This window comes from Tenacibaculum sp. XPcli2-G, from assembly GCF_024124505.1.
In the GTDB taxonomy this organism is placed as follows: Bacteria; Bacteroidota; Bacteroidia; order Flavobacteriales; family Flavobacteriaceae; genus Polaribacter; species Polaribacter mesophilus.
In genome coordinates, this window is the sequence record NZ_JAMXSH010000005.1 from 1 (window position 1) to 57,671 (window position 57,671).

54 protein-coding genes and 1 other RNA gene are annotated in these 57,671 nt (G+C 32.2%); 12 read left to right on the forward strand and 43 right to left on the reverse strand.

The window, feature by feature from the left end; all coding sequences use genetic code 11:
- Nucleotides 1-334: 334 nt before the first annotated feature.
- The 10 genes from NH341_RS12980 to NH341_RS13025 form a co-directional block, all read right to left on the reverse strand.
- The gene (locus NH341_RS12980; protein WP_253057145.1) at nucleotides 335-1,066 is read right to left on the reverse strand and encodes a GNAT family N-acetyltransferase; all 732 of its coding nucleotides are present in this window, start codon (nucleotides 1,064-1,066) and stop codon (nucleotides 335-337) included.
- Nucleotides 1,063-1,512: a DMT family transporter gene (locus NH341_RS12985; protein WP_047789591.1), complete on the reverse strand. Its 450-nt coding sequence runs from the start codon at nucleotides 1,510-1,512 to the stop codon at nucleotides 1,063-1,065. Before NH341_RS12985 ends, NH341_RS12980 begins: the two co-directional genes overlap by 4 nt.
- Before the next feature lie 51 nt (nucleotides 1,513-1,563).
- Complete coding sequence (locus NH341_RS12990; protein WP_253057147.1) at nucleotides 1,564-2,166, reverse strand: Crp/Fnr family transcriptional regulator; 603 nt, start codon at nucleotides 2,164-2,166, stop codon at nucleotides 1,564-1,566.
- Nucleotides 2,163-3,119, reverse strand: a complete 957-nt coding sequence (locus NH341_RS12995) for an XdhC family protein (RefSeq protein ID WP_253057149.1) — start codon at nucleotides 3,117-3,119, stop codon at nucleotides 2,163-2,165. Before NH341_RS12995 ends, NH341_RS12990 begins: the two co-directional genes overlap by 4 nt.
- 6 nt (nucleotides 3,120-3,125) lie before the next feature.
- A complete protein-coding gene (locus tag NH341_RS13000) occupies nucleotides 3,126-3,500 on the reverse strand; it encodes a hypothetical protein (protein ID WP_253057151.1) in 375 nt (124 codons plus the stop codon).
- Nucleotides 3,501-3,629: 129 nt separating this feature from the next.
- Entirely contained in the window at nucleotides 3,630-4,199 is a 570-nt protein-coding gene (locus tag NH341_RS13005) for a GNAT family N-acetyltransferase (protein ID WP_253057153.1), read from the reverse strand.
- Between the two features lies 1 nt (nucleotide 4,200).
- Entirely contained in the window at nucleotides 4,201-6,462 is a 2,262-nt protein-coding gene (locus NH341_RS13010; RefSeq protein WP_253057154.1) for a xanthine dehydrogenase molybdopterin binding subunit, read from the reverse strand.
- Nucleotides 6,462-7,859, reverse strand: a complete 1,398-nt coding sequence (locus NH341_RS13015; RefSeq protein ID WP_253057155.1) for an FAD binding domain-containing protein — start codon at nucleotides 7,857-7,859, stop codon at nucleotides 6,462-6,464. The genes NH341_RS13010 and NH341_RS13015 overlap by 1 nt, the downstream gene beginning before the upstream one ends.
- Before the next feature lie 147 nt (nucleotides 7,860-8,006).
- Nucleotides 8,007-8,777: a zinc ribbon domain-containing protein gene (locus tag NH341_RS13020; protein ID WP_047789597.1), complete on the reverse strand. Its 771-nt coding sequence runs from the start codon at nucleotides 8,775-8,777 to the stop codon at nucleotides 8,007-8,009.
- A 3-nt stretch (nucleotides 8,778-8,780) separates the two neighbouring features.
- Nucleotides 8,781-9,875 (reverse strand): Nif3-like dinuclear metal center hexameric protein, encoded by a 1,095-nt coding sequence (locus tag NH341_RS13025; protein ID WP_253057160.1) that lies wholly within the window; start codon nucleotides 9,873-9,875, stop codon nucleotides 8,781-8,783.
- Between the two features lie 101 nt (nucleotides 9,876-9,976).
- Here NH341_RS13025 and lpxK point away from each other — a divergent pair, with 101 nt between their 5' ends.
- A complete protein-coding gene (gene lpxK, locus NH341_RS13030) occupies nucleotides 9,977-11,008 on the forward strand; it encodes a tetraacyldisaccharide 4'-kinase (protein WP_253057162.1) in 1,032 nt (343 codons plus the stop codon).
- Here lpxK and NH341_RS13035 read toward each other — a convergent pair.
- The 4 genes from NH341_RS13035 to NH341_RS13050 form a co-directional block, all read right to left on the reverse strand.
- The gene (locus NH341_RS13035; RefSeq protein ID WP_253057164.1) at nucleotides 11,005-12,990 is read right to left on the reverse strand and encodes a translation factor GTPase family protein; all 1,986 of its coding nucleotides are present in this window, start codon (nucleotides 12,988-12,990) and stop codon (nucleotides 11,005-11,007) included. The genes lpxK and NH341_RS13035 overlap by 4 nt on opposite strands.
- A gap of 36 nt (nucleotides 12,991-13,026) precedes the next feature.
- Nucleotides 13,027-14,088, reverse strand: a complete 1,062-nt coding sequence (locus NH341_RS13040; RefSeq protein WP_047789601.1) for a mannose-1-phosphate guanylyltransferase — start codon at nucleotides 14,086-14,088, stop codon at nucleotides 13,027-13,029.
- A 7-nt stretch (nucleotides 14,089-14,095) separates the two neighbouring features.
- Nucleotides 14,096-14,689, reverse strand: coding sequence for a SprT-like domain-containing protein (locus tag NH341_RS13045; RefSeq protein WP_047789602.1), 594 nt, complete (start codon nucleotides 14,687-14,689; stop codon nucleotides 14,096-14,098).
- A 140-nt stretch (nucleotides 14,690-14,829) separates the two neighbouring features.
- Nucleotides 14,830-15,510 carry an SDR family oxidoreductase gene (locus NH341_RS13050; RefSeq protein ID WP_159611820.1) on the reverse strand — a complete coding sequence of 227 codons (681 nt, stop codon included), beginning with the start codon at nucleotides 15,508-15,510 and terminating at the stop codon, nucleotides 14,830-14,832.
- Between the two features lie 74 nt (nucleotides 15,511-15,584).
- On the opposite strand from NH341_RS13050, the gene NH341_RS13055 reads away from it, so the two are divergent.
- Nucleotides 15,585-16,874: an amidohydrolase family protein gene (locus NH341_RS13055; RefSeq protein ID WP_159611818.1), complete on the forward strand. Its 1,290-nt coding sequence runs from the start codon at nucleotides 15,585-15,587 to the stop codon at nucleotides 16,872-16,874.
- 760 nt (nucleotides 16,875-17,634) lie between these two features.
- Here NH341_RS13055 and NH341_RS13060 read toward each other — a convergent pair.
- Nucleotides 17,635-19,131: a hypothetical protein gene (locus tag NH341_RS13060; RefSeq protein ID WP_253057165.1), complete on the reverse strand. Its 1,497-nt coding sequence runs from the start codon at nucleotides 19,129-19,131 to the stop codon at nucleotides 17,635-17,637.
- A 9-nt stretch (nucleotides 19,132-19,140) separates the two neighbouring features.
- Nucleotides 19,141-20,181 carry a glutaminyl-peptide cyclotransferase gene (locus NH341_RS13065; RefSeq protein WP_159490643.1) on the reverse strand — a complete coding sequence of 347 codons (1,041 nt, stop codon included), beginning with the start codon at nucleotides 20,179-20,181 and terminating at the stop codon, nucleotides 19,141-19,143.
- Nucleotides 20,182-20,378: 197 nt separating this feature from the next.
- On the opposite strand from NH341_RS13065, the gene NH341_RS13070 reads away from it, so the two are divergent.
- From NH341_RS13070 to NH341_RS13080, 3 genes are all read left to right on the forward strand, one after another.
- Nucleotides 20,379-20,630, forward strand: coding sequence for a type B 50S ribosomal protein L31 (locus NH341_RS13070; protein WP_047789607.1), 252 nt, complete (start codon nucleotides 20,379-20,381; stop codon nucleotides 20,628-20,630).
- Nucleotides 20,631-20,720: 90 nt separating this feature from the next.
- Nucleotides 20,721-22,253, forward strand: a complete 1,533-nt coding sequence (locus tag NH341_RS13075; RefSeq protein ID WP_047789608.1) for an FMN-binding glutamate synthase family protein — start codon at nucleotides 20,721-20,723, stop codon at nucleotides 22,251-22,253.
- 20 nt (nucleotides 22,254-22,273) lie between these two features.
- Nucleotides 22,274-23,371, forward strand: coding sequence for a methyltransferase (locus tag NH341_RS13080; RefSeq protein WP_253057166.1), 1,098 nt, complete (start codon nucleotides 22,274-22,276; stop codon nucleotides 23,369-23,371).
- A gap of 42 nt (nucleotides 23,372-23,413) precedes the next feature.
- On the opposite strand, the gene NH341_RS13085 is transcribed toward NH341_RS13080, so the two are convergent.
- The 11 genes from NH341_RS13085 to NH341_RS13135 all read right to left on the reverse strand — a co-directional run bounded on the left by NH341_RS13085 (nucleotide 23,414) and on the right by NH341_RS13135 (nucleotide 34,988).
- The gene (locus tag NH341_RS13085) at nucleotides 23,414-24,055 is read right to left on the reverse strand and encodes an outer membrane beta-barrel protein (protein ID WP_073183457.1); all 642 of its coding nucleotides are present in this window, start codon (nucleotides 24,053-24,055) and stop codon (nucleotides 23,414-23,416) included.
- Between the two features lie 54 nt (nucleotides 24,056-24,109).
- Complete coding sequence (locus NH341_RS13090; protein WP_073183286.1) at nucleotides 24,110-25,279, reverse strand: histidine decarboxylase; 1,170 nt, start codon at nucleotides 25,277-25,279, stop codon at nucleotides 24,110-24,112.
- Nucleotides 25,280-25,511: 232 nt separating this feature from the next.
- Entirely contained in the window at nucleotides 25,512-26,546 is a 1,035-nt protein-coding gene (locus NH341_RS13095) for a M28 family metallopeptidase (protein WP_172644850.1), read from the reverse strand.
- 65 nt (nucleotides 26,547-26,611) lie between these two features.
- Nucleotides 26,612-27,409: an ABC transporter ATP-binding protein gene (locus NH341_RS13100; RefSeq protein ID WP_073183282.1), complete on the reverse strand. Its 798-nt coding sequence runs from the start codon at nucleotides 27,407-27,409 to the stop codon at nucleotides 26,612-26,614.
- A gap of 32 nt (nucleotides 27,410-27,441) precedes the next feature.
- Nucleotides 27,442-28,473 (reverse strand): iron ABC transporter permease, encoded by a 1,032-nt coding sequence (locus tag NH341_RS13105; protein ID WP_253057168.1) that lies wholly within the window; start codon nucleotides 28,471-28,473, stop codon nucleotides 27,442-27,444.
- Nucleotides 28,474-29,052: a non-canonical purine NTP diphosphatase gene (locus NH341_RS13110; RefSeq protein ID WP_253057170.1), complete on the reverse strand. Its 579-nt coding sequence runs from the start codon at nucleotides 29,050-29,052 to the stop codon at nucleotides 28,474-28,476.
- A 220-nt stretch (nucleotides 29,053-29,272) separates the two neighbouring features.
- Nucleotides 29,273-29,632 (reverse strand): DUF2200 domain-containing protein, encoded by a 360-nt coding sequence (locus NH341_RS13115; RefSeq protein ID WP_159490651.1) that lies wholly within the window; start codon nucleotides 29,630-29,632, stop codon nucleotides 29,273-29,275.
- An 8-nt stretch (nucleotides 29,633-29,640) separates the two neighbouring features.
- The gene (locus NH341_RS13120; protein ID WP_253057172.1) at nucleotides 29,641-29,967 is read right to left on the reverse strand and encodes a multidrug efflux SMR transporter; all 327 of its coding nucleotides are present in this window, start codon (nucleotides 29,965-29,967) and stop codon (nucleotides 29,641-29,643) included.
- A gap of 122 nt (nucleotides 29,968-30,089) precedes the next feature.
- The gene (locus NH341_RS13125; RefSeq protein ID WP_253057174.1) at nucleotides 30,090-30,674 is read right to left on the reverse strand and encodes an SMI1/KNR4 family protein; all 585 of its coding nucleotides are present in this window, start codon (nucleotides 30,672-30,674) and stop codon (nucleotides 30,090-30,092) included.
- 166 nt (nucleotides 30,675-30,840) lie between these two features.
- On the reverse strand, nucleotides 30,841-33,285 hold the full coding sequence (locus NH341_RS13130; protein WP_253057176.1) for a carboxypeptidase-like regulatory domain-containing protein: 2,445 nt from the start codon (nucleotides 33,283-33,285) through the stop codon (nucleotides 30,841-30,843).
- An 11-nt stretch (nucleotides 33,286-33,296) separates the two neighbouring features.
- Nucleotides 33,297-34,988, reverse strand: a complete 1,692-nt coding sequence (locus NH341_RS13135; protein WP_253057178.1) for a M23 family metallopeptidase — start codon at nucleotides 34,986-34,988, stop codon at nucleotides 33,297-33,299.
- A gap of 148 nt (nucleotides 34,989-35,136) precedes the next feature.
- Between NH341_RS13135 and NH341_RS13140 the strand changes: the two genes are divergently transcribed.
- From NH341_RS13140 to rny, 4 genes are all read left to right on the forward strand, one after another.
- Nucleotides 35,137-35,427 (forward strand): hypothetical protein, encoded by a 291-nt coding sequence (locus NH341_RS13140; protein ID WP_047789618.1) that lies wholly within the window; start codon nucleotides 35,137-35,139, stop codon nucleotides 35,425-35,427.
- 15 nt (nucleotides 35,428-35,442) lie between these two features.
- Nucleotides 35,443-35,733, forward strand: coding sequence for a cell division protein ZapA (locus tag NH341_RS13145; RefSeq protein WP_047789619.1), 291 nt, complete (start codon nucleotides 35,443-35,445; stop codon nucleotides 35,731-35,733).
- Nucleotides 35,734-35,789: 56 nt separating this feature from the next.
- Nucleotides 35,790-35,898: non-coding RNA, 6S RNA (gene ssrS / locus NH341_RS13150), on the forward strand.
- A gap of 48 nt (nucleotides 35,899-35,946) precedes the next feature.
- Nucleotides 35,947-37,512 carry a ribonuclease Y gene (rny, locus tag NH341_RS13155; protein ID WP_047789620.1) on the forward strand — a complete coding sequence of 522 codons (1,566 nt, stop codon included), beginning with the start codon at nucleotides 35,947-35,949 and terminating at the stop codon, nucleotides 37,510-37,512.
- A 55-nt stretch (nucleotides 37,513-37,567) separates the two neighbouring features.
- On the opposite strand, the gene NH341_RS13160 is transcribed toward rny, so the two are convergent.
- Nucleotides 37,568-38,284, reverse strand: coding sequence for a hypothetical protein (locus NH341_RS13160; protein ID WP_073183261.1), 717 nt, complete (start codon nucleotides 38,282-38,284; stop codon nucleotides 37,568-37,570).
- Nucleotides 38,285-38,524: 240 nt separating this feature from the next.
- On the opposite strand from NH341_RS13160, the gene NH341_RS13165 reads away from it, so the two are divergent.
- Nucleotides 38,525-39,019, forward strand: a complete 495-nt coding sequence (locus NH341_RS13165; protein WP_047789621.1) for a DinB family protein — start codon at nucleotides 38,525-38,527, stop codon at nucleotides 39,017-39,019.
- An 11-nt stretch (nucleotides 39,020-39,030) separates the two neighbouring features.
- On the opposite strand, the gene NH341_RS13170 is transcribed toward NH341_RS13165, so the two are convergent.
- From NH341_RS13170 to NH341_RS13220, 11 genes are all read right to left on the reverse strand, one after another.
- On the reverse strand, nucleotides 39,031-40,191 hold the full coding sequence (locus NH341_RS13170) for a gliding motility-associated C-terminal domain-containing protein (protein ID WP_047789622.1): 1,161 nt from the start codon (nucleotides 40,189-40,191) through the stop codon (nucleotides 39,031-39,033).
- Between the two features lie 5 nt (nucleotides 40,192-40,196).
- Nucleotides 40,197-42,467 carry a hypothetical protein gene (locus NH341_RS13175; RefSeq protein WP_047789623.1) on the reverse strand — a complete coding sequence of 757 codons (2,271 nt, stop codon included), beginning with the start codon at nucleotides 42,465-42,467 and terminating at the stop codon, nucleotides 40,197-40,199.
- 20 nt (nucleotides 42,468-42,487) lie between these two features.
- A complete protein-coding gene (locus NH341_RS13180; protein WP_073183255.1) occupies nucleotides 42,488-43,252 on the reverse strand; it encodes a hypothetical protein in 765 nt (254 codons plus the stop codon).
- Nucleotides 43,253-43,299: 47 nt separating this feature from the next.
- Nucleotides 43,300-44,247 (reverse strand): hypothetical protein, encoded by a 948-nt coding sequence (locus tag NH341_RS13185; protein WP_073183252.1) that lies wholly within the window; start codon nucleotides 44,245-44,247, stop codon nucleotides 43,300-43,302.
- 90 nt (nucleotides 44,248-44,337) lie between these two features.
- Nucleotides 44,338-45,390, reverse strand: coding sequence for a hypothetical protein (locus NH341_RS13190; RefSeq protein WP_159490664.1), 1,053 nt, complete (start codon nucleotides 45,388-45,390; stop codon nucleotides 44,338-44,340).
- A 3-nt stretch (nucleotides 45,391-45,393) separates the two neighbouring features.
- Nucleotides 45,394-45,633 (reverse strand): DUF6095 family protein, encoded by a 240-nt coding sequence (locus tag NH341_RS13195; RefSeq protein WP_047789626.1) that lies wholly within the window; start codon nucleotides 45,631-45,633, stop codon nucleotides 45,394-45,396.
- The gene (murQ, locus tag NH341_RS13200; protein WP_047789627.1) at nucleotides 45,626-46,441 is read right to left on the reverse strand and encodes an N-acetylmuramic acid 6-phosphate etherase; all 816 of its coding nucleotides are present in this window, start codon (nucleotides 46,439-46,441) and stop codon (nucleotides 45,626-45,628) included. The genes NH341_RS13195 and murQ overlap by 8 nt, the downstream gene beginning before the upstream one ends.
- Nucleotides 46,442-46,647: 206 nt before the next feature.
- Nucleotides 46,648-48,873 (reverse strand): NADP-dependent isocitrate dehydrogenase, encoded by a 2,226-nt coding sequence (locus NH341_RS13205; protein ID WP_253057180.1) that lies wholly within the window; start codon nucleotides 48,871-48,873, stop codon nucleotides 46,648-46,650.
- A gap of 715 nt (nucleotides 48,874-49,588) precedes the next feature.
- Nucleotides 49,589-49,936, reverse strand: coding sequence for a 50S ribosomal protein L19 (gene rplS, locus NH341_RS13210; RefSeq protein ID WP_047789705.1), 348 nt, complete (start codon nucleotides 49,934-49,936; stop codon nucleotides 49,589-49,591).
- Between the two features lie 122 nt (nucleotides 49,937-50,058).
- Nucleotides 50,059-50,733 carry a tRNA (guanosine(37)-N1)-methyltransferase TrmD gene (trmD, locus tag NH341_RS13215; RefSeq protein ID WP_073183128.1) on the reverse strand — a complete coding sequence of 225 codons (675 nt, stop codon included), beginning with the start codon at nucleotides 50,731-50,733 and terminating at the stop codon, nucleotides 50,059-50,061.
- A gap of 31 nt (nucleotides 50,734-50,764) precedes the next feature.
- Nucleotides 50,765-51,622: an RluA family pseudouridine synthase gene (locus NH341_RS13220; protein WP_173360097.1), complete on the reverse strand. Its 858-nt coding sequence runs from the start codon at nucleotides 51,620-51,622 to the stop codon at nucleotides 50,765-50,767.
- Nucleotides 51,623-51,868: 246 nt separating this feature from the next.
- On the opposite strand from NH341_RS13220, the gene NH341_RS13225 reads away from it, so the two are divergent.
- A complete protein-coding gene (locus tag NH341_RS13225; protein ID WP_253057182.1) occupies nucleotides 51,869-52,711 on the forward strand; it encodes a hypothetical protein in 843 nt (280 codons plus the stop codon).
- Here the strand turns inward: NH341_RS13225 and ggt are convergent.
- From ggt to NH341_RS13240, 3 genes are all read right to left on the reverse strand, one after another.
- Nucleotides 52,708-54,387, reverse strand: coding sequence for a gamma-glutamyltransferase (gene ggt, locus NH341_RS13230; protein WP_253057184.1), 1,680 nt, complete (start codon nucleotides 54,385-54,387; stop codon nucleotides 52,708-52,710). The genes NH341_RS13225 and ggt overlap by 4 nt on opposite strands.
- A 6-nt stretch (nucleotides 54,388-54,393) precedes the next feature.
- The gene (locus tag NH341_RS13235) at nucleotides 54,394-54,981 is read right to left on the reverse strand and encodes an ACP phosphodiesterase (RefSeq protein WP_253057186.1); all 588 of its coding nucleotides are present in this window, start codon (nucleotides 54,979-54,981) and stop codon (nucleotides 54,394-54,396) included.
- 64 nt (nucleotides 54,982-55,045) lie between these two features.
- Nucleotides 55,046-56,509: an aminoacyl-histidine dipeptidase gene (locus NH341_RS13240; protein WP_253057188.1), complete on the reverse strand. Its 1,464-nt coding sequence runs from the start codon at nucleotides 56,507-56,509 to the stop codon at nucleotides 55,046-55,048.
- A 70-nt stretch (nucleotides 56,510-56,579) separates the two neighbouring features.
- Here NH341_RS13240 and recR point away from each other — a divergent pair, with 70 nt between their 5' ends.
- The gene (gene recR / locus NH341_RS13245) at nucleotides 56,580-57,197 is read left to right on the forward strand and encodes a recombination mediator RecR (RefSeq protein ID WP_159611776.1); all 618 of its coding nucleotides are present in this window, start codon (nucleotides 56,580-56,582) and stop codon (nucleotides 57,195-57,197) included.
- Between the two features lie 60 nt (nucleotides 57,198-57,257).
- Here recR and NH341_RS13250 read toward each other — a convergent pair whose 3' ends face one another.
- A complete protein-coding gene (locus NH341_RS13250) occupies nucleotides 57,258-57,659 on the reverse strand; it encodes a lipocalin family protein (protein WP_159611774.1) in 402 nt (133 codons plus the stop codon).
- Between the last annotated feature and the right edge of the window lie 12 nt (nucleotides 57,660-57,671).

Genomic DNA, 57,671 nt, shown 5'->3' on the forward strand with positions numbered 1-57,671 from the left:
ATCGGGTCGACATACGAAGCCTAATCGGGTCGACATACGAAGCCTAATCGGGTCGACATACGAAGCCTAATCGGGTCGACATACGAAGCCTAATCGGGTCGACATACGAAGCCTAATCGGGTCGACATACGAAGCCTAATCGGGTCGACATACGAAGCCTAATCGGGTCGACACACGAAGCCTAATCGGGTCGACACACGAAGCCTAATCGGGTCGACACACGAAGCCTAATCGGATCAACACCACTTGCCTAAGGGGAGTGTCATTCACTGCATAATGGGAGTAACACCAAACAACAAAAAAAGATAAAATATTCGTATTGTGTAGAAAATTGTTAGTTTGTTGTATTGAGTATATAGTTCTCCATTAAAAAGTCTAAAGAAAATCCTAGTTTTAAATACATTTCTTTAGCCATTTCAGAGGCTTGCAACGTAGCTAAGGATAAGTTGTTGTCAATAGCTTTATTCAATGTGTGACGCATAATTTCGGTAGCAAAACCTTGTTTTCTTTTTTCAGGAAGAATACCCAAGCTATGTAAACCAGCAACAGTATTAATAGTGTATAAAATTATGGTGCCTACAAGCTCTTGTTCAAAATAAACAAGATAGTAGGGGATGGTTTCTTTAGTTTTTAAAATGGTTGCTGTGCTTATTTCGTAATTAAAGGCTTTAAAAAAAGTATTGCTCCAAATACCAGCTTCTTCTTTGTTTTTTACTCTTTTAAAATCGATCTGTCTTTGCGTTTCGAACTTTTCGTTTAGCTCTAAACTCATTCCGTATTGTGTTGACTTTAACTGAATTTTAGCGTCAAGTTCCATATTATTTTCTTGACTTGATAGTGTAAATAAAGAAAATGTAAAATACTTATCTTCTACTAACATTTGTTGCTGTACTTCTTTTAGTTGGTTTTTAGAAGGAGAGAGGTTAGTCCAAATTCTATTAGGCCATTGGGCATTTTCAATATAAGCGCTTTCAAAAGATGTTTCTTTATAATATCCTTGATATGGAGTCGCAGCAGTTTTCCATAAAGAGGTTAAATTGTTAATGTTTGATGCTATTTTTTTCATTTTGAGTTGATTAAAAGAATACTAATTGCCATGAAAATAATTCCAATACATTTTTTGGTAGTTATAGGCTCAACAGGTAGGTTTAACCAACCAAATTTTCCTGCGAATAACGAAAAAATCAATTGACCACATAAGCCAAAAGCAATCATTTTTGAAATTCCTAGCTTTGGTATGGTGTAAAAATAAAGAGAAATACCAATCATGCTAAAAAGTCCGCCAATAAACCATAAATACCAAGGTACTTGTTGCGCTATAGTTAGTTGAATACTTTCTTCTTTGAATAGAAAGATGAATAAGCACCCAAAAATAGCACTAGCTATAGAGGTGGCTATAACAGCAATAATAGGTTGCTTTACAATAGCACCTAATTGTGTGTTAAATCCTGCTTGAACAGCTAGTGAAACTCCACCAATAAAGGCCAAAAAGTATAAAAAGAATATTTTCATACTGCAAAGATGGAAAGGAAATAACACCTTTTTCTTTACATATGTTGATTGCTATACAGTTTTTTTTATGCTCTTACGTATTCGGCTTAATTGAGTAGGAGTGATACCTAAGTGAGAGGCAATATAGTGTAAGGGTATTCTATTTTCTATGTTTGGATTAGCCTTTACAAAATCGAGATATCGTTCTTTAGCTTCTTTTAAAACAATATCAATTTCTCGTTTCTCTTTATCAATTACCCAGTTCTTTTCAAGATAAGCGATGTAAAAGTTTTGTAAATCATGGTTTTCTCTAATAAGTTGTCTGTAGGTGTCATACGAAAAACTAATAATGGTTGAGTCTTCTATAACCTCTAAAGAAAACTGAGAAGGTGTATTAGTAAGTGACGATACTACAGAACCTACAAAACTCTCTGGTAAAAAAATGTTTTTGTGGTATACTGTACCATCTTTATGTAAAAAACACGAAACCACGGCTCCTTTATAAAGAACATGAACGTGTTTTGATATTTTACCAAAAGGTAATAGGGTAGTTCCTTTTTTTAAATCATGAATTTTTGCAGTTGAAAACAAAGAAGAAATGGAGTCGTCGCCCACAGTAGCATAACGATTAAAAACTCTTGTTAAAAAGGTTTTATATTCATTAGGTTGATTCATTGTTTCGTTTCGGTGTTTTTAATTTGAATGATTTGTGCTGCAATACTTACTGCTATTTCCTCAGGGGTTTCACTTTTTATAGAAAGTCCAATAGGTGCGTGAACTTTGTTTAATTCTTCTTGAGTAAATCCTTCGTTTTGTAAAACTTCCCACATCGTTTGTAGTTTGGCTTTGCTACCTAAAACTCCTAGAAATTTATAGTTGTTTTTTAGAAGCTTACTCAATACCAATTTGTCATCAGTATATTTATTGGTCATAATAGCTACATAGCTTGAAGAAGATTCTTCTATATAGTTTTCAATATTGTTATAATCTATAACCTGTTTTTTATGAGCGGTTTGGTTGTTTTCTAAAGTGTTAAGGTTTTCTCGATTGTCAAAAATCACCACATAAAAATCAAGTTTTACAAAAAGTTCAGAAACAGCAACACCTACATGACCACCACCTACAATGTATAAGGTTTCTTTAAAACCAATATGTTCTTTAAAGTACCAATCTTCTTTCGAGTTAATGTTATACTCAAATTGATTTTCTAGAGTATGAGAAGTAAAATCAAATAGGGTAGGAGATAAATGTAATGTTCCTTTTTTACCCTGTTGTAAAGAAGAAATAATAGTTGAAATTATTGAAATATGCTTAACATCTAAGCAATGAAAGGCCACAGTTTGTTCACCAGAACAAATCATCCCAGAACCATCTTTGATATTTCCTTTATGGATTTGTTTTTTTATAAATGTTGGCGGATTCTCTTGTTGTAATAGTTGTTTTGCTTCTTCAACGAGCGCAAACTCCATAACACCACCACCTACAGAACCGAAAATAAAACCATCTTCAGTAATTAACATTTTAAAGCCTTTTCGACCTGGAGAACTGCCAAGGTTTTCAATTACCGTTAGAAGGTATACCTTCTGCTTATTTTGAAGTTTTGTATGTAACTGTTGCCAGAATTCCATAAAAGTTTACTTAAAAATGGTTTCGCTTAGGGCATAATAAATAGCCATTAGTGCTGAAAAAATAGCACTGGCTAAAAAACGCCAATCGAGTTTTACTTTATTTTGAATGATAAAATTAGCGATAAATGAAATAGGGATGTTCACTAAAAACGACCAACAGGCAACAATGAATAAGTTACTGGTTATTTGTTCAAAATTCCCAGAAAATAACTTGATAAACAGTAAATGTCTAAAAATCCAAAATGGATTAAAGTAGGCAATCGCTAATATTGTTTTCGCTATAGTTTTTCTGAGTCCGCTATTGTTGGCTGTCTTTTTTTCTATCCAATTAAAATAATTGGGTATTTCAAAAGCATAAACAGTAGCACCAATAAGTACCATTCCGAGGAGTCTGTATACTGAAAACTCGTTTAGTAAAAGGGATGCAATGGTGTCTCCAATACTATAAATTAACGCCCCCCTAAATATATTCTGTTTGGTGTATTGTAGTTTGATATTGTCTATTTTTAATTAAACGAAATCTGATTTTAATAACGAGTAAATTTCGCTGTCTAAAAACTTCCCATTATAAAAGTAGTTCTCTCTAAAATAGGCTTCTTTTTGAAAACCTAATTTTAAAAGAATACTTCTTGAATTTTGATTTTTAGGGTTTATGTTGGCTTCTAAACTATGAAGGTTGAATGTGTGAAAAGCAAAGTGAATTAAGGTGTTCATAGCTTCTTTCATATAACCTTTTCCCCAATAATCAGGGTTTAATACATAGCCTATTTCACCTCTAAAGTTTTGTTTGTCTAATCTCCATATTCCAAAATCACCAATAAGAGTATTGTTTTCTTTGAGCGTAATAGCCCAAGTAATTCCGTTTTTATCTTTAAAAGCTTGCTGAATGAGTGCTATTCTTTTTTCAATGTCTTTGGGAGATTGCGGAACTTCAGAGTCTAGGTATTTAGAAACTTGAGGGTGAGTTCTAACGTTAAACAGTTCAGAGGCATCAGCCTTTGTGTATTCTCTAAATAAAAGTCTTTCACTTTCTAATTTAGGAAACGTATCAAAAATACTTTCGTTTATTGCGTATGTCATTCTATTTTTCATACAATCCCATCAACACTTTTTCGGGTGTAAAAGGAGCGTGGAATTTTAATTTATAATTAGGGTTAAAGGTTTTTACCGCTTGCTGGATGGCAAAATAAGCCCCAATTCCATACATTAATGGAGGTTCACCAACCGCTTTCGATTTTTTAATAGCCATTTGATTCCCTTCCGTTTTTAACGGAATGGTTTCTACTGTTTTGGGAGCTGAAAAAATATCAGGCATCTTGTAGGTAGACAAGGCATTCGATAATAATCGTCCTTCATTATTATAAGAGATTTCTTCCATAGTCATCCAACCAATTCCTTGTGCCAAAGCACCTTCAACTTGCCCTAAATCAATGCCTATATTCATACTTTTACCAAAGTCGTGTACAATTTTTACGCTGTCAATTTCATAATTACCACGGATACAATCTACAGTAACTGTTGTTATTGCAGTACCGTATACATGGTAGGCAAACGGATGTCCTTTTTCTTTGGTTTTATCAAAATGAATAACTGGTGTAGCATAATGTGCATTTTCAGATAGCGCCACACGACGAAGCATCGCTTCAGCAATTAAAGCTTCCCATGTTAGCTCTGATTTTTTATTATTTACAAAAACAGCATCTTCTTGAAAAGAGATATTTTCTTTTTTGGTAGAGAGCATGTCAGCGGCAACTTCTGTTAGTCGTTCAACTAACGAATTACAAGCCATTTCAGTTGCTTTTCCGTTAAGGTCGGCAGTTGAACTTGCTGCAGAAGGTGAGGTATTGGCAACGCGTGTAGTGTTCGTGGTTTCTAGTTTTACTTTATCTGGCGAAATTCCTAAAATACTTTGTGCTACTTGTAATATTTTGGTGTTTACACTTTGTCCCATTTCTACGGCACCTGTAGAAACACCAACACTTCCATCTTGATAAATATGTACCAAAGCACGTGCATGGTTCATCGGGGTATTGGTAAACGAAATACCAAAAGCAATAGGCATTAATGAAATTCCTTTTTTGTAGCTGTCGTTCTTATTATTGAAGTCAGCTACTTCTTGTTCTAGCTGTTCAAGTTGATATTGCTCTTTTGCACTAAACCACGAATTTTGTGCTTGTACTTCGGTTGCAATTTGCCCGTAAGAAAACTCATCGTTTTCAGCTAATAGATTTGCTTCTTGTATTTTTCTTTTGTTGATTCCGATTTTATCAGCGGCATCTGCAATAGCACTTTCAATAACAAACATACCTTGCGGACCACCAAAACCACGAAAAGCGGTGTTAGGAGGTAAGTTGGTTTTACAACTATACACGGTAGTATGTACATTCGGAACGAAATAGCTATTGGTAGCATGAAACAAAGTTCTCTCAGCAATAGCAGGTGATAAGTCAGCCGCAGCACCTGAGTTTTGTAAAAACTCAGCTTCAAAGGCTTTAATTTTTAAGTCTTTGGTGAGTCCTATTTTATAAAATGATGAATAGGGGTGACGTTTTCCTGTCATACGCAAATCGTCATGACGATTCAGCATGTATTTAACTGGGCGGTTTAAGTGTTGCACTGCCACAGCAGCCATAACAGCCCAAGGAGTTGCTTGATCTTCTTTTCCTCCAAAACCACCACCTAAACGGATGACATCTACTTCAATTTTATGCATTGGGATACCCAACACTTTCGCCGCTGTTTTTTGTACAGCAGTAGGGCCTTGCGTAGAGGAAGTAATTTTTATATTTCCGTTTTCTTGAGGAACCGCATAACAACCTTGTGTTTCGAGGTACAAATGCTCTTGTCCGTTCGAAAAAGTTTCGCCTTCAAACACATAGTCACATTCGGTAAAAGCATTTTGGGTATTTCCTAAGTTAAATGAACGAGGAGCATTGATAAAACTACCTTTTTCTTTGGCTTCTTTTGCGGTTGTGATTACAGGAAGTTCTTCAATATCTATGGTAATTAAGGCTCTAGCTTTTTTAGCAATAGCTTCACTTTTTGCAACAATAAAAGCAATCGGTTGTCCCCAAAAATGGACTTCATCTTCTGCCCATAAGGGTTCATCGGGAATGATGCCTCCAATTTGATTTTCTCCTAAGACATCTTTATAGGTAAATATTTTTACTACACCTTCTAGCTCTTCTGCTTTTGAATAATCTACCGATTTGATTTTTCCATGTGCTTTTGGCGAGTCGAACACCAAGCCGAATAAGGTATCCTGTCTTAGCATTAAATCGTCAACAAATAACGATTCCCCTCTAACATGTGTAAAGCTGTCAATGTTTTTCATCGTCTTCATTAGGCAATCAATTTTTTAAGTTCTACATGATTTGGGAATAGTTCTAAAAAGTGAGCAAAAAATAATTGTCTTGCCAACAATCGCTTATAGTCAGCAGTTCCACGAACATCGCTAATAGGCGAAATTTCTGACTGTAAAATAGCTTCTGCTTCTTTTATAGTTTCAGAATTGATTGTTTTTCCTATTAAAAAGGTGTTGGTATTGGATAAATATTTTGGAATAGCTGCGACACCTCCTAAAGAAAAATGAGCATCTGTAATTGTATTGTTTTCTATAGAAACTTTTCCAGCGGAATTTACACTAGCAATATCTAAATGTGTTCGTTTGCTTACTTTTTCAAAATTAAAAAAGTCTTCTGCTTGTGGAACTTTGAATTGTATTGATTGTAAGATTTCACCTTCGTGTAAATCGTACTTTTTATAGTCTTGATGAAATTCTTGAAATGGAATTTGTCGCATATTTCCATCTTCTTTTTGAATGGTTACCATTGAGTTCAATGCTAAAAAGAAAATAGACATATCGCCAATAGGTGAGGCGTTTACAAAGTTACCACCGATGGTTCCCATGTTTCTGATTTGCTCAGAAGAAACAAGTTTCAAAAATTGTTTGAGTTTAGGAAAGAGGGTTTGTAATTGTTTGCTTTCTGCTATTTCGGTCACTGTTGTATTAGCACCTAGTGTACAAAATCCTTCGGTAAAAGAAATTTCTTTTAAAGCGTTTTTATCGGTTAATAAATGTACATCTTCTTCCGCCATTTTATCAGCATGCTGTACATAAATATCGGTTCCGTTAGCTACTTTTATTCCCGTTTTTTCAAAGGTTTTTGGTTGTATTTGTGCTAATTTTTCAGGGATAGTTTCAAAATAATTAGGAATAAAACCTTCATTGATTAGCCAATCAATTTGATGGTTTTTGTCTTTTTGTTGCAGTTTTTGTTCTATTTCAAAACCAGCTTTTTCAATCGATTTATACCCTGTGCAACGACAAATGTTTCCGCTGACAGCATCGTTACAAGAAGTTGTTTGGTTGTTGTCAAGAGCATAACCAGTCATAGAAACCACAAATCCTGGAGTACAGAAACCACATTGTGTCGCATAATTATCGGCCATTGCTTTTTGAACGGTATTCAGTTCTTTTGGTAAATTGATACCTTCTACCGTAACAATATGCTTTCCGTTAGCATTTCCCAAAGGAGAAATACACGAAGTTATACTTTGATAGTTAAGGTTACCGTTTTTTTGTTCACCGATTAGAACGGTACAAGCGCCACAATCACCTTCACGACATCCTATTTTTGTACCTTTTAATTGTTGATGTTCTCGAATAAAATCGAGTAGGGTAATACCAGCGTTTGCTGTAGTTTTTATTACCTGATTATTTAATATAAATTGTATCATAAGCAGAATGCAAGATACGAAAATGTAACGTTAGGTGAAAAGTGAGGAGCTTTGATTTTTAATTGTCACTAATTTTATTATCAAAACTGATAGCAATAAAAAAGCCTCCAAATTTTTGGAGGCTTTTTATATATTTTAAGAAAAATATTAAGCAAATAAGCTGTCTATTTTTTCTTTTTCTTCTTGTGCTAAAGCAGGATCTACTAAAATACGACCACTGTGCTCGTCAATTGTAATTTTCTTACGGTTAGCAATCTCTAATTGTACCTGTGGTGGAATAGTGAAGAAAGAACCTCCTGCAGCTCCACGCTCAATAGCAACAACAGCTAAACCGTTTCTTACTTTAGTTCTAATTCTTTTGTATGCCGTTAATAAGTGCTTGTCAATAGATTGAGAAAATTCTTCAGACTTTTCTTTTAATAATTGCTCTTCTTTCTCAGTCTCTTTTAAGATAGCATCTAATTCACCTTTTTTGTGAGCTAAATGTGCTTCTTGCTTAGCTAATTTTTCTTTGGTGTTATCAATAACCTCTTTCTTTTGAGCAATTTTAGCTTTGTATTCTTTAATTCTCTTTTCAGATAATTGAATTTCTAGCTCTTGGTACTCAATTTCTTTAGATAAAGAGTCGAATTCACGGTTATTACGAACATTTTTTTGTTGTTCTTCGTATTTAGTAATTAAGTTTTTAGATTCTTCAATCGCTAACTTTTTGTTACTAATGTCAGTTTCTAAATTTTTAACATCCTCAGCTAAATTAGAAAGTCTCTTGTTTAATCCGGCAACTTCATCTTCTAAATCTTCAACTTCTAAAGGTAATTCACCGCGAACGTTTCTAATCTCGTCAATTCTAGAATCGATTAACTGTAAATCGTATAACGCTCTTAATTTTTCTTCTACCGTTACTTCTTTTTTTGCCATCTGTTAAATATAGTGTATTGGATTTGTACTCTTTTCGCTTAAAATAATTGCAAAAGTACTAAATTTTTTGCTAAGATAATCAACTAAAAGGTTTTTTGTAAACTGCTCGCTTTCATAATGTCCTACATCTGTAAGTAAGATTCTTTTTTCAGCTTTAAAAAATTCATGGTATTTAAAATCAGCACTTATATAGACATCTGCACTTGCTCGTATGGCATTTTTAATAGCAAAACTTCCTGAACCTCCTAGTACTGCAACTTTTTTAATAGGTTTGTCAAGTAATTCTGAATGTCGTACACAACCAGTTTTAAAGGTTTCTTTTACAAATAATAAAAAGTCTTTTTCATTCATCGCCGAAGGTAGTTCTCCAATCATTCCCATACCTACGTTTTGGTTTTGGTTATCCAGCGTAATAACTTCGTAGGCAACTTCTTCATAAGGATGGTTTTTAAAGAGAGCGGAAAGTATTTTTCCTTCTAAATAAGAATCGAATGTTACTGTAATGCAGGTTTCTTCTTCAAACATCAATTTACCCTTTTCACCAACAGTAGGGTTTGAGTTTTCATTGCCTTTATAACTTCCTTTTCCTTCTACATTAAAAGAACAGTTATCATAATTACCAATATTACCTGCACCAGCTTCAAATAATTTTTCACGAAGATTATTAGCTTCTGCAAAAGGAACATAAGTAGTTAGTTTTTTTATGATTCCTTTTTTAGGAATCAAAGTTTTCATGTTTTCTAAGCCTAAAACTTCTCCCATCTTAGCTGAAACACCATTGTTTACATTATCTAAGGCGGTATGTGTAGCATAAATAGCAATATTATTCTGAATAGCTTTCAACACAACACGTTCTACATAATTGTTACCATTAATCTTTTTTAATCCGCTAAACACAATTGGGTGAAAACTTATGATAAGATTACAATTTTTAGTAATAGCTTCCTCAACAGTTTCTTCTAGGGTATCTAATGTAACTAAAACTCCAGTTACTTCAGTAGCGTAGTTTCCTATTAATAAGCCTACATTGTCAAAATCTTCGGCATACGAAAGCGGAGCTAGTTGTTCAATGTAGTTGGTAACGTCTTTTATTTGCATTTGGGTAATTTTCAAAGTATTAATATAGCAAAGTTACAAAGTAGAAAAATGAAAATAAAAGTATCCTGTAGATTAATGCTTAAATTATTACTTTTGATGTAATGAAGCTACTTCGATTTTTATTATTTCCGTTTGCTGTTTTGTATGATGTAATTACGAGGATTCGTAATTGGTTTTTTAATGTAGGCATTTTAAAATCTACTTCTTTTGATATTCCTGTAATTGCTGTTGGTAATTTGAGTGTAGGAGGAACAGGAAAATCTCCTCAGATTGAATATTTGATACGATTACTGAAAGATGATTATAAAACTGCTGTTTTAAGTCGTGGATATAAACGTAAAACAGAGGGCTTTAAAATAGTGAATGATACCCATACAGCCGAAGATGTAGGTGATGAACCCTTACAATTTTATAAGAAGTTTAAAAAAGATATTGCCGTAGCTGTGGATGCTGATAGAACGAACGGGGTCCAACAGTTATTACAACATAAGAATCCACCAGAAGTTGTGTTGTTGGATGATGCTTATCAGCATAGAAAAGTAACAGCGAGTAGTTATATTTTACTAACCAAGTACAACGATTTATTTGTAGATGATTTTGTGTTGCCTACAGGGAATTTGCGAGAAAGTAGGAGAGGAGCTAAACGAGCAAAAGTGATTGTGGTTACGAAATGTCCTGAGAATTTATCGAAGACAGAACAAGAAAAGATAGTACGAAAGATAAAACCGAAATCGTATCAAAAAGTGTTCTTTACAACGATTGTTTATGATGAGAATTTAAAAGGAACAAAAGAGTTAACAATTGATGATTTACAGGGTAAGGAAGTTTTGTTAGTTACGGGAATTGCGAATCCGACTCCTTTATTGAATTTTTTGAAAGAAAAGGAAGTAAGTTATAAGCATCTAAACTTTCCTGACCATCACAATTTTACTCAGCAAGACATTTTAAAGATTGAAAAAATATTTAATGAGCTGCCGTCTAAACAAAAAATCATGCTAACAACCGAAAAAGATTATATGCGTTTAGAAGGAAAGGTTGACTCTCTTAATTATATCTCTATAAAAAGTCATTTTATAAGAGAAGAGAAAGCTTTTAATTCTTTAATGTTGGATGAAATAAAGAAAGTGAATTAAATTACTCGTTCGTCAGCTTTGTATGCGCCACGACGGTGTAATATCCATTGAGCTTCATCCAGTGGATTTACTCCTTTAAAGTCTCTCGATTTTCCTTCTCCTTCAGGGCATACATCATAGCCATGAAAAACCATTCGTAAACGTATACGACCACTACAAAGAGTATTTAATTTAATACTTAAATCTAAAGAAGTAGCAACAGGAATCGTTCCTGTAAGATGCATCATTTCATTTTGAAAAGTAGGAGAGTCGATTGTAGCTCTTCTAGTAGTAAGTTCAGAAATAATTTTACTTAAAAACTCTTCATTGGTTTTTATTTCAAAGCGAACTAAAGGTTCCAGCAAATGTGTTCCACCAGCTTGTAAACCTTTCATGATACCCATTGGAGTAGCTAAATTAAAGTCACCAGGTCTTGAATGAACATTATGATCTTCTCCTTTGATTAATGTTATTTTTACATCGGTTACTTCCCAGCCCAATAATCCTTGTTCTAAAGCTTTAGGAATTGTTCTAGCTATTTCGTTTTGATATTTGTTATGAATATCGTTTTTAGAAACAATAGATTGATAACTAACACCAGAATTTAAAGGAGCGGGTTCAATCAAAAAAGTCATAATTGCCCAACAAGGCTTAGGCATCCAATAACGAACGTAACCTTCTGCAGCTTTGCTTATGGTTTCTTTGTAAACAATTTGAGGCTCTGTAAAAGTAGCAGGGATTGAAAATCGTTCTAATAAAACATGTGTAAGTACTTCAATTTGCATATCTCCCATTAGTAATAACAACAGTTCTTTTTCGGGTTTATGCCATTTGAATTGTAGCGTTGGATCTTCTCTGTCTATGATTTGTAAAGCCTGCGCTAAAGCATTGTAATCTTTATCGTTATCAGGTATCACTTGTACACTCAAGACGGGAGTATTTAATTCGGGGAGCTTAGGAATTCCTTCGGGGCTGCCAAGAATATCTCCTGTTTTTGTATCAACAACACCTGTAATAATTCCTATATCACCTGCTTTAATAGTAGTGTCTATGTGTTTGGTATGATGAAAAACTTTCGATTGGTTTATTTTAGTTTCTACGGCTTGGGTATGATTGTAAATAACAGACTTAGAAGATAACTCACCCGAAAAAACCTTTACATGTGCCATGACACCATGAGTTTTATGATGCTCTAACTTGTATACATAAGCAGAAGTTTCTTGTGTGGCAGTATTCTTATCTGGTTTAATGAAACTTGTTAAACCATCTAATAGCTCTTTTACACCAATGTTGTTTTTAGCAATTCCTGTAAATACAGGTGAAATTAAAGCTTTGGAAGTGTTTTTTACAATAGTTTTTATATGGAGATCATCAGTAATGGTGTGACCATTTAAGTATTGTTCTAGTAAATTTTCATCGGTTTCAATTAACTCTTCTAAAATGGCTTCTTTTTGTTCTTTGGTAGCCGAATTATTATGAAAAACTGGATTAATACAAGCAGTGTCCAATCCTTCATGATGACTGGTATAGATAGACACAGTTTTAATTTGAAGCTCATCTTTTATTTGTTCTAAAACATTCTCTGTATCTGCTCCTTGTCGGTCAATTTTATTAATGAAAATTATTGTAGGAATTTTCAGTTTTTGCAAAGCATCTGCAATAGTTAAGGTATGAGCTTGTACACCTTCAACAGCTGAAATAACTAAAACAACAGCATCTACCACACATAATGTTCTTGCAACTTCACTAGAAAAATCTACGTGTCCAGGAGTATCTATCAGATTGACTTTGGTGTCATTCCAAATAAAAGAAGTGGTAGCTGCTTTTATGGAAATTCCACGTTCTTTTTCCAGTGCTAAACTGTCAGTAACAGTAGAACCTTTATCTACACTCCCTATATTTCTTATAGCTCCTGTATGGTATAATAAATGTTCGGTTAAGGTAGTTTTACCAGCATCAACATGTGCTAAAATACCTATGTTAAGAGTGTTGGAATATTCCATTAATCAGTAATATCTTATAAAGATAGAGGTAGTTTGTTAAAATTGCTCTTTTGCTTCAGTTCGTAGTTGCTTAATGTCTTGTTCGTCTTTACGTGGACAAATAACTAATACATCATCTTTTTCTACAATAATAAAATCTTGTAATCCTTGAACTACTACTTTTTTGCCATTTTTAGTACTAACCATATTCCCGTTGGCATCTTTAAAAATAGTTGTAGCTCCAACTGTTGCGTTTTGATGAGTGTCTTTATCAAGTTTGTTATATAAAGAACCCCAAGTACCTAAATCATCCCAACCAAAATCTACAGGGAGTACGTGTACCTTTTCAGAGCGTTCCATAATTCCGAAGTCGATAGAAATATTCTCGCACTTCTCATAGTTGCTTTTAATAAAATCATCTTCGAAATTAGTGTTGTACACGTTATCTTCGGTTTCTAAAATGTTTACCATTTCAGGAAGATGTTTTTTAAAGGAATGTAAAATGCTAGAAACAGACCAAACAAAAATACCAGCATTCCATAAATAGTCGCCACTCGCTAAAAACTGAGTAGCTTTTTCTAGATTAGGTTTTTCGGTAAACGTTTGTACCTTTTTTATTTCAGAAGCATTTTCTTCAAATTGAATATAGCCATACCCCGTATTTGGGTGATTCGGTTGTATTCCTAGAGTCATTAATATGTCTTCCTTTGAGCAAGCGTTAAAAGAAGTTTCTATGTTTTTAAGGAATTCGGTTTCGTTTTCTATCCAGTGATCTGATGGGGCTACTAACATCACAGCATTTTCATTTTGCTGACGGATTTTTAATGCAGCATATAAAATACAAGGAGCTGTGTTGCGCATTGTAGGTTCAAGAAGTAGTTGTTCTGAGCTAATCTCAGGAAGTTGTTTTAATATTAATTCTTTATAACGTTGATTCGTAGCAATTAAAATATTCTTAGAAGGAACTAATTGATTGATCCTGTAAAAGGTTTTTTGTAATAAAGATTCTCCAGTTCCTAATAAATCATGAAATTGTTTAGGATTGTTTTCTGTACTTACAGGCCAAAGACGAGAACCTACGCCACCAGCCATAATTACTGCGTAATAATTATTCTTCATAAGAATTTTAAGTTTTTATTAATTCAATTTCTGCGTTTTGATTGAATAAGTAGGTTTTTTTATTGTTTAAATTTAAGCATTCATAACGAGTTCTTCGTTTATTTCCTCTCTTATATAAAATATTTTTAAATTTAAAAACACTCCCTACAGGAACTTCAAATATAAAATGCTTTCCATTTTCTGCTTTACCTCCTCGTAGAGCTAACGATAAGTTTGTATCGGTATCTGTACTGGCTTTAGGATTTTTTAAATAATTGGCTAAATATGGCAGAATATTTTTTGGATAAATTTCTGGCTGTAAAAAAGGTAACATTAAATGTTGAAAAACTGTTTTCCATTCTTTACCATGAGGTTGTACTCTTCCAAATTTTTGATACGTAACATGATGTGCAATTTCATGAATTAACGTCAGTAAAAATTGATAAGGGTTTAAGTTGTTATTTACTGTAATTTGCATGTGACCATTTGGTAAGCGACGAAAATCACCATGTTTGGTTTGGCGTTCACTTACTATTTTCAAATTGATTTTATGCTCAATAATTAAATATTCAACTAATGGAATTGCTTCTTTGGGGATGTATTTAATTAGTGTTTTTTTCAAAAGTCAGTTCGAGCGGTTTTTATTTTGAAATAAAATGAAAAAATAAAAAATTGTATCGAGAATTAACTAATACTTCTAGATACAATTTTCTTTTCAGTTATGTTAAACGAAAATCATTAAAAGTGATACACGTTATTTTATTATGGAGTAGAGCTTGAAACCTGTAGCACTTTTCCGTTATAATATTTATTACCAGTTAAAGCAAAATCAAAAATATAATTAGCCATTTCTTTAGCAGATAATGGAGCTTCATAACCAGGGAAAGCCTCTTCTAACATCTCTGTTTGTACAGCGCCTAAGGCTAATACATTAAAAGCTATTTGTTGTTCTTTGTATTCTTCTGCTAATAGTTCTGATAAGGTAATTACAGCACCTTTGGCAGAGCTATAGGCAGCTAATCCAGGAAATTTCATGCTTCCTTGAATTCCACCCATACTACTCACTGTTACCACATGACTCCCTTTTTGCATAAACGGTAGAAGGGTTTTAGTCAATTCAGCAACTGCAAAAACATTCACTTTATAAACCTCTTCAAAATCTTGCGTAGTTAGTTGTTCAAAAGGTTTGTTAACCAACTTTCCTGCATTATTGATAAGGATATCTACCTCTTTCCATTTAGTTGAAACAAATTCAACTGCTTTTTGTAAATCTCTTTCGTTCGATAAATTAACAGAGATAATAGTGATGTTTGGGTGGCTAACCAGTTCTAAAGGTTTTGTGTTTCTTGATAAGGCTAATACTTGATGTCCTTGATTAGCAAACTGCTGTGCTAATTCAAAACCAATACCTCTACTAGTTCCTGTAATAACAACGTTCTTCATGTAATTGTCAAAATTTAAAAAGGCAAGCTACATAAAAATCACTACATTTATTGTTTAATCATTCTTAAATTATCATGAAAAAAAGACTTTTTTTAGCGGTTCTCCTAACAATGTCAATCACAACATTTGCTCAAAATACCTATATATTTTGTGGGAAATTAATTGATACAGAAAAAGGTAAAATAAAAGAACAACAAACTATAATTGTAAAAGGTAACAAGATTATTGATGTGTTAAAAGGATATGTGAACCCTGAAAACACTGATGATATAACGATAGATTTGAAAGATAAGGTGGTAATGCCTGGATTGATTGATATGCATGTGCATATTGAAAGTGAACATAGTCCGAAAACAAGACTGGAAAAATATATTTTGAATGATGCTGATAGAGCTTATAACTCAGTTAAGTTTGCCGAAACCACTTTGTTAAACGGCTTTACCACGGTAAGAGATTTGGGAGGAACAGGGGTTAATATTTCTTTAGCTAAGGCAATTAAAGCGGGAAAAATTGTAGGTCCGAGAGTGTTTACTGCGGGGAAATCTTTAGCAACGACAGGAGGGCATGCAGACCCAACAAATGGAAGCAGTAGAAAGCTAATAGGAAACCCTGGGCCAAAAGAAGGAGTGGTAAATTCGGTAGAAGATGCTCGAAAAGCGGTTAGACAGCGTTACAAAAATGGAGCAGATTGTATAAAAATTACAGCTACAGGAGGCGTATTAAGTGTGGCCAAAAGCGGAGACAATCCGCAGTTTACTATTGAGGAAATAAAAGCAATTTGTGAAACAGCTAAAGATTACGGAATGCATGTAGCGGCTCATGCTCATGGAGATGAAGGAATGCAACGTGCTATAATTGGAGGGGTAAAAACGATTGAACATGGAACTTATATGAGTGATGAAACAATGGAGTTGATGAAAAAATACGATGCATATTTGGTACCAACTATTACAGCTGGAAAAGAAGTAGAAGAGAAGGCTAAAGTAAAAGGCTTTTATCCAGAAATTGTAGTGCCTAAAGCATTGGCTGTTGGTCCACAAATACAAGGAACTTTTGGAAGAGCTTATAAAAAGGGTGTAAAAATAGCTTTTGGTACCGATGCAGGAGTTTTTAAACATGGTAAGAATGGAAAAGAGTTTGGGTACATGGTTGAAGCAGGAATGCCTGCTATAGAAACGATACAGTCTGCAACAGTGACTAATGCAGCATTATTAGGCATGAAAAATGAGTTAGGACAGATTAAAAAAGGGTTTGTAGCAGATATCATTGCAGTAGGAGAAGATCCTATTCAAAATATTCATACGATGGAAAAAGTAGTTTTTGTGATGAAAGGTGGGAGGGTTTATAAAGAAATTATGAATTGAAAAACAGTACGTTAAAAATAAAAAGGAATGCAAAGCATTCCTTTTTTTATAGATATATATCTATAGTATTGCCCCCCGACAAATATTTTGATGTTTAGTGATTTCTTTTTTTAAAAAGAGCTATTCAATTTTATTAATAAAGAATAGCTCTTAACTAACCAAACTTATTAATTTATTTTATTACTATGAATGAAACAAATACACTACAAATATATTTTAGATTCTATGCTCTTTTACTTTTAATTCGATGAATGGATTGTTTTTTAGGTTGAGAAGAAGCCTACTACAGATAAGTTATGTAACGAAAAAAAACAAGTAACATGTTTTTTAATTTGAATTTATTTTTGGAAAGATTTTATAAAAAAGAACAAAAAAGGAATGCTCAGCATTCCTTTTATTTATAGATACGTATCTATAGTGTTGCCCCCCGACAAATATTTTGATGTTTAATGATTTCTTTTTTAAAAAAGAGCTATTCAATGTTTATTAATAAAGAATAGCTCTCAACTAACCAAACTAATTAATCTATTTTATTACTATGAATGAAACAAATACACTACAAATATATTTTAGATTCTATGCTCTTTTACTTTTAATTCGATGAATGGAGTGTTTTTTAGGTTGAAAAGAAGTGTACTACAGGTAAGTTATGTAACGAAAAAAACAAGTAACATATTTTTTAACTTGAATTCGTTTTATAGCTTGTAAGCTATATATCGCTTGATAAATATTTTAATGTTTAATGACTCTTTTTGAAGAGTTAAAAATTAGTATGTTGGTAAGCTCCAATATCAGGGGAAGTGCTTCTGTCTACACCTAAAATATCATTAGAAACAGTAGAAGGTTTAGCTTTATTAATAGCATCACTATTTTCACCAATGATAAACTCATTTTTAGTAACATCTTTAAAGTTAGGCTCTCCGTTTAAAATGTTATTTTGATAATGTTCAGTATCATTAAAATTCAATTCAGTATTATCTGTGAATGAATTATTAAGGTCATTAAATTTTATTAAGCAATTTTCAACCGAGTAATTAAAGGTTGTACCATCAATTCTATCAAGAATAAATTCAACGTTGTTGTTTCCTTCAATAATACAGTTTATAAAGTTAGCGGTAACCAAATCATTAGTCTCTGTAATTTCTTGGTTATCATTATTAAGATAACTAATGTGGTTGTTGACTAAAACCGAAGGTAATTGACGAATACTATTGTTCCAAAAGTTAGCAAAAGTAGCATGGGCAAAGTTATATTTACCACCAAAAGTACAAGCTAATGCAGATTGTCCTGCGCTACCTATTACTAAGTTTTCTCCTTCAATATGTGTGTTTCTACCTAAAACACCATAGTTTGAACTGTTATATATTTCAGTATTTTTTATTGTTAGCGTGGGAGAGGAGGTATCTTGTCCGTCAACAAGAAGTCCAACAGTTCCATTTTTAATTTGAGTATAATTTAGTTCGTTGTTAAAACTACCTTCACGTATCCAAATAGCTCCCCATTGTCCTGGAATTTCGCTAAACTGATGTTCTAATCGGTCTCCTTCAAAAATTACTTTTTCATCTAAAGTTCCATTCACTTTAAAGTTTGCATCTTTATCAATAATTAAGCCTGAATTATTGTGAAAATGAATTTTAGCTCCGGCTTCAACTGTTAGTGTTTTACTTGATGGTACAGCAGCGTAACCGTAAATGACATAAGGTTTTTCATTAGTAAAGGTTAGTTCTTCGTCAGTTAAAAAGCGACCCTGAATTTCGGTTTCTTTACCATTAATAGTTAATGTTTCAATACCCGAACTGTTTTTAGAAGGAAAAATAAAATGAGCGTCTTGTACTAAAGTAACTAAATCTACATCTTGTTGGTTTTCTCCATTATCAAATAATATTTTATCAGTATATAAAGGATCGGTAATGGTGTTAACATTAATAGTAGTTTCTATAAAAATATAAATACTATCATTTGCCAAAATATCAATATTATTGAAACTGTCACCAGCTAATCCATCTACATTCAATCGATAATTTGAAGTATTTCCATTTTCCAATTTGATTTCTGGAATTGTAATAGTTTTACTACTCTTATTGTATACTTTTAAGTTATACGTAGCAGAACCTATATTGCTAAAAACAGTGTCTAGAAATACGGTGTCTTTTGAAAACTGTAACTTCCCATAACTAGGTACTGTATTGAAGTCTTTTCTACAAGATATTACAATAATGGATAGAATAAGTGCTAGTATGGGAAGGGTATTTTTCATGGTTTAGGATTATTGTTTGATTAATTCTATTTCAAATAATTTTCCCCAATGTTTTCCTGTAACAAATAAACGATTGTTTTCAGAATCATATGCAATTCCGTTTAGTACATCATCTTGAGTCTCCAAAGTTTGATCTTTAGCAACAATATCTCTCAATCCATTTAAGTTAGCTACACCTTCAACGACACCTGTTTCTGGATTGATAATAACTATTGAGTTTTGTTGCCATTTATTAGCATAAATTTTACCATTTATTAGCTCAATTTCATTTAAATTATCAACGGGATATTTGTTTGTGTATACTTGAACACTTCTTTTTTCTTGCTGATTATTGGCGTCTAAAAACCAAATTTTGTTACTTCCATCCGTTTTAATAAGCTCAGAACCGTTATGTGTTAATCCCCATCCTTGATTACTATTGGTGTAATTAAAGCTGCCAAGTTGTTTAAATGTTTCAAAATCGTATATAAATCCTTTTCGAGCGTGCCATGTTAACCAATAAATTTTATTATTAAAAATGGTCATTCCTTCACCAAAGTATTTTTCATCCAAATCTATCTTTTGTAAAACTTTTCCAGTTTCTAATTCAACTTTTCGTAAAGTAGATTCACCGTTTCGCCCCGTACTTTCATATAAATAACCGTTTTTATATTCTAGTCCTTGAGTATAGGCTCCTTTATCATGTGGGTAAATGTTTACAATTTTATAAGAGTATACAGCAGGAGCCTCTTTTGCTAAAATCTCAATAGAGTTGTTTAATTTTTTTGATTTATTAGGATAAAAAGCCAATGCGGTAACAGCATGTTTTCCTACACCAAAATCGGCAGTATTAATAGTAACACTTGTTTCGTTAGTGTTTACACGTTTGTTGTTTACATAAAGGTGTACAGAATCTATCTGCTCCCCCTTCAATTGTTCAAACTTAATAGCGGCTTTTTCGCCTAGAGTGGTTTTTTTAGTAGTGTTTAATTTAAATTTGTAATTAGTTTCACTACAAGAAGTTATGAGTAAAGTAGTTAATCCTAATGATAAAAGTTTATAAAAACGCATATATAAAATGTTATTTTCTATAGTTTATAAAGATGTACTACAAATTAAAGCAAATTATTTGTTTGCAAATTAAAAAAAAGGGTTAAATTTGCACCCTCAAATAGCCATTGCAGGTTTTTGATATATGAAAGAACTATAAAGCTTTACCAACTTTATAATTTTTTCAACAAAAATAAAAGATTTTAAATTTACAAGAGATGAAAAAAGGTATACATCCAGAAAATTATAGAATGGTAGCGTTTAAAGACATGTCTAACGGAGATGTTTTTTTAACACGTTCAACTGCTAACACAAAAGAAACTTTAGAAGTAGAAGGAGTTGAGTATCCATTAATTAAATTAGAAATTTCAAGAACTTCACATCCTTTCTACACTGGTAAGTCTAAGTTAGTAGATACTGCAGGGCGTATTGATAAGTTCAAAAATAAGTACGCGAAATTCAAAAAATAATTTCAAGTATTCAAATATACAAGAAAGCTCTGGCTATATGTCAGAGCTTTTTTTATGCTAAAATTGTATTTTTGCAAAAAAATAAAAAAAATGAGAGATACTATCTTATCTGTTGTTATTGTAATAAATATTTTATGTGGTGTGTTAGTTTATTTCATGCCAGATATGGGAAATTACATTTTACTAACAGTAGCTACAGCAGTTACTCTGTTAGCAATATATGATGCTTTTATTCAAAAAAAGCATTCATTAATGAGAGCTTTTCCAGTAATTGCTCGTTTACGTTGGGTATTTGAAGAAGAAAGAGAAAAAATTCAACAGTATTTTATTGAAGACGATTTAAACGGAAAGCCTATTAATCGTGAAAAAAGAAGTATTGTTTATCAGCGATCAAAAAAAGAAATTGAAACAGTACCTTTTGGTACTCAACATAATGTATATGCAAAAGGGTATGAGTTTGTGAAACATTCACTATTCCCTAAAGATCATCATCATATCAAAGGAGAAAGAGTACTTATTGGTTCAGATAAGTGTACACAAAAATATGACTCTTCTATAATCAATATTTCTGCAATGTCTTTTGGTTCGTTGAGTAAAAATGCAATTATGGCATTAAACCAAGGTGCTAAAATGGGAGGCTTTGCTCATAACACAGGCGAAGGAGGAGTTTCTCCTTATCATTTACAAGGAGGAGATTTAATTTTTCAGGTAGGTACAGGGTATTTTGGAGCAGGGAAAAGTGTAAATGGTAAACGTGTTTTTGATGCTGAGGTTTTTAAGAAAAATGCTGTTAGAGAAGAGGTAAAGATGGTTGAAATAAAGCTTTCACAAGGAGCTAAACCAGGTCATGGTGGAATTCTTCCAGCAAAAAAGAACACGAAAGAAATTGCTGAAATTCGTTCTGTAGAGCCTTTTACACGAGTAGATTCACCACCGGCACACGATGCTTTTTCTAATTTTGACGAAATGGTTGCATTTATTCAGCAAGTAAGAGAGTTATCAGGAGGTAAACCAATAGGAATTAAGTTTTGTGTTGGAGACAACGATGAAATCGAAGCGATGATTAAAGCTTTTGCTGATGCTAATAATTACCCTGATTATATAGCTGTTGATGGAGGAGAAGGAGGGACAGGTTCAGCACCTTTAGAGTTTTCAAACTACATTGGTACACCGTTATTAGAAGGACTATCTTTTGTAAATAAGATGTTGAAAAAATACGGACTAAAAGACCAAATAAAAATTATTGCAAGTGGTAAAGCTATTGATGCTTTTGATGTGATTAAATATCTAGCATTAGGAGCCGATGCAATTGGTATGGCTCGTAGCTTTATGTTAAGTTTAGGCTGTATTCAGGCACGTGAATGTAATTTAGATACTTGTCCTGTGGGTGTAGCAACACAAGAGAAGGACTTAGTAAAGGCTTTGGTAGTTAAGTATAAGAATATGCGTGTAAAGAATTACCATAATAAGACAATTAGTGCCATTAAAGAAATGGTTGCAGCTATGGGAAAAGATTCAATTAAAGATGTAGAGGCAAAACACATTTTTAGAAGAAAAAGAACAGGAGAAATAACTTCGTTAGATAAAGTTTACTACACTAAAGAAAAGGTTTTAGTTAGTTAAATAAAGAAAACTAGTTAAAATTGGATACTAGAGTAAAAATAAATTCAAAAACATATCAATTACAGCGTTACCCCAATACTTCCGATAAAAGTTTACGAGCTTGGAGTAACGCTGAACTCTTAGTGTTAGATTATATAACCGATAAGTATATAGAGGGGTTACACCTTTTTAATGACCGTTTTGGAGTGTGGAATTGCGCTTTACAGCATAAAAAAGTTACGACTGTTTGGACGTATGCTAGTCAGCAAAAAGCAATTCGTCAAAATTTAAAACTGAATAACATTTCTACGGAAGTCGATTTTAAAACTCCTTTAGACAACTTAGAGAGTATTGATTTAGCATTGATTAAAATTCCAAAGACATTAGAGTTGTTTGAGTTGTTTTTACAACAAATACATAAAGCTTCACATGAAAATACTGAAGTAGTTTGTGGGTTTATGACTAAATATTTTTCAGTTTCTTTTATAAAAGTTGCTGAACAATATTTTGAAGAGGTTACTCAGTCAAAAGCATGGAAAAAAGCACGTTTGTTGATTTTAAAAGTACCTAAAAAAGAAGTCAAGCATAAGGATCTAATTAATACCATCCATTGGAAAAGCAAAGTCTTACAGCAATATTACGGTGTGTTTTCTTCTGGAAGCATAGATATAGGAACGCAATTTTTCTTAGAAAATTTAGAAGTTAAAACAGAGGAGTTAAAAGTATTAGATGTAGCTTCTGGAAATGGAATTATAGCTTATGAAGTTGCTAATCAAAATCCACGAGCAGCAGTAACTTTAGTAGATGATTTTAACTTAGCTATAGAATCATCTAAAATTAACTTAGAAGGAAAAAAAGCAGAATTTTTATGTGATGATACTTTAGAGGGGGTAAAAGAAAATTCTTTTGATTTAGTAGTATCGAACCCTCCTTTTCATTTTGAATATGAGAATAATATTGAAGTGGCACTAAACCTTTTTAAAGGAGTAGAAAATTGTTTGAAAAACAACGGAAGATTTTTGTTAGTTGCTAATTCACATTTGAATTATAGTACACACCTAATAAAGCTTTTTTCTTCGGTGAGTGTGTTAGAACAAAATAAAAAGTTTCAAATAATAGAATGTATAAAAAAACGCTAAGAATTTTCTTAGCGTTTCTTGTTTGATTTGTAAACTTTAATACTACCAATAATATGATAAACCGAACATTAAATCAGTTGAGTTTATATTAAAGTTGAAAGAACTCCAAGTTCTTTTTGATGGACTCCCGGACTTTTGTGTAGCATTATTGTATCCTAAAGTTCCTATGTTAGCCTCTAAAGCTAAATTTTTGTTTAAGAAATAAGTTATTCCTGGTCGAACACCAATAAAATACTCGTTTGTATGCCCTCCATTAGAATTTAAAACGTCATTTTTTTCATATTCTGAATAGCTATACCTAAATTCTCCTTGTAACGAAATAGTCAATTTCTTTCCAACAGGAAAATATTTTTTGATGTAAGGGAAAACTCTAAAATGATTAGTTGTGTTTACTTGATTATTTGTTGTGTTTCCTGACTCGCTTTCCGTGTATCCATACCCTAAGCCCAACCCTAGAATTAAGTTGTCGTTGAAAGTATAACCTATCTTAGGGGAGAAGTTAAAATTAAAATACTTAGAAGTATTAGGTGAATCTTCAAATTCGGAATTGGTGTGTCCTAAAGAAACATTCCCGCCAACATACCACGTGCCTTTTTCAATAGTTAATTTTTCATTTTCTTTTTTTCCTTGCCCATAAGCAAATGACAATGCAAATAGCATTGTACTTAATAATAATTTCTTCATAATTAAATTTTCTTTTAAAGCAATCAAAAGTACTTGTCTTAGATTAATAAAAGGTTAGCTTAATGAAAAATCATAGGAAAATTCCTCCTCAATAATTTGTTCTGTACAATTTTTTAAGTCATTTACAAATTCATCAATTTGAGTTTTTGTTACGTTAGGCATACAAATAACATGAGAAATGTTCCCTTCAGTAGCTAACTGCCATTTATCTTTAATACTTTGTGGAGTTTTTGGTAATACAACAGTAATTGCATTTGGGTTTCTCCAAGCATTTACTCCAATTTTTTGTAATTCAGCTTCGCAATATTCAGCTACAGCTAAGCTATGTAGGTAACGTTGTTGTAGACCCTCAACACCTAATTGTTTTAAGGCATACCACAAGAATAAAGGAGAATGTCCGTTACGAGAGCCTGTAATAGTAGTATCAAAAGAACCGATGTAAGAAATTCCTTTAGCAATTCTGTCTCTGTTAGATCGTTTAGCCATTAAGACACCAGTAGGTATTGGTGAACCAATAAATTTATGTCCACTAATAGATATACTGTCAGCACCATCCATAAAATCGAAAGGGAGACGAGGTTGCATGAACGGTCCAAAAGAGCCAGCTAAGGCAGCATCACAATGAATATAATGGTCTTGGATAGCAAGGTTGCTTAAAATTCCTTTAATTCTACCTATATCGTCTTTTGCTTCTTTCATCGTTGTACCAAAAGTTGCCAATACAATTACTGGTTTGTGACGGTTCATACGAACAGTGTTTTCAAAATCTTCATAATCCATCTCGCCATTTTCTTGCGATTTAATTACAATACTTGGGATATTTAATAAATGGATATTCTTACGTACACTATAATGAGTAGATTCAGAATAGTATACCATAGCTTTAGGAAATAATTCACGAGCAATGTATAAACCATACAGGTTACTCTCTGAACCACCGTTGGTAACATATCCCCAAAAGTCTTTCGGATTTGCTCTAAATAGTTTTGCGAAAAATGCAATAACCTCACGTTCCATTTCATGGGTTCGCACACGATAAGTGCCTTGTTCGAAAGGATCACCAAGGTTGTTAATTGGATATTGAAAAAATTTATTTAATTCTGAATAATCGAAATCTTTTGATACAGGATATCCTAAAAAAGTATCGCGAGCAGAAGCTAATTCTTCTTGTAATTTATCTAGTTTTTGTTGATTTTCTAATGATAATTTCCCTTCGTTAACCATAGTATTAAAATTTAAGCGGGCAAATGTAAACTAAGGAATGTTATTTATCAGGTATTAGTTTGATATTTAGATTATTTTTCTAATTTATTTTTTTTAGTAGATAAATAATCTGGTTAGGGTTCTTTTTTAAGTTTAAAAAGAGATATATTTTAAGAGTAATATTAAAGAAAATAAAAAAGCCCATCTAATTTAGATGAGCTTTTAAACTTTATAATTTAAATTTGATTAGACCTTATTCTGCGGCTTTATCAACCACAACACGATTCTCACGATTCGCAACTTCCCAAGCTGTATGGAAAACCAAACGAGTTCTGTTCTCTAACATTTCATAATTGATTTTGTCAGGAGTGTCAGTTGGTCTGTGATAGTCGGCATGTGTTCCATTAAAATAAAAAATAATAGGAATGTTGTGCTTAGCAAAATTATAGTGGTCAGAACGATAATAAAAACGATTAGGGTCGTTATCATCGTTGTATTTATAATCTAAATCGATGTTAGTATACTTTTTATTCATCGCTTCAGAAATGTTATGTAATTCAGTACTTAACTTATCAGAACCGATTAAGTATACATAATTTGGATTTCCTTTATGGCGGTCATCAACTCTACCAATCATATCAATGTTCAAGTTGGTAACAGTATTAGCCAATGGGAAAATTGGATTTTCAGTATAATATTTAGATCCTAATAAACCTTTTTCTTCACCTGTAACGTGTAAAAATAAAATAGAACGTTTAGGGCCTTTACCAGCATCGGCAGCTTGTTTAAAAGCTTCAGCAATTTCTAAAATAGCTACAGTTCCTGATCCATCATCATCGGCACCATTGTATATTTCTCCATTTTTAACTCCCTCGTGATCTAAGTGAGCTGAAATAACTACTATTTCATCTGGTTTTTCCGTTCCTTTGATAAAAGCAACAACATTTTCAGAATCTTTTAAAGTCATTCCTCTACGGTTGTTACTTAAGTATTCAGAAGGTACTTCTTGAAAGTAATCATCACCACCTAAAGGAGAAGCTATTCCTTGACTAACATAAAAATCTTTTAAATACTTTACCGCTTTTTTTTGTCCAGGCTCCCCCGTGTTTCTTCCTTCAAATTCATCTGAAGCATAGATAAATAGATGTTTTCCTAAATCTTTTGCAGTAATAGTTTTGGCATATTTAGCTGCAAAATCAGTAGTATCATTATCAGTACTAGCTGTTTCTTTGCTAGAACCACATGCTACCAATGCAATTGCACTAGCCATAAAAAGTAATTTTTTCATCAATAGTTAAGGTTTGTTTAGTTCGATTAGTTTCAAAAGTAAGAAAATGTTACAATTGCTCAAATTTAATTTTTCTTGATAACGAATTGTTCTAATGTTTTGTTAAAACTTATTAATTCTTTTGGAAAAAGTTTTTCAAAAGCATTTTTACTAATTAAGTCTTGTGAAGTACCTGTATATAGTTGTTTTTCAGAAAGAAGTATGAATTCATCTGCAAGTTGAATGGCTAAATTCACTTCGTGGGTAGATATAATGATAGTTTTTCTTGTATTCTTTACGAGTTTTTTTAATAAAGAAAACACTTTGAATGTATGATGTATATCTAAATGAGCAGTAGGTTCATCTAAAATAATGATTTCAGTATCTTGAGCCAAAGCTCTAGCAATAAGTACTCGTTGTAGCTGACCATCGCTCAATTCATAAAATCGTTTATCTTTTAAATGGGAGATTTCTGTCTGTTCAATTGCCCAGAGAATTTTTTTTAGATGTTCTTGAGTTAGTTTGTCAATCCAGTTAGTGTAAGGTTGACGTCCAAGAGCAACGAGTTCAAAAACCGTTAGCTGACTTAGCGGTAAACGTTCGGTTAATACTAAACTCAGCGTAGTAGATAATTCTTGACTGGTGTAGGTTGAAAGTTCTTTTTGATTGATTTTTATAATTCCGTTCAAAGGTTTTTGAACCTTAGAAATGGTACGGAGTAAGGTTGATTTTCCAATTCCATTTTTACCTAACAAAGCAACAAATTTTCCTTTTTCGATAGCTAAATCAATAGCTGAAGCAATAACTGTTTCTTGCCTTTTTGATTTGTATCCTATTGAAAGATTTTCTGTTTGTAAGACGATATGTTTTTGTTGTTGATTGATGTTTGCTTGTTTAACTGTTTATAATCTTAGTTTTACACATATATTTTCTTCTTCCTAATTAATAGCCATATAACTACAGGTGCTCCAAATAATGATGTTATTGCGTTAATAGGTAAAGTGAATTCGCTTGTGGGTAACTGCGCTATACTGTCACAAATTAAAAGAATAATAGCTCCAATTAAGGCAACAGCGGGTAATAAAATTTTATGATTTGATGTAGAGAAAATCATTTTAGCTATATGAGGAACAGCTAGTCCAACAAAAGCAATAGGACCTGAAAATGCTGTAATTACACCTGTAAGAATACTTGTGATTAGTAAAATGATATTTCTACTTTTTTTTATATTAATTCCTAAGCTTTTTGCATAGTTTTCGCCTAGTAAAAAGCTGTTTAGAGGTTTTATGACAGAGAATGTTCCAAGAATTCCTACGAGATAAATAATTCCAAAAACAGAAAGTTCAGCCCAAGTTAGATTACCCAAACTTCCAAAGCTCCAAAATAAATATTGTTGTATTTGTTCAGCTTCACTAAAAAAAGCTAATACGCTAATAACTGCTGATGTTAATGAGCCAAACATTAATCCAATAATTAAAATAGACATCGTATTACGAACTCTATTTGCAGCTATAATAACTGCTGATAATACTAAGAAAGATCCTGCACTTGCAGCAATGGCCAATGCCCAGTTAGAGTAAATAGCTACAAGAAAAAATCCTCCAAAAACACTAGAACCTAAAATGAGTAATGCTACACCAAGGCTTGCACCAGAAGATATTCCTAATACAAAAGGGCCTGCAAGTGGATTTCTGAATAATGTTTGCATTAATAAACCACTTATAGCTAATCCTGACCCAACTAGCATTGCTGTAATTGCTTTTGGCAAGCGGTAATTAATGATAATGGTTTCCCAACTATCTTTTACAACAGGGTTACCAAATAAGGAGTTGAAAATTTCTTTTAAAGGAATGGATACGGAACCTAAACTAATGTTTAGTAGTAGAAAAATAATCAGTAAAACTGATAAAAGTAAAAAGTGAACTGTGTATGTTTTTGATAAATTCAATTAGCTAATTGATTTTAAAAAAGCGACTAATTGTTGAATAGCTAATCCTCTATGACTTATTTTGTTTTTTTCTTCTGAAGTCATTTCTGCAAATGATTTGTTGTATCCTTCAGGCTGAAAAATGGGATCATATCCAAAACCTTGTTCACCTTGCTTAGATGTTAAAATGGTTCCTTTACAAACTCCATCAAATAAAAATTGCTTTCCATCTAAATTTAAACAAACAGAAGTTCTAAACTGAGCATTTCTATCAGTTTTATTGTTCAACATTGTTAATAGTTTTTGCATGTTGTTTTCTGCATTAGCAGGTTCACCAGCATAGCGAGCAGAATATACTCCTGGTTCTCCATTTAAAGCTTCTACCTCTAAACCTGTATCGTCGGCAAAACAATTATATCCAAACTTTTCAGTAATATAATTTGCTTTAATTTTGGCGTTTCCTTCTAAAGTAGTTGCGGTTTCTTCAATATCATCAAAGCAATCGATGTCCTTCAAAGAAAGTAACTCAATAGAGTTAGGTAACATTTTTTGTACTTCAGCAAGTTTGTTTAGATTGTTAGTAGCAAAAACTAGTTTCATGTGTTGAAAATTAACAAAAGCAAATGTATTCAATTTTTATCATCTTTGCTGGTGTTTTTATTTTTATAAAAAAGGCCTTCGTCTTGAAAGTCTTGTAAATAAAGAGGTGTTGTGTGAAGGTAGGGTTAAGGGTTATTAAGTGCCCTAAAAGGGTTCAAGGCCTCTTTTATTCAAATAACAAAGAAACCGATATAACTTTTAAAAAGAAAAATTAAAAGGTTTATCGTAAAATTTTCTCAATTTTACGACCTTTAGCTAATTCATCTACAAGCTTGTCTAAATAACGAACTTGCTTCGTTAACGGAGTTTCGATTTCTTCTATTCGATAACCACAAATAACTCCTGTAATTAAATGAGCATTTAGATTTAAGTCGGCTTCTTTGAAGAAGGATTCAAAAGTTACTTTTTGATCAATTAATTTGTTTAATTTTTGATTGTTAAAACCAGTAAGCCATTCAATTACTTGGTGTAACTCCTCTTTTGTTCTTCCTTTTTTCTCAACTTTAGTAACATAATGAGGGTAAACAGAAGCAAAAGTCATGCTCGCTATTCTTTCGTCGTGTTTGGGTGTTGTTTTCATGACTTAGGTTAATGTGAAACGATTTTGAGTCCTACAATCGAAGTAATTAATGTTGTGATAAAAAATAATCGCCAAAATGTAGCGGGTTCTTTAAAAACTAAAATTCCAATTAGTACTGTTCCTACAGCAGCAATTCCTGTCCAAACTGCATAGGCAGTTCCAATAGGTAGCTCTTGGGTTGCTTTTATGAGAAGCAACATACTGATAGATAAACAGATTAAAAAGCCAATATACCAATATGTGGCTTCTATTCCAGTAGTTTCTTTAGCTTTTCCAAGACAAGCTGCAAAAGCTACTTCAAATAAACCAGCTATAATTAACAAAATCCAATTCATTTGTAATTACTTTTTAGATACTAAAATACAATAACTTTATTCAATTACAAGCTAAGGTGTGCTACCTTTTCTGTTTTATTTTGAAGTTAAAATGTTACTGCTATTGAGCTGAGTTAAAGGTTTTACAAATCTTCTTTAATAATTATTCCTCCCCACTCGTTAGAATATACATATTTGTTGTTTTCAAGATTGGTACAATAGTTCTCAAAGAAAACCTTAAAAGAAGGTGCTATATACTCTCTTACACTATCGTCGTGCCACATTCTTATTATCTGTCCTTTAGTTCCATTTTCTGTAGGATCCATATCTATACATAGATGATTTCCAGAACCATCATAAGTAATTGGAATCCATTTAGGGTTCCACCAAAAGTCTTTAATTTCTTCATCGGGTTCAGCTTCACTATCTTCAAAATCTCCACCCTCATATAAATCATACCAAATTTTCCATTCATCAATTATTCTATTAGAAGAAAGTAGCTCTTCAGCATCTATTAAGCCTTCGGCATTTCTGTTTTGACCGTTGTGTATACTTAAAAAGGCTATAAAGTCTTCAGGTAGTTCTGTTTGTATGGTTTGTTGTAATTGTTTTATTTCTTCTGGTTTAATTGCAGGCTGAAGCTCTTCAGATAAATGAGGAGCATTAGAAGAAACCCAATTTTTAAAACGGTTCCATAAATTTTCTATTTCAATTTTTTGATTTTTCATTGTAATTATTTTTTGTAATGTAATATTAATGCTTACTAGACTTCTTGTAAAAAAATAGATAGAGCTTTTCACAGCACTATTTAAATTTTCAAGCTAAAGTACTATGTGTGGAAAATGCTTAAGGAAGTTTTTTCGCTAATTTTTCGTTAAAAAAGAGTAGAGAAGACTAAAATTGTACTCCTAACTTAAAGTTAAACACTCTTTCTGTCATATAGTTAGGAATACCGTATTGGTTTTTACTGTAAGCATCACGTACCCATGTATTGGTGTTGGAGTTACGGATGTCGAAAATGTTAAATAATTCTAAACCAGCGGTAAGTTCTTTAAAGTTACGTAAAAAGCCAGTTGTATGTTGTTTATTAGCATCAGCAAAAACATAAGAAATTCCGACATCGGCACGTTTATAATCATTCAAACGATTTTGAAATTGATATACATCAGCGTAAGCAGGAGCTCCACCAGGTAACCCAGTGTTATAAACAAGGTTTAGATAAGCTTTTAAGTCAGGTAAGTTAGGTACATAATCTTGAAATAATACACCAAATTTCAACCGTTGATCAGTTGGTCTAGCAATATAACCTCTGTTGTTTATGTTTTCTTCGGTTTTTAAATATCCAAAGCTTACCCAACTGTCGTTACCAGGTACAAACTCTCCGTTTAAACGAACATCTAAACCATAAGCATAGGCATTAGTAACATTGTCTGCGCGATAACGAATACGTACATTATCTACTGAGTACGCATTTACATCTGATAAATCTTTGTAATAAAGTTCAGTAACTAACTTAAAAGGGCGTTCCCATACGTTGAAACTATATTCATTCCCAGCAACTATGTGAATTGACTTTTGTGCTTTTACTTCGGGGTGTACTTGTCCGTCATAATCACGTAATTCTTTGTAAAATGGAGGTTGTGAATACCATCCACCAGATATTCTAAATAGCATATCGCTTTCCCAATCAGGTTTAATAGCAAATTGCGCTCTAGGACTAAAGATTGTTTGAGAATAACTATTAGTAGAAGCTGTTTTTATAGACCAATAATGAGAACGAACTCCAATATTCATCCAAACTTGGTGGTCGTTCCACATTGCTTTTCTACTGAATTGTAAGAAACTAGTAATACGGTTAATGTCTGTTTCATTTTCTGCTCTTACATTTCTGTAAGGCTCAATAGGACCTGTAAAAGGTTCGTATGGTTGATTATTTCCGGTGTGGTGTGGTGGACGAACAGAAAAACCTAATGAATCTATTACTTCCCATTCACGAATGCGGTCTTTAATATTTTCTTTTTGATATTTAATACCAGCTTTCCATTCATTGTTACCGTCTTTTAAAGTAGCTTTTAGTTGAATGTTACTGATTAAAGCATCTAAGTCGTTACGTGCATGATTAATTTGCGAACCTATTCCTTGAGAAAATTCAACTTCACCAAAATTTTCAGAACCAATATTGCTATTTACTTCACCTATGGCGTAAGCGGCAGCAATATCAAAATATTCTTCTTCTTGTGTATTAAAAGAAGAAATAGTACCAGTAAGTTTTAGATTGTCGTTAACTTGATAATCAGCAGAGAGCGCTCCAAATAAGGTTTGAAAACGATCTTTTTCTTGCCCTTGATAAAAAACGATTAATTCTAGTGGATTTGTTAAGGTTCCAAATCGGGTTTTACGAGTTAGTGGTTTGTAATTATAGTTGTTAAGAGAGAAATTTCCTAAGAAATTTAATGTAAGTTTTCTGGTTGCTTGGTAGCTTAAAAATGATTGGACATCTGTAAATTGAGGTCTAAAGTTAACCTCGGTTTGTTTACTATTTACAAATAAGCTATTATCACGGTAACGAACACCAACAATTGTGCTTAGTTTATTATTAGCAAAAGTATCTTCAATAGTAAAACTTCCTCCTAATAAACTCAAATCTAATTGTATGCCAAAGTTAGTTGGTTTTCGATAGGTAATATCTAGTACAGAAGATAGTTTGTCTCCATATTTTGCTTGAAATCCACCTGCAGAGAAATTGATATTCTGAATCATATGCGGATTGGTAAAACTTAAGCCTTCTTGTTGACCAGAGCGGATTAAAAATGGACGATACACTTCAATTCCGTTAACATATACTAGGTTTTCATCAAAATTACCACCCCGAACATTGTATTGAGTGCTTAATTCGTTGTTGTTACTAACTCCAGGGAGCGTCATTAATATATTTTCAACACCAGCATTAGCACCAAGTATGTTTTTTACTTTTTTAGTTTTTATTTTGGTAATTCCTTGGGCTTCTTTTTGTTGGCTTTTAACGATAACTTCTTCTAATTTTTCACTCTTAATTTGTAAAGTAGGAGAGAAGTTAAAGTTTCTTTTTCCTCTAGAAGTGAATTTTTTCACCAAAGTTTTATAAGAAACATGTGTGAATGTAACAGTAACAGTTTTACGGATGGGAATTGTAAATTGATACATTCCATTAGCATCGGTAGTAGTTCCTTTAGATAAATAGGAAATCGCAACTCCTTCAATTGGTGTATTGAATTTATTGGTAATGATTCCTTTTACTGTAGCTGTTTTTTGTGCAAAAACGAGTGAAGGGAACAGTAATAAAAGAATAAATTTTTTCAAGCTTGTTTAGTTTACTTTCTGAAAAATGTTGCTGAAACTGTTTCAGTATTACCCACATTATCAGAGACTACAAGTTTAAAAATATGTTTGCTACCAACCAACTTTTTATCATTAAAATCGTATGTAAGTATTCTTTTTTTATGGTTATACTCCATTAAAATCCATTCACCATCAATAGTAGCGCGGTAATTTTTTATTCCCGTTTCTTTATCCCCAATTTTAACTTTCAGTGTTTTATTTTTAGAAATCCACTGATTGTTACTAAAATTGTATAGCTGAATAGTTGGTTTTCCTGTGTCAAAACGTAAAGCATAACTACCTAAGAGTTTAGTGGTAGTATATACTTTGTCAATTTTTTTTCTTGTAGATGTGTATCTTGGATATTTAGGACTTGTAACATTAGCGATATATACATGTTGTTTTTGATCTTCTGTTAAAAAAGAAGTCTCAAAAGTTAGTGTATAACGTTTGTCTAAAGGAATTGTAGGGTCGTGAATTTTTGCAGTACCATTTTCAACTTTAAAATCAATGAAACAATCTTTATAAAAAGTGTTTTTAGGAAAAGCAACTGTTACATTTTTTTGATGAAATTTATTAAAGTTAGTTGCTATAATTTTATAATTAGTAGTATCTTTTTCCTTAAATACTAAATTGCTTGCAGTTCCTCTAACTGGTATCCTTACTTTAGAAGTGTTATGTTTGAAGTCTTTGGCTATAATCTCAATATTGTAATTAGCTCCGTTTTCAATATATATTTTTCCGTTGTTTATTAAATCTTCATATAAGCTAAGTCTATTTGCGTCTACCTTGTGTGTTCTTTGTACTCTATCTCTATATTTTTTATAATGCTTATAGTCAATTAATAAGTTAATATATTTACTCTCTGCGAAAGAAAAGGTTTCAACATCATGATAATACACACGTTTACCATTTACTTTCATTTCTAAACTATAAATTCCATTTTTATTTAAAGCACCATTTAATCGGTCAAACACGCTAATACCAAAACCAATAGTGCCACTGGCAGTAATTTTTTCGGCAATATAATTACCTTCACCATTATTTTTAAATGAAATAACAGATTTTAATGCCGAATTATTAATTCTAGCATCATCACTTAATGGATAGGCTACTAATTTTTGAACAGTAGGAGTTTTATCGTCTTCAGCTGTTAAACCAAAATGCATTGGGTTAATAATATGTTCTGTTTTAGTATCTCGAATTTCATAATGTAAGTGCGGACCTCCAGAACTACCAGTATCACCAGTATAACCAATAAGTTGCCCTTTTTTTACAGGGAATTTATCTGATTTAAGAAAAAGGTTTCCTGTACTATATTTTTCTTTTTTGTACTGAATACTTTTTACATACTGTTGAATGCTTGGTTCAAAACGTTTTAAATGTGCATATACAGTTGTATAACCGTTAGGGTGCGTTATATATAAAGCCTTTCCAAAACCATATTGCTGCACTTTTATACGAGAAACATATCCATTAGCAGGAGCGTAAATAGGAATACCTTCTTTACCTTGAGTTTTAATATCTATTCCAGAATGAAAGTGGTTACTTCGTAATTCTCCAAAAGTACCAGACAATACAATAGGAATTTTTAAAGGGTTTGAAAAATAGTTTCGCGGATACTTATTTTGAGCTTGTCCGCTAATAAAAAAGATAAATAGAATAAGAGAAAAATAAAATTTCAAAATGCAACAGTTTTAAAGCAAAACTAATAAAATTCTATTAAAGCTGTTAAAGATTTAAAATCAGTAATTTAGTAAAAAACACTAAAAGAGTTGCTAATTATAAGTTATATTAATAACTTTGTAAATATAGTTTTATTCTCTAAAATAAATGAGTAACCCTTTAAAAGCAGTTCATTTACTGGAAGATAGATTGAAGGACTTACTTTCGAACTACGAGTTTTTGAAAGAAGAAAATAGAGTTTTACTTCAAAATAACGGAGAGTTACAAGTTTTATTACAGGAAAAAGAGAGGCAATTAGAAGAACAGCAAAAACAATTTAATTTGCTGAAAGTTGCAAAAACTATTGAGGGCAGTAACGAAAGTACAAGAGAAACAAAACTCAAAATAAATACTTTAATTCGAGAGATTGATAAGTGCATCACCCTTTTGAATACATAATATAAGTTTTTTTGCATGGCAAAAATAAAAGTTAATGTGGTAATTGCTGGGAGAACATATCCATTAAGTGTAAATAGTACAGATGAAGAAGAAGGATTACGAAAAGCAGCAAAAAGTATTAACGAATTAATAGCCAAGTTTGAACAAAATTATGCGGTAGCAGATAAGCAAGATGTTTTAGCAATGAGTGCTTTACAGTTTGCATCAAAAGCAGAAATAGTATCGTTAAAAAATACTAAAGAAAAAGCCGAAGTATTGCAAAAGATAAATGAATTGACTAACTTGCTAGAAGATCATTTATTATAACGTTCTTTAAAATATATTATTTAATATACTGCCTACATTAGTACATTGTTTGTTAAACTCAACGTTATTCAATTATAAAGGATGAGTCGTGATTAGTAAAGCAAGCCGATTTTACCTCGGATCCTTGATCAATCAGTTAATCCTAAACTTGTTATTTTGGAGTTTTTAAAACCCTATTAATGTGGGCTTTTTTTATACAATCAAATCAAAATTATGGAGGGAATATTATTTCCTGTTTTAGCAGGAATTATAGGTGTAGCAGTAGGTTTTTTTATTGCTAAAATGTTAGAAAAATCTAATGCAAATAAATTAATACAAGAAACAAAAAAAGAGGCTAATAGCATTCTTAAAGAAGCTAAAGTAGAGGCTGAAGCAATAAAAAAAGATAAAATATTACAAGCCAAAGAGAAGTTTATAGAATTAAAATCAGAGCATGAAAAAGTAATTTTATCTAGAGAAAAGAAAGTTTCTGATGTAGAAAAAAGAATTAGAGATAAAGAGAGTCAAGTATCATCAGAACTAGATAAGAACAGAAAACTTAATAAACAATTAGAAAAAAAAGAAGCTGATTTTGATTATAAATTAGAGTTCTTAGAAAAAAAAGAATCTGAGCTAGAAAAAATGCACAAGCGTCATGTAGACATGCTTGAGCAAATTTCAGGTTTATCTGCAGATGAAGCTAAGACAGAATTAGTTGCATCATTAAAAGATGAGGCAAAATCTGATGCAATGTCTTTCATACAAGATACCATTGAAGAAGCTAAAATGACAGCGCAACAAGAAGCTCGTAAGGTAGTTTTAAACACTATACAAAGAGTAGGAGTAGAGCAAGCTGTAGAAAATTGTGTGTCGGTATTTAATTTAGAATCAGATGACGTTAAAGGTAGAATTATTGGTAGAGAAGGGCGTAATATTCGTGCTTTAGAATCTGCAACCGGAGTTGAGATTATTGTAGATGATACGCCAGAGGCAATTATTTTATCGTGTTTCGATCCTGTTCGTCGTGAAATTGCTCGTTTATCAATGCATAAATTAGTTACAGACGGAAGAATTCACCCAGCAAGAATTGAAGAGATTGTAAAGAAAACCGAAAAACAAATCACTCAGGAGATTATTGAAGTTGGTAAACGTACTGTTATTGATTTAGGAATTCATGGTTTACATCCCGAATTGATTAAAACTGTAGGACGTATGAAGTATCGTTCTTCTTATGGTCAAAATTTATTACAACACTCACGTGAAGTAGCAAATCTTTGTGGTATTATGGCAGCTGAAATGGGATTAAATGCTAAAGCAGCTAAACGTGCAGGTTTATTACACGATATAGGTAAAGTACCTGAAACAGAAAGCGAATTACCACACGCATTATTAGGGATGCAATGGGCTGAAAAGTACGGAGAGAAGCCAGATGTATGTAATGCAATTGGAGCTCACCACGATGAAATTGAGATGAAGAGTTTAATAGCTCCTATTGTTCAAGTTTGTGATGCAATTTCAGGAGCAAGACCTGGTGCACGTCGTCAAGTATTAGATTCTTATATTCAACGTTTAAAAGATTTAGAAGATATTGCTTTTGGATTTAACGGAGTTCAAAAAGCTTATGCAATTCAAGCGGGGCGTGAATTAAGAGTTATGGTAGAAAGTGCTAAAGTTAACGATACTAAAGCTGCTGAATTATCATTTAATATTTCTCAAAAAATTCAGAATGATATGACGTATCCAGGACAGGTTAAAGTTACTGTAATTAGAGAAACAAGAGCAGTAAATGTGGCGAAGTAATTATTAAATTATAAAATATAAAAATCCCTCATCAATTTTGATGAGGGATTTTTGTTTAATCATGGTTTCTTCTTGATTTACCTCTTTGTTCAGGCTTTCCTTTTCTATATTTATTGTTGTCGTTTTTGTAAATTTTATGTTTACGTCTTTTTATAACTTTACTACGCTTGCCAATTTTTGCATTAGGTAATGCTCTGTAGTAATAAAAGTTTTTATCTTCTCTAAACTGACGATAGTTTCTTCTAAAGTCTTTTCTGTAAAAATATACATCGTCATAATCAAAAATATCTCCTATGTTTATGTCGATATTTACATCAACTCCATCATCGTAATAATAATGATCATTTCCATAATAGTGATGTCCTCCTGATTTTACATGTCCTCTAAACCTTGGGTTTCCCCATCTATCATATTGAATATGTAGATTTCCAACCTTAAATAAGTTTCCGAATTTGTATCTCATAAATACACTACCAATTCTTTTTACATTTCCCCTGGCATCGTAATTTATATATACGTTTCCAACACTTCTAACACGTCCTCTTCTATCTCGTTTTATACGTACACCATAGTCAGAATATCTATCGTAGTGAGTGTTAAAATCGAAATCTCCATTTAAAAACACATGAAATTGGATTCCTCTTTCTACAAAGGTAACCGCTTCATTATAACGGTATGTAACCCCAATTTTGCTAGTTGATTTTTCAATGTTGTCGGCATTTACAGTTGTTAATGACATCATTGCTAATAATAAAAGTATCCCTGTTCTCATAATTGCTAATTTTAGGGTTATGCTTACTCTATATGCTTTTCGGCTTCCGCAGTTGTTATGTAATTTTCCAAAGAACGTGCCAAAAAATATTTTAAAGCTTTTTAAAAGTAATAATATAAAGTGATTTTTTACTTTAAGCTACTGATATTTAGTGTCTTTTTTAGGATTAAAAAAATAATTTATTTCTCCCCGTAAAAAGTTCTATATTTATACGACTTACTTGAAAACTTATACTTACGAATGATAGCAGCTATTGATAAAAATTTACAAAGAGGGATTAAATTATTAGAAGCAATTAGTGATGAACAATATAGTGATACATCTATTCCGCCTTATTATTCGAGCATAGGGGCCAATATGAGACATATTTTAGACGTTTTTACCTGCATTTTTAATGGGCTAAATAAAAACTGTGTTGATTTTTCTGATAGAGAACGTAATCATTTAGCAGAGCAAAAAACAGCTTCAGGAATAGCATATTTTAATGAAGTTATAGAGCAATTATATTGTTTGAAGACAGAAGATTTTGATAAAATTATTTCTGTTACTGACGATTTAGGAACAGGGAAAGTAACAGCAAATTATACTTTAAGCAGTGCTTTAATCCAGGCACATAGTCATGCAATACATCACTTTGCCAGTATAGGTTTTATTATAAATCAATTAGGAATAGAGTTACCTGATGCAGATTTTGGGTATAATCCTACAACACCTAAGAAAATATTAATAAAGTAGTAATTAATAATTTATCGGTTAATATACACCCAACCTTTTTTCATAACGTTTAGCTTATCGGGTGAGTTACCTAGCTCTAAATAATAAAAATACGTAGCAGTAGGAAGTTTGCTTTCTTTGTTTAGTGTAGCTCTACCGTTAGAGGTTCCATCCCAATTATTCTTGTAATTTAAAGTTTCATAAACTAGGTTTCCCCAACGATTATAAATTGTTAATTTATTATGTGTATAGTTATTAACTTCATCAAAGACCAAGAAGTCATTAAGACTATCTCCATTTGGAGATATTAGAATGTTATTGTTATTACTTATTTCACTATTTAACAAAGAACCAATAGTTATTACTTCGTAATTATTAGGTGTAAATGCCGCCGATGTAATTGTTCCTTCAGACAAGTCTCCGGTAACTTGCATTACATTTAAGTTTACCCATTGATTTTCTGCTTTGCTCCAGCCAACAACTATTAATTGAGAAATTTGATTAGCTATTGATGTAATATCACTACGGTTATTCCATGTTAATGTAATTTGAGTTTCATTATTTCCATCTAAATCCCAAAACTCAATATTACTTACGTTTTCGATAACAGCTTGTTTTTGATCTGTTAAAAAAACTGAAGTAAATGTTGAAGGGAAATTTGGGTTTTCGTAAAAATAAGCTCCTTTGAACACATAATATTTATCATGGTTTGGCAAACTCATAGGACGCAACATACTTCCATCTCCAATTGGGAATGTAAAATTTGTAGTATTTTTATTTCCTTGTTCTACTAAGGCATAACCATTAATATGTCTAGAGTTATCTTCCCCGGCATAAAAATCATAGTCTAAAAATTGAAGAGAAATAGAGTTGTCGAGTCTAGGTGTGACAATTTGCCCGTTTATAAAGTCTAATTGATTACGAATTTTTAAAGAGTTGTAAAGTTCTATATTTTGTAAAGCATCAACTTCTACATTAAAAAAACTAACACTATTAGTACCGGAAATCGTTCTTACTTCATTATCAGCATAGAAACCAGCAAAACCTGTGTAATTATCTAGAGTACCATTGTTTACTACGTTGGTATGAAAACCTATTTTGGCGTCGTTATGTAATTGCACATTTCCAACATTGTAAAATGCATTTTGAGCAAGTAATGAACTAGAAAATAATATGAAAAATAGATTTTTCATTTAAACTATTTATATGCTGTGTATAATACAACAAGGTTTTCGGAGCTAGCATTATTAGTTCTATTTACATTAATAGTAAAACCATTTGTATTAAAAGAGGTCATGGAAGCTGTAATTTTACCGAGATCATTACCATTTTGATCACTATATCTTAAACCTATACAGTTTGAAGAAGATGCAAACCTTGAAATATCATTTATAGAATTACCACTACCTCCAATATAAATAACTTGTTGTGTTATTGTTCCAGAGTCATTTCTAGCAAAACCGTTCATTGTACCAAAAGAATTAGCAATGCTTCTGTTGTTATCACCTATATTATTGTCTAGATCTAAGTTAAAAGATTCAACATTTGCGTGAGCTACAAAAGTTATTTGAGAAGGTTGAAAAGGTAGTGTATTTATAGTAACATTTCCGTTTGTATTAATTATAAAAGCACCAGTATATACAGTTGGTCCTAAATATACACCACCATTGGCTCCAGTAGAAATTTGATTATTACTTTCAGAGGCAATCAATTTTTTCTTTTCAACAACACCGTTTGTATTGGTTGTTAGTATATCATTATTTGTAGTAACAGTAGATATATCTCTAATACGTACTTTACCATTAACATCTAAACGTTCAGAAGGGATAGTGGTATTTATACCAACATTTTGATTAGATTGAAGAATTCTAACTGCTTCAGTATTGTTTGTTCTTAAAGATAAATCTTGAGCATCAGTAGTTCCAATAAAATTATTTGTAGGATTTGTGGCTGAGTTACCAGTAACTTTCCAATTATTATTAATATTGTTTAGAATATTACTAATACTTACCCATCTAGTTCCATCACTCTGTACCTTTAATGTAGTATTATTGTTTATCGTAGATGTATCTGTGTTTGATTCGTTTCTGTAAGTAGAAGAATTAATGTTTCCACCAGATACATTTTTAATTATGTAGATTCTTCCTTTACAGGTATTTGCTGTAGGAAAGTTAATTGTAACGTTAGCTGTAACAACTACTGTATGATGGTCTTCATTAAGTGTAGTGTTAGAGTTAATTTGTTCAATAGATTTAGAGACAGATCCCTCAATTTGTAAAGTCGAATTAGCTATTAATTTAGGGTTTGTAACACCTCCGTTTGAAGGTGCATTTATATTGTCTGTTACAGAATATTGATTCTGATTAATATTAATACCAAAACGTGTTTTAGCATTCTCAGTAGCATTAGATCCTTGAACTCTAAAAAACTCTTTATAGAACTCTCCATTTCTATAGTCAAACCTTTTGAAAACAATAGGTTCGTTTCCATCATCGGCAATAACAAACTCCAAACGACCGTCATTAGTTGGACCAGCGGAACCTATTTCAAAAAAATCAGTACCTCCAGAACTACCTTTTAATCTAAAACTTCCATTAGAAGTTGTATAAAACATAGGTTTGTAAAAGCTAGCACCGTCAGCTCTAAATTGTAATGCAGATACACCATCAGAACCATTTAAATATACTAACGATTGGTTTGGGTTGTTATAATCAGTTCTAGTTGGTTCGTTTAAGCCTAATGTTTGTCTTCTACCAAACTCTAGCATAGAAACGTTATTAGAACGGATTTGCATTTTAACATCATCAATCGTTCCTAAAAAATTTGTATTCGTAGTTCCAGTATTACCTGTAATTAGCCAGTTATTCAAAGCAGGATTATCTATCCAATCTACACCGGTGCCTGTAGAGGTTAATATTTGACCAGAAGTTCCAGCAGAATTATTAATATCTAATAAGCTACTGTTAAATTCAGTAGGACTTTGTAAAATAATATTACTTGGGGCTGTTAACTGCATTGTTGAAGAAGCAGATAGTTGCATAGGGCCTCCTGTGGTACTTATTTGGGTACTGTTAATACCATTTATTTGTATAGTGTTACTAAATAGTTGTAGATAGTTTAAGTTTTGTAAAGTTAAACCAAAGCTATTGGTGCCGTTTAAAGTACGGTTTGAAGTTAAATCACCGTTGGCAGTATAGATATTTTGAGAAGCAATAGTAGAGCTAATTAACTTCCAACCGTCTACAGTGTCATATATTTTTATTTGACTATTGGTTGTATCGAACCAAACATCATTTTCAACAGGGTTGGTTGGTGCGGTTGTAGAAGTAGTAACGTTATTATTATTTACTTTTTGAATAGTTCCTTTATTATCTATAACCCTAACTTCTTGTGCATTGGCACTAAAAGAAAATAGTGCCAATGCAAAAGCTAGTATAAATCTTTTTATATGTTTAATGTTTTCAAGCATTAAGGTAAATTAAGATTTAATTATTTAGACCAATGAACTTCGATAATATCTTCGGTAGTTATTGACCAATCATATGGAGCTGTATTGGTAGGAGCTAATGAAACAGAGGCAGGGTCTGTAGCAGTTGCCCCAGCTATAATACTATAATCTCTATTAGCAATCAGTTTTGCACCATTTCTATATACACTAACATTTTTAAACTCTAATGTTTGAGGAGCGTTTGTAAGTACTAAAGTTAAGGTAGCAGGATTAGCTGTAGCAACAACTGCAGGTGTAGTAGTACTATCAAAAATATCATGACCACTTTGGATTAAATCACTTAACAGTAATTTTTTTACTTGACCAGTAGCTTGATCTCTTACTAAAAGAGTGTAACCAGTAGTAGAAATACCATCAGCTTGTCCTGCATCAGCAGTTGCAGCAGCACCGTTTTCAACAACTGTATTATTTAGGTTAAAATTAATACCATCAATAGTAAAGTTACGATCTGTAGTACCATCATTTAAAGTGATTGTAGTATCACTATTTAAAGTTCCTCCCAATTGAATAGTGGTGGTAGTGGTATTGTTAGTAGTATTAGTTAATGTAGTAATACCATTTTGAGTTTGGATGTATTTAATAGTACCTTTATTGTCTATAACTCTTATAGTTTTATTTACTCCAGTTTGAATGTCTTTATTTGCAGGAGCAATATCTACACCAGTGATTTGCGCACTAACAGTACCAATAGCCAATAAACTTAAGACAGCTAATGTTAATTTAAATTTGTTTGTAATTGTTTTCATGAATTGATAATTAAATTGTTTTTAAGATTTTTAATTAAGGATTGTTATTAATAAAGTTGAACTATTCGTATTTCATCACCTGCATAGCATGTTGCTTCAGGTTCTATGGTAATCGTTGTGGCATTATCAACAGTAAAGTCTATTCTAACTCCGTTTCTGTATACATTAATTTTATCAGTTGTATATAATGTAAGCCCCGTAAAAGTTACCTGACCGTCAGTTGCTATAATTTTTATAACTTCTTCATTTAGTAGGTTAGAAGCAGCGGTTCTTTTTAAAACGCCAGTAGTTCTGTCTACTGTAACGATATCATCAGTAGTAGTGCTTCCATTTTCTAAACCACTAATAGCTAATGTATTTGTAGTACTAGTTTCAATAGTGGTAGGTTGAATTAATACACCACCTAATTGAATAGTATTACTAGCATTTATTAAAAGTCCGTTATTTGCAGATGGTGTTGTGTTAGATGTCACCCAAGTTGTACCATCATAAGCATAAATTATACCAGTGGTTGTATCTACATAAACATCTCCAGAACTTGGATTCGGGGCAGTACTATTATTAGGTGTTCCATTTCCTCTTCTAGGGTTGTTATCTATAGAAATCCAATTTGTTCCATCCCAAATACTGGTGGTATTATTTTGAGAGTCGTTAATCCAAAAATCACCTATTTCATTATCAATAGGAGGTGTGGAAGAAGTAGTTACGTCAATACTTTCTCTAGTTCCTGAAGAACATAAACTTCTCCATGAGCTACCATCGTACATGAAAACACAATTCTGGTCAATGTTGAAAACTAAAGCACCTCGCAAAGGTTGAATTGCATTCATTTGAGTGCTGGTCATTCTACTTATAACTAAAACTTTGTCAGAACTCTCTAGTTCTAGGATAGAGCTTAAATGAATTGAAGAGGGATTATCTCCAACTTTTACTTGAGAAAAGGTTGGGATAATAGCACAAACAAGAATCAAAGAAAAAAGTAATCTTCTTTCCATTCAGTTAAATAATTAATTGTTCTTAAGACTCGGGGGGATTCTTAAAAAATACATGGACATGTATTCGCTTACAAATGTAAGAAAGATTTTTTATTTAGAAAGACGTTTAATTTTTTTTGTATATTTTTTTAGTAAAAAAATTTCATAAAGAAAACTTATCGAATTTTTATATGGAGTGTTGAAATTTTTATGGTTCGTAATAGCGATATTAAAAAGAGATTTCCAATGTACCCTTATAGCTTTTAAGGCTTTTAGATAGGTATAATTTTGTGAATCGTAAATATGAGTAGGTTCTGCTATAATTCCGTTGATTTCTAGTATTTTAAAATTGACACCCTTTTCTAGCTCCTCAAAAGTATTGTACTTTAAATCAATTCGTCCATAATACCAACCGGGAATTGATTTACTTAGTTTATCAAAAGTGTCAGTTAGTTTATCATTTATCAAATGATTACCATTAATAAACTGAGTTCCCTTAGAATGATTACCTATAGCAGTAAGTTTAATAACCTCATTTTTAACAGGTATTTCTGTAAGTTTATTTTGATGAATTTTAAAAAATAAATCGACGTATAATTTAGCTCTTTTATCAGCTAAAATTAATTCTTTTAAAGTAGAGGTCCCGTCTCCTGTAACGGATAAAAAATGTTTTAGAGTTAATGAAGAAATTTTTCCAGAATCATCCTTTGGGTTTCTATGATAAAATATCCCACACTCATTTTTATAATCTAAAAACTCTTGAATAATAATGTCAATGGAGTATTTTTCAAGATAGTTTTTTAATGTTTCTTTTGTAGTTATTTTTTCAACTAATAAACCTCTAAAGCCAACATCTGGTTTTGCTATTAAAGGAAAATTAATTTTTTGTTCTTTGATATTTTTACAAACAGTTTTAAAATCAGTTTTTGGTTTAATTAAAACTGTTTTAGGTCTATGTTGTTCAGGAACTAATAAAATTGTTTCGTACTTACTTTCAGTTCCATTTCCAGAGCTTTTTATACATGGATTAGTTGCACTAAAAAAAGCTAAATGTTTGGCTTTGAAGGCTAGATAAAAAGCGTAAGGAAGATTAGGAAGATAAAACATAGCGGATGGCCAATGCTCCCAGTCTGTTATTTTTTTTATGGAACTATTTTTAATCAAAAGTTATTTGCTAAAAAGGTGGTCTAATATAGTTTTAAAAGTTTTAAAGCCATAATATACGGTAAATAGTATTAGCAACACACCAACTGCGAGCAGACCATATGCAATAAAAACTTTTGGAGCATCTTTAAAAGCACGTAAGGCTTTAAAAGCAATACTTAATACTAATGGAGAAATAATTAACAACCCTAAAAAAACTAAGAGCTTTTTTATACCAGCTTCAAAAGTAGTAGGTTTATTCATTTGTATAGTTTTTTATTGCTTCACGAACATTTCTATATTTTTTTAATAGCTCGCTAGCAGTTTCTTGGTCGATATTTAATTCAGAAGCTAACATTTTTTCTCCTCTATCTACTAATTTGTTGTTAGACAATTGCATATCAACCATTTTATTTCCCTTAACTCTTCCTAATTGAATCATACTAGCTGTAGAAAGCATATTCAATACTAATTTTTGTGCTGTTCCAGCTTTCATTCTAGAACTTCCAGTCACAAACTCAGGGCCTACAACAACTTCAATAGGAAATTGAGCAGTTAATGCTAAGGGACTTCCTTGGTTACAGGTTATACAGCCTGTAATAATACCGTTATTGTTACATTCTTCTAAAGCAGAAATAACGTAAGGTGTAGTGCCAGACGCAGCAATACCTACTACAATATCTTTTGATGATATTTGATGCTCTTGTAAATCTTTCCATCCTTGATTCGTTGAATCTTCAGCGAATTCAACAGCTTTTCTAATAGCATAATCACCACCAGCGATTAATCCAACAACTAACTCGTGAGGAACGCCAAAAGTAGGAGGACATTCACTAGCATCTACAATTCCAAGCCTACCACTGGTACCAGCACCAATGTAAAACAATCGACCACCTTCTTTTAATTTTAATACAATATGTTTCGTTAGTTTTTCTATTTGAGGAAGTGCTTTTTCTACAGCGAAAGGAACTGATTTGTCTTCTTTATTGATGTTAAACAGTAATTCAGATACACTCATTTTTTCCAAATTATTATAGTTGGAATCTTGTTCGGTTGTTTTTGTAAACTTCATGCTTCAAATTTACTAATTAAAAGTTTTAAGAAATTAGATTGTTGTGATTATAATTTTATGGTGTCATAATTATAAGTCAAAACAAAGTAATGGGGGTGAATAATAATTCGGCGGACATTATTGTTTAATAATTTGTTTGGTTTACTTTTTTAATAGAAAAAGCAGGTGATTTATCACCTGCTTTTGAATTTTATATAACTAATTAATTATATGTTTTGTAAAATATTATTAAGAGTTTTACTTGGCTGCATTACTGCATTAGCTAAATCATCATTTGGTTCATAATATCCACCAATGTTTACAGCTTTACCTTGTACAGAATTTAATTCTTCTACAATTGTCGCTTCATTAGTAGCCATTTTTTCTGCTATAGGAGCAAATTGAGATTTTAAATCAGCATCTTTGTCTTGAGAAGCTAAAGCTTGTGCCCAGTACATAGCTAAATAAAAATGAGAACCTCTGTTGTCTAGCTCACCAGTTTTTCTTGAAGGTCCTTTTTTATTATCTAACAATTTGCTTGTCGCATCATCTAAGGTTTCTGCTAATATTTTAGCCTTGGTATTATCGTTAGTTTCCCCTAAGTGTTCTAAAGAAACTGCTAATGCTAAAAATTCTCCTAAAGAATCCCAACGTAAGTGATTTTCTTCTACTAATTGTTCAACATGTTTTGGAGCAGATCCACCAGCACCAGTTTCAAATAATCCACCACCGTTCATTAATGGAACGATAGATAACATTTTAGCTGAAGTTCCTAATTCTAAAATAGGGAATAAGTCAGTTAAATAATCACGTAAAACGTTTCCTGTAACAGAAATAGTATCTTTTCCTTCTTTAACTCTTTCTAAAGTATATTTGGTAGCCTCTATTGGAGATAAGATTTTAATTTCTAAACCTGTAGTATCGTGGTCTTGTAAATATTTTTCTACTTTTTTGATGATTTCTGCATCGTGTGCTCTTTCTTTTCCTAACCAGAAAACAGCAGGAGTTTGTGTAGCTCTTGCACGAGTAACAGCTAACTTTACCCAATCTTGAATAGGGGCATCTTTAGTTTGACACATTCTCCAAATATCACCCGTTTCAACAGTGTGTCCTAATAATACAGTTCCATTAGCATCGATAACTTCAACTTTTCCGTCAGTAGTGATTTCAAAAGTTTTATCATGAGAACCATATTCTTCAGCTTTTTGAGCCATTAAGCCTACATTAGGAACTGTACCCATAGTAGTTGGATCAAAAGCTCCATTTTTAATACAGAAATCGATAGTTTCTTGGTATAAACCAGCATAAGAACTATCAGGAATCACAGCTTTAGTATCTTGTTGTTTTCCTTCTTTATTCCACATTTGTCCAGAAGTACGAATCATTGCTGGCATAGAAGCATCAATAATTACATCAGAAGGAACGTGTAAGTTAGTAATTCCTTTGTCAGAATTAACCATTGCTACATCAGGGTTACTAGCATAAATAGCTTCAATATCTGCTAAAATCTCTGCTTTTTTATCAGCTGGTAATTCTTCTAGGTTACTCAACAAGTTACCAAATCCGTTGTTTACATCAACCCCAATTTTTTTAAATGTATCACCGTGTTTAGCAAATAAATCTTTAAAGAAAACACGAACAGCATGACCAAATATAATAGGGTCTGAAACCTTCATCATGGTTGCTTTCATGTGTAAAGAGAATAAAACTCCTTTATCATTAGCGTCTTTAACCTGTTCTTCTAAGAAAGTTAACAATGCTTTTTTACTCATAACAGAAGCATCAATTACTTCTTCAGCTAGTAATGATACCTTTTCTTTTAAAACAGTTTTGTTTCCATTAGCATCAGTATGTACAATTTGTACATCTGTAGCATTTGGTACTGTAACTGATTTTTCACTGTGTGCAAAATCTCCTTCAGTCATTGTTGAAACATGAGTTTTAGAGTCTGTACTCCAAGCTCCCATTGAATGAGGATTCTTTTTTGCGTAATTTTTTACAGCTTTTGGAGCTCTACGGTCAGAGTTACCTTCACGTAAAACAGGGTTTACTGCAGAACCTTTTACTTTGTTATAACGTGCTAAAATAGCTTTTTCTTCATCGGTAGTAGCTTCTTCAGGGTAATCAGGTAAAGAGTATCCTAAAGCTTGTAGTTCCTTAATTGCGGCTTTTAATTGAGGTACAGAAGCAGAGATGTTAGGAAGTTTAATAATATTAGCTTCTGGCTTTTTTGCTAAATCTCCTAAAAAAGCTAAAGCATCTTCTACTTGTTGTTCTTTAGGTAAAAAATCTGAAAAGTTAGCAAGAATACGACCAGCAAGAGAAATATCTTTGGTTTCTACTTCTATGTTAGATGATTTTGTAAAAGCTTTTACGATTGGTAAAAACGAACGAGTAGCTAATGCTGGAGCTTCATCCGTTTTTGTGTACATAATTTTAGCAGTCTTATTCATATGTATAAGTAATAAATTAAATTATATTTTGAAGTGACGCAAATTTAAGAATTACGGCTGAGTTTTTTGATGGTAAATTATTATTAATTAGTGTGTTTTGTTGTGAATATGATAATTTAAAGAGGTGAAATAGAGAATTTGTTATTAAAAATAAAAGCCATATCAAACAATTTCTTGTAATTGATATGGCTTTCTTGAAATAGTAAGAGGTACTGATTTATATTACTACATTATCAAATAAACGGTGTTTATGCTTTTTCCTTAGATAAAGCTACGTTACTACCTCAAAAGAAACTTTACCTTATAAATTATGTCACCTATAAAATAAAAGTTTCGATGTTTTTAAACAGGTTAGTCCAGCTAAATTTAAACCAATAATACTTATAAACTTATAACTAGAAAACTATAAATTATTAATAACTTACAATTAATCAAAAATTATGATGATCGTATTTAGCTTTAATTACGTTTAAAAACAAAATATATAAAGAACGTTACTTTAATGGTTTACTTTTAGTGATTAATACAGTTAACTATAATTCTGACGTCACTTACTTTGTAAACTCTTTTCCAAATATAAGAAATAAATAACTCTTTTTTAGTGTTTTAGGTGTTTTGTTATCAACAAGTTGGATGTAATGTTTTATTAACAAATGTGAATAAAAAAAACACCATGAAAATCATGGTGTTTTTAATTTCTTTTGAGAAGAAGTTTTTAGTGTCTTCTTTCTTTAATTCTTGCTTTCTTACCAGTAAGACCTCTAAAGTAGTAAATACGAGCTCTACGTACTTTACCTCTTTTGTTTACTTCGATCTTTTGGATAGAAGGTAAGTTGATAGGGAAAATACGCTCAACACCTACAGTACCAGACATTTTTCTAATAGTAAATGTTTCAGAAGCTCCGCTTCCTCTCTTTTGGATAACAACTCCTCTAAAAAACTGAGTACGAGTTTTGTTTCCTTCTTTAATTTCGTAGTATACTGTAATAGTATCTCCAGCTGCGAATTCTGGTAATTCGTTTTTTGTTACAAATTCGTCTTGAACAAATTTTACTAAATCCATTTTCTTATTATTTATGGTTGTATAAAAGCAACATTCACGATTTTCGTCAGAGGTTGATTTTGTGGCTGCAAATTTAGAACTTTTCTTTTGATAAAAAAAATAAATAAATCACTGATTATTAGTTAATCTAATAAATCTGGACGTATTTCTTTTGTTCTTTTGTAAGCTTGTTCTGAGCGCCATTCTTCAATTTTAGGAAAATTACCTGATAGTAACACCTCAGGAACCTTCATTCCTTCATATTCTGAAGGTCTAGTATATACAGGAGGTGATAGTAAGTTGTCCTGAAAACTATCGGTTAAAGCAGAAGTTTCATCACCCAAAACTCCAGGAATTAAACGAATGACAGCATCGCATAAAACAGCTGCAGCCAATTCTCCTCCAGTTAACACATAGTCACCAATAGAAATTTCTTTGGTTACATATTTATCACGTACACGTTGATCTACACCTTTGTAATGTCCCGTTAAAATAATTATATTTTCTTTTAAAGAAAGGGTATTTGCTGTAGCTTGATTTAGAGTTTTAGCGTCTGGAGTCATATATATGATTTCATCATACGTTCTTTCAGATTGTAGCTTTTCAATACATTTAGCTATAGGTTCAATCATTAAAACCATTCCAGCACCTCCACCAAATTGGTAGTCGTCTATTTGACGATAATTACCAAAACCATATTCTCGTAGGTTATGAAAATGAACTTCAGCGAGTCCTTTGTCAATAGCCCTTTTCATCATTGAGTTTTCAAATGGGCTCTTTATTAAGTCGGGTTCAACCGTAATAATATCTATTCGCATGCGGCAAAGATAGATGTTTTAAAGAGATTTTTTATGGGAATATTTTTTTGAATTTCTTTGGAAGTTCTTTTGTAATGTTGATTGTTTCTTTAGTAAAAGGGTGTGTGAATTCGAGTGTTGAAGCATGAAGAAAAAGCCCCTTTCCTTTTAATACTTTATTTTCTATAAAGTATTCTTTATCACCTAAAATCGGATTGCCAATAGCGAAAAGATGCTTGCGTAGTTGATGTTTTCTTCCTGTTTTAGGATGTAATTTAACCAAGTTCAAGAAATCAAATCTAGGGGACTCAGCAGTTTCAATAACTTCAAACGAAGTAGAAGCCTCTTTATCATCAATAGGAAAGTTAATTTCTCCTTTCTTCTCTATTTTACCAATACAGATTGCGTGATATGTTTTCTGAATCTCCTTTTTTTCGAATAGTTGGTTCAAAACAATAATACTTTCAGTTGTTTTTCCAATGAGTAACAATCCACTTGTAGGATAATCTAATCGGTGTACAGGTCGAGGGCGAGTAGCATTTGGTGAATCGCTTTTTTGTAAATTTTGTATTAGAGCATTATCAATTGTGGCAAAAGAATTTCCACTAACCAATATTCCTGCTGGTTTATAAATAATAGCTAAGTAATCATCTTCAAAAAGAACTTCTAAAGGGAAATCAAAATGTTTTCTTTGAGTTTTTTCTTCTAATTGAAATAACTCAATAGTATCTTCTTTACTAATATACAAAGCTGTTGTAGCTATTTTACCATTGACCTTTATTAATCCTTTTTTAATAGCTTTTTTTAGGCTGGATTTAGTAGGGACGGTTTTAAAAATTCCGACAGCATATTCTTGTAGTCGAATCGGGGTTGCTATGCTTTCTACATTATGAGTTTCAGAAATTATCAAAACAAAGTACTTATTTTATTCAAAACTAAGCAAATAATTTTTGTTATCAATTAAGGTACGTCCGTACCTTTTTTTCAAACATTAGTAGAAAAGAATTAAATACAAGAAAAAGAGTAAACTAAATTTAAGTCATACTGGAAAAACAAGGAGGAGTGAAAGGTGTAACTAGTTTACATTTAGTTGTTTGGAAGTAAGTAAAGAGGAGGTGAACGCTCCTTTTAATATAATTGTAAAAATAAATAAGTTATGTATAAATCAGATAGTTGTATACTAAGAAATCCAATGCCTAGTGGAGCTATCGAACCTAATGAGAATTCTGTAAATGGAATGTTAGAGTTTGATGGGTATTATTGGTGGACTAATTATCCGTTTGGAATATCGTATTCTGGATATTGGTTCAATAATCAACAATGGGATCCGCGCTGTGCGACTGTAGACAGTGATGGATTACATTTAAAAATGAAAGAAACACAACTGCCTAACGGTCTCAAACAATGGTCTTCAGTGGAGTTAGTGTTGTGGGGAAAGGTAGCCAACAACCCTAATACGGCAGGAAACCCACCACAACGTATGTATCCTGGTTATGGAAAATACTTGGTGGTAGCAGAAACACCAGTAGGTAGTTTTAATGATATAGCTAATAATTGTTGTTTTGGGGTGTTTACATATCAATATGAAAAAGATTCATCAATAACTAATTGTCATAGAGAATTGGATATGTTGGAATGTAGTAGGTGGAATAAGCCTAGTGATTCAACAAATGCACAATTTACATTGCAGCCTTGGGAACCTGCTGGAAATGTACATAGAATTACATTGAAGGATAAAGGTAAAATAACTATTGTAATGGATTGGAAAAATGAAAATACTCCAGTAATTTATTCAATTTATTATGGTATATACGATTTAAATAGTTTGCCTGCTAAGCCTGATATAAGTTGGACAACAGCAGTGAGTCAAAATCAGTATATTCCTAATGAAGGATACCAAACAGTGCATTTAAATTTATGGAGACAACCACAAAATTATACTCCTTCTGAAGAGCAAGAAGTTGTGATTAAGAAGTTCCAGTATAAAAGAAATAATTAAAACCCTAAAGCGGTGTCGTCCCCTCTAGGGTCTGCACCGCCTTCTAGTTTTCCGTTAGGAAGCACTAAAATAGCATCTACTTTTCCTATAACAGGTGAATTTGTTTCATCTAATTTGTATCCTAATTGTTGTAAGTCTTTTTTTACTTGTTCGTCAAAACCTTTTGGTTCCATTTTAATTACATCTGGTAACCATTGATGATGAAAACGTGGTTGATTCACGGCTTCTTGCATTCCCATATCAAACTCATGTACATTTAAAATAGTTTGCAAAACTGAAGTAATAATTGTTGAACCTCCAGGAGTTCCTACAACCATGTATAGTTGACCATTTTTTTCTACAATAGTAGGGGTCATAGAGCTTAACATGCGTTTTTCAGGATCTATTTTATTGGCTTCAGCACCTACTAAACCAAACATATTTGGTGTTCCTGGTTTGCTTGAAAAGTCATCCATTTCATTGTTTAAGAAAAAACCTAAATCTGAACAATATAGTTTAGAACCGTAAGCTCCATTAATGGTTGTTGTGGCTGAAATAGCATTTCCAAATTGATCAACAATAGAGTAGTGGGTGGTCTCATCGCTTTCAACCATTGTAATATTTCCGTGAGAAACATCGGTTGAAGAAGTCGCTTTTTCAAAAGAAAAATCATCCATTCGATTTTTTGTGTACTCTTTACTGATGAGTGTTTTAATAGGGATTTCTACAAAATCAGGGTCTCCTAAATAAAAACTTCTATCTGCATAAGCTCTACGTTCTGCTTCAGTAATTACCTGCATAGCTTTTGTAGAATTATGTCCGTATTTATCTAAATCAAATGGTTCAATTCCATTCATTATTTGGGCTAAACAAATTCCCCCACTTGCAGGCGGAGACATAGAAATAATTCGTAAATTGTCGTAGGTAAAAGTGATTGGAGTTCTCCATTTAGCTTCATACTTAGCCAAATCTTCTTCGGTCATAATTCCACCATTGTTTTGCATAAAAGCAACCAAGCGTTTAGCGGTTTCTCCTTTGTAAAACTCATCACGACCGTTTTTTGCAATACGCTCCAAAGTTGCTGCTAAAGCAGGATATTTGATCGTGTCTCCCTTTTTCCAAGGCTTGTCAAAAAGAATAGAGTCTTTATTTACTTCTGAAAAATAATGTTGATACTTTTTTATGCGATCTTCTTGTTTTTGAGTAACTACAACTCCTTTTTTAGCTAAAGCTATGATTGGTTTTAAAATTTCTTGAATAGGTAATGAACCGAATTTTTTATGTGTAGCAAAAACACCAGCTACTGTTCCTGGGATTCCCACTGCCATAGCACCCAAAGTGCTTTTATTTTCAATTACATTTCCTAAGCTATCTAAATACATGTCTTTATGAGCAGCAAGTGGTGCTTTTTCGCGATAGTCAAGCGCACCAATTTCTCCTGTGTTTTTTCGATAGACCATAAATCCACCACCACCAAGATTACCAGCATAAGGGTACGCTACTGCTAAGGCTAGTTCTGTGGCTACCATGGCGTCGAAAGCATTTCCTCCTTTTTGTAAGATATCCGAACCAATTTGTGAAGCTTCTTTACGGGCAGAAACTACCATAGCTTTTTCAGTAATTGTACCTACAACTTTTTCTTTTTTACAGCTATATAATACTGTGAGTGTTAAAAAAAATAAGAATGCTTTTTTCATGTGTTGTTAACTTAGTTCTTTTAGTTTTTGATGAGAGAATACACGAAGGTTTTCAAAAAAAGTAGTGAAATCATTTTCAAAAATTTGATAATTCTCTAACAAATCTCCAGTAGCTAAATTCATTTTTGACTTCCCGTTAGTGCGTCTATTCATTCCGTTTAGGACTTCCTGAATCCCTTTAGCAAATTGATAATTATATAACCAGTCATACTGTATCATGTAGGGTAGCATTTCTTGTGTTTTTTCAGGAAGAATATCAATATTGTCTTGAAGTAAATTATAGACAGAGTTTACATAGACGTCTAGTGGAATTTGTGAATAATTTTTCCAGTTTTTGGCTAAATAATGATCGTAAAAAATATCGATAATTACTCCGTCGTAATGACGATATCTTTTGTGAAGGCGACGCTTACTGATTCTAACAATTTTATGCGCATCTGTGTAGGTGTCAATTTCGCGATGTAACAAAATTCCTTTTTGAATGTCTTCATGATAGTGAGAGAAGTTTCTTCCTTTTACATGGTCGGCAATAAAGTTACCAATCATTACATTGGTGTTGTTGTCAGAAAGATATAAATGCGCTAAAAAATTCATTTTATAAATGTAAACAAAAAACCACAACTGAAAAGCTGTGGTTTTAAAGTTTATGTGTAAGTCTTTAACTCTTAACTGGAGTGTTCTTTAAAATCTCTAATAAAAAATTCCAGAATTTTTGTGTTGATGATATTTGTGCGCGCTCATCAGGTGAGTGTGCACCTTTAATGTTTGGACCAAAAGAAACCATATCCATTTCTGGATAGTTTTGACCTAAAATACCACATTCTAATCCTGCGTGACATGCAGCTACAATAGGTTTATCGTCGTGTAATTCTTCGTATAAGTCAGTTACAGTTTTTAAAATTTCAGAATTTACGTTTGGTAACCATCCAGGATAAGAACCAGAAAATTCTACATCAAAACCTGCTAATTCAAAAGATGAACGTAACGAGTTTGCTAAATCCCACTTATTTGTTTCAGAAGAAGAACGTGTTAAACATCCAATTTTAATAGCTCCATCTTTTACAATAATACGAGCAATGTTGTTTGAAGTTTCTACTAAACCTTCAATATCAGGGCTCATACGGTATACACCATTCAACGCAGCATAAACCGATTTAATTAATCCTTCTTGAACACCTAAGTCCATTACAGTTTCAGGAGTGTCAATTTCTTTTAATTCAATAGTTAGGTTAGGTTCTAATGTTGAAAACTCAGCTTTAATATTGTTAATAAGCTCGTGAATTTCAAATAAGAAAGGTTCTTTAGAAACAGCATCAATAACTACAGTAGAAAAGCTTTCACGAGGAATAGCATTGCGTAAACTACCTCCGTTAATTTCTGAAACACGTAATCCGAAGTTTGTAAAACCATCAAATAATAAACGGTTCATAATTTTGTTAGCGTTTCCTAAACCTTTAATAATATCCATTCCTGAGTGACCACCATTTAATCCTGTAACAGAAATTTCATAGGCGATTGTGTTTTCAGGAGTAGTTTCTTCACTATAACTTCTAGTAGCAGTAACATCTACACCACCAGCACATCCCATTCCTATTTCATCATCTTCTTCAGTATCAAGGTTTAATAAAATTTCACCTTCTAATAAACCTCCTTCAAGTCCCATTGCACCAGTCATACCTGTTTCTTCATCAATTGTGAATAAAGCCTCGATAGCAGGGTGAGGAATATTAGTAGATTCTAAAACTCCCATGATAGCGGCAACACCTAAACCGTTGTCGGCTCCCAATGTAGTTCCGTCAGCTTTAACCCAATCACCATCTACAAACATTTTAATTCCTTCGGTGTCAAAATCAAAAACAGTGTCTGCATTTTTTTGGTGTACCATATCTAAATGGCTTTGCATTACTACTGTTTTTCTGTCTTCCATTCCAGTTGAAGCAGGCTTGCGAATAATTACATTCCCAACTTTATCAACCATGGTTTCAAGATTTAATTTCTTACCGAAATCTACCATAAATTGAATGACTCTTTCTTCTTTTTTAGAAGGGCGAGGTACAGCGTTTAAGTCGGCAAAATTTTTCCAAATAGCTTTTGGTTCTAGGTTTCTTATCTCTGAATTCATGTGAATTGAAGTTTTAATTTTAAAGCTACGAAGATACTTAATCCTTATCGAAAAATTGTAAATTCGCAACATGGATTTTTCGTCGAAATTATTAGAAAATGCAGTAAATGAAGTAAGCAGATTACCGGGTATTGGTAAGCGGACAGCACTTCGTTTGGTGTTACATTTATTAAAACAACCGAAAGAAAATACAAAGTATTTGTCAGAGGCTTTAACGCATTTACGAAATGATGTAAAATCGTGTAAAAAGTGTCATAATATTTCAGATACAGTGCTATGTGATATTTGTAGTAACCCGAAACGAAATGCTGAGATTGTATGTGTGGTAGAAGATATTCGTGATGTAATGGCGATTGAAAATACAGCGCAATACAGAGGTTTGTACCATGTGTTAGGGGGAAAGATTTCTCCTATTGAAGGAGTTGGTCCTCAAAACTTACAGATTGAATCATTAGTAGAAAAAGTAAAAGAAGGCGAAATTAAAGAGTTGATTTTTGCTCTGAGTTCTACCATGGAAGGTGATACCACCAATTTTTATATTTACAAACAGATAGAAAAATACGGAGTAACTACATCAACCATTGCTAGAGGAATCTCGGTAGGAGATGAGTTAGAATATGCAGATGAAGTTACTTTGGGAAGGAGTATTGTAAATAGGATACCGTTTGAACAATCGATAAAGGGATAAAAAACAGCTTTGAAATTTATTTCAAAGCTGTTTTTTAGGATGAGTCAAAATGTAAATAAGTTACTTCCTCTTAAAAACAGTTATATCTGTAAGAGTTTCTCCATTATATTCCTGTTTATATACAGATGTCATAGTATTACCATTATCAGAAAAAGTAATGCTTGAATCAGATGATTCACCATTGTTTATTCTTGAATAAACCCCATTTCCTTTGTTTGTCCATGTAGCGGAAAACTCATCCTCTATAATACATTCATCATCAATAGATTCATATGATACTGAGTTAAAGGTTCCATTTTCTTTAAAAGTAACAGAAGATTTCTTTTCACAATCACTTGCTTCTATGCCTTCTTCAGAAAACTTATACCAAGTTCCTACTATAGGGTCTAAATTGTTTTCATCATCAGAAGAACAAGCTAATAAGCTAAACATAGCAATTGTTAAAACTAAAATTTTTTTCATAGTTAAATGTGA

What these genes read in the sequence shown, in the direction of transcription:
- NH341_RS12980 (WP_253057145.1), bottom strand. Translation starts at nt 1,066, where the DNA reads ATGAAAAAAATAGCATCAAACATTAACAATTTAACCTCTTTATGGAAA.
- NH341_RS12985 (WP_047789591.1), bottom strand. Translation starts at nt 1,512, where the DNA reads ATGAAAATATTCTTTTTATACTTTTTGGCCTTTATTGGTGGAGTTTCA.
- NH341_RS12990 (WP_253057147.1), bottom strand. Translation starts at nt 2,166, where the DNA reads ATGAATCAACCTAATGAATATAAAACCTTTTTAACAAGAGTTTTTAAT.
- NH341_RS12995 (WP_253057149.1), bottom strand. Translation starts at nt 3,119, where the DNA reads ATGGAATTCTGGCAACAGTTACATACAAAACTTCAAAATAAGCAGAAG.
- NH341_RS13000 (WP_253057151.1), bottom strand. Translation starts at nt 3,500, where the DNA reads ATGGTACTTATTGGTGCTACTGTTTATGCTTTTGAAATACCCAATTAT.
- NH341_RS13005 (WP_253057153.1), bottom strand. Translation starts at nt 4,199, where the DNA reads ATGACATACGCAATAAACGAAAGTATTTTTGATACGTTTCCTAAATTA.
- NH341_RS13010 (WP_253057154.1), bottom strand. Translation starts at nt 6,462, where the DNA reads ATGAAGACGATGAAAAACATTGACAGCTTTACACATGTTAGAGGGGAA.
- NH341_RS13015 (WP_253057155.1), bottom strand. Translation starts at nt 7,859, where the DNA reads ATGATACAATTTATATTAAATAATCAGGTAATAAAAACTACAGCAAAC.
- NH341_RS13020 (WP_047789597.1), bottom strand. Translation starts at nt 8,777, where the DNA reads ATGGCAAAAAAAGAAGTAACGGTAGAAGAAAAATTAAGAGCGTTATAC.
- NH341_RS13025 (WP_253057160.1), bottom strand. Translation starts at nt 9,875, where the DNA reads ATGCAAATAAAAGACGTTACCAACTACATTGAACAACTAGCTCCGCTT.
- lpxK (WP_253057162.1), top strand. Translation starts at nt 9,977, where the DNA reads ATGAAGCTACTTCGATTTTTATTATTTCCGTTTGCTGTTTTGTATGAT.
- NH341_RS13035 (WP_253057164.1), bottom strand. Translation starts at nt 12,990, where the DNA reads ATGGAATATTCCAACACTCTTAACATAGGTATTTTAGCACATGTTGAT.
- NH341_RS13040 (WP_047789601.1), bottom strand. Translation starts at nt 14,088, where the DNA reads ATGAAGAATAATTATTACGCAGTAATTATGGCTGGTGGCGTAGGTTCT.
- NH341_RS13050 (WP_159611820.1), bottom strand. Translation starts at nt 15,510, where the DNA reads ATGAAGAACGTTGTTATTACAGGAACTAGTAGAGGTATTGGTTTTGAA.
- NH341_RS13055 (WP_159611818.1), top strand. Translation starts at nt 15,585, where the DNA reads ATGAAAAAAAGACTTTTTTTAGCGGTTCTCCTAACAATGTCAATCACA.
- NH341_RS13060 (WP_253057165.1), bottom strand. Translation starts at nt 19,131, where the DNA reads ATGAAAAATACCCTTCCCATACTAGCACTTATTCTATCCATTATTGTA.
- NH341_RS13065 (WP_159490643.1), bottom strand. Translation starts at nt 20,181, where the DNA reads ATGCGTTTTTATAAACTTTTATCATTAGGATTAACTACTTTACTCATA.
- NH341_RS13070 (WP_047789607.1), top strand. Translation starts at nt 20,379, where the DNA reads ATGAAAAAAGGTATACATCCAGAAAATTATAGAATGGTAGCGTTTAAA.
- NH341_RS13075 (WP_047789608.1), top strand. Translation starts at nt 20,721, where the DNA reads ATGAGAGATACTATCTTATCTGTTGTTATTGTAATAAATATTTTATGT.
- NH341_RS13085 (WP_073183457.1), bottom strand. Translation starts at nt 24,055, where the DNA reads ATGAAGAAATTATTATTAAGTACAATGCTATTTGCATTGTCATTTGCT.
- NH341_RS13090 (WP_073183286.1), bottom strand. Translation starts at nt 25,279, where the DNA reads ATGGTTAACGAAGGGAAATTATCATTAGAAAATCAACAAAAACTAGAT.
- NH341_RS13095 (WP_172644850.1), bottom strand. Translation starts at nt 26,546, where the DNA reads ATGAAAAAATTACTTTTTATGGCTAGTGCAATTGCATTGGTAGCATGT.
- NH341_RS13110 (WP_253057170.1), bottom strand. Translation starts at nt 29,052, where the DNA reads ATGAAACTAGTTTTTGCTACTAACAATCTAAACAAACTTGCTGAAGTA.
- NH341_RS13115 (WP_159490651.1), bottom strand. Translation starts at nt 29,632, where the DNA reads ATGAAAACAACACCCAAACACGACGAAAGAATAGCGAGCATGACTTTT.
- NH341_RS13120 (WP_253057172.1), bottom strand. Translation starts at nt 29,967, where the DNA reads ATGAATTGGATTTTGTTAATTATAGCTGGTTTATTTGAAGTAGCTTTT.
- NH341_RS13125 (WP_253057174.1), bottom strand. Translation starts at nt 30,674, where the DNA reads ATGAAAAATCAAAAAATTGAAATAGAAAATTTATGGAACCGTTTTAAA.
- NH341_RS13140 (WP_047789618.1), top strand. Translation starts at nt 35,137, where the DNA reads ATGAGTAACCCTTTAAAAGCAGTTCATTTACTGGAAGATAGATTGAAG.
- NH341_RS13145 (WP_047789619.1), top strand. Translation starts at nt 35,443, where the DNA reads ATGGCAAAAATAAAAGTTAATGTGGTAATTGCTGGGAGAACATATCCA.
- rny (WP_047789620.1), top strand. Translation starts at nt 35,947, where the DNA reads ATGGAGGGAATATTATTTCCTGTTTTAGCAGGAATTATAGGTGTAGCA.
- NH341_RS13160 (WP_073183261.1), bottom strand. Translation starts at nt 38,284, where the DNA reads ATGAGAACAGGGATACTTTTATTATTAGCAATGATGTCATTAACAACT.
- NH341_RS13165 (WP_047789621.1), top strand. Translation starts at nt 38,525, where the DNA reads ATGATAGCAGCTATTGATAAAAATTTACAAAGAGGGATTAAATTATTA.
- NH341_RS13170 (WP_047789622.1), bottom strand. Translation starts at nt 40,191, where the DNA reads ATGAAAAATCTATTTTTCATATTATTTTCTAGTTCATTACTTGCTCAA.
- NH341_RS13175 (WP_047789623.1), bottom strand. Translation starts at nt 42,467, where the DNA reads ATGCTTGAAAACATTAAACATATAAAAAGATTTATACTAGCTTTTGCA.
- NH341_RS13180 (WP_073183255.1), bottom strand. Translation starts at nt 43,252, where the DNA reads ATGAAAACAATTACAAACAAATTTAAATTAACATTAGCTGTCTTAAGT.
- NH341_RS13185 (WP_073183252.1), bottom strand. Translation starts at nt 44,247, where the DNA reads ATGGAAAGAAGATTACTTTTTTCTTTGATTCTTGTTTGTGCTATTATC.
- NH341_RS13195 (WP_047789626.1), bottom strand. Translation starts at nt 45,633, where the DNA reads ATGAATAAACCTACTACTTTTGAAGCTGGTATAAAAAAGCTCTTAGTT.
- murQ (WP_047789627.1), bottom strand. Translation starts at nt 46,441, where the DNA reads ATGAAGTTTACAAAAACAACCGAACAAGATTCCAACTATAATAATTTG.
- NH341_RS13205 (WP_253057180.1), bottom strand. Translation starts at nt 48,873, where the DNA reads ATGAATAAGACTGCTAAAATTATGTACACAAAAACGGATGAAGCTCCA.
- rplS (WP_047789705.1), bottom strand. Translation starts at nt 49,936, where the DNA reads ATGGATTTAGTAAAATTTGTTCAAGACGAATTTGTAACAAAAAACGAA.
- trmD (WP_073183128.1), bottom strand. Translation starts at nt 50,733, where the DNA reads ATGCGAATAGATATTATTACGGTTGAACCCGACTTAATAAAGAGCCCA.
- NH341_RS13225 (WP_253057182.1), top strand. Translation starts at nt 51,869, where the DNA reads ATGTATAAATCAGATAGTTGTATACTAAGAAATCCAATGCCTAGTGGA.
- ggt (WP_253057184.1), bottom strand. Translation starts at nt 54,387, where the DNA reads ATGAAAAAAGCATTCTTATTTTTTTTAACACTCACAGTATTATATAGC.
- NH341_RS13235 (WP_253057186.1), bottom strand. Translation starts at nt 54,981, where the DNA reads ATGAATTTTTTAGCGCATTTATATCTTTCTGACAACAACACCAATGTA.
- NH341_RS13240 (WP_253057188.1), bottom strand. Translation starts at nt 56,509, where the DNA reads ATGAATTCAGAGATAAGAAACCTAGAACCAAAAGCTATTTGGAAAAAT.
- recR (WP_159611776.1), top strand. Translation starts at nt 56,580, where the DNA reads ATGGATTTTTCGTCGAAATTATTAGAAAATGCAGTAAATGAAGTAAGC.
- NH341_RS13250 (WP_159611774.1), bottom strand. Translation starts at nt 57,659, where the DNA reads ATGAAAAAAATTTTAGTTTTAACAATTGCTATGTTTAGCTTATTAGCT.